Source organism: Alteromonas sp. 76-1 (assembly GCF_900654235.1).
GTDB classification, from domain to species: Bacteria; Pseudomonadota; Gammaproteobacteria; order Enterobacterales; family Alteromonadaceae; genus Alteromonas; species Alteromonas naphthalenivorans.
On sequence record NZ_LR136958.1, the window covers coordinates 865,073 to 922,743 of the forward strand.

General features: G+C 43.8%; 49 protein-coding genes and 1 other RNA gene (2 of these 50 running past the window's edge). 31 read left to right on the plus strand and 19 right to left on the minus strand.

Going from position 1 to position 57,671, the window contains the following annotated elements; translation table 11 throughout:
- A protein-coding gene (locus ALT761_RS03655) for a calcium/sodium antiporter (protein ID WP_129740554.1) crosses the window boundary here: on the minus strand, positions 1–534 show its 5' portion. The gene continues 423 nt to the left of window position 1, outside the view; only the first 534 of its 957 coding nucleotides appear in the window; it begins with the start codon at positions 532–534; the stop codon falls past the left edge of the window.
- A gap of 435 nt (positions 535–969) precedes the next feature.
- Here ALT761_RS03655 and mlaF point away from each other — a divergent pair, with 435 nt between their 5' ends.
- The 7 genes from mlaF to murA all read left to right on the plus strand — a co-directional run bounded on the left by mlaF (position 970) and on the right by murA (position 5,674).
- Complete coding sequence (gene mlaF, locus ALT761_RS03660) at positions 970–1,770, plus strand: phospholipid ABC transporter ATP-binding protein MlaF (RefSeq protein WP_126872501.1); 801 nt, start codon at positions 970–972, stop codon at positions 1,768–1,770.
- Positions 1,767–2,543: a lipid asymmetry maintenance ABC transporter permease subunit MlaE gene (gene mlaE, locus ALT761_RS03665; protein WP_013785352.1), complete on the plus strand. Its 777-nt coding sequence runs from the start codon at positions 1,767–1,769 to the stop codon at positions 2,541–2,543. The genes mlaF and mlaE overlap by 4 nt, the downstream gene beginning before the upstream one ends.
- A gap of 9 nt (positions 2,544–2,552) precedes the next feature.
- Positions 2,553–3,026: an outer membrane lipid asymmetry maintenance protein MlaD gene (gene mlaD, locus ALT761_RS03670; protein WP_013785351.1), complete on the plus strand. Its 474-nt coding sequence runs from the start codon at positions 2,553–2,555 to the stop codon at positions 3,024–3,026.
- Between the two features lie 110 nt (positions 3,027–3,136).
- The gene (locus tag ALT761_RS03675; protein ID WP_372339279.1) at positions 3,137–3,790 is read left to right on the plus strand and encodes an MlaC/ttg2D family ABC transporter substrate-binding protein; all 654 of its coding nucleotides are present in this window, start codon (positions 3,137–3,139) and stop codon (positions 3,788–3,790) included.
- A complete protein-coding gene (locus ALT761_RS03680; RefSeq protein WP_126872503.1) occupies positions 3,787–4,095 on the plus strand; it encodes an STAS domain-containing protein in 309 nt (102 codons plus the stop codon). Before ALT761_RS03675 ends, ALT761_RS03680 begins: the two co-directional genes overlap by 4 nt.
- 44 nt (positions 4,096–4,139) lie before the next feature.
- Positions 4,140–4,397 carry a BolA family protein gene (locus tag ALT761_RS03685; protein WP_013785348.1) on the plus strand — a complete coding sequence of 86 codons (258 nt, stop codon included), beginning with the start codon at positions 4,140–4,142 and terminating at the stop codon, positions 4,395–4,397.
- Between the two features lie 14 nt (positions 4,398–4,411).
- On the plus strand, positions 4,412–5,674 hold the full coding sequence (gene murA / locus ALT761_RS03690; protein ID WP_013785347.1) for a UDP-N-acetylglucosamine 1-carboxyvinyltransferase: 1,263 nt from the start codon (positions 4,412–4,414) through the stop codon (positions 5,672–5,674).
- Positions 5,675–5,788: 114 nt separating this feature from the next.
- On the opposite strand, the gene ALT761_RS03695 is transcribed toward murA, so the two are convergent.
- The 3 genes from ALT761_RS03695 to ALT761_RS03705 all read right to left on the minus strand — a co-directional run bounded on the left by ALT761_RS03695 (position 5,789) and on the right by ALT761_RS03705 (position 8,999).
- On the minus strand, positions 5,789–6,859 hold the full coding sequence (locus tag ALT761_RS03695) for a trypsin-like peptidase domain-containing protein (protein WP_041452585.1): 1,071 nt from the start codon (positions 6,857–6,859) through the stop codon (positions 5,789–5,791).
- A gap of 254 nt (positions 6,860–7,113) precedes the next feature.
- Positions 7,114–8,475, minus strand: coding sequence for a DegQ family serine endoprotease (locus tag ALT761_RS03700; RefSeq protein WP_442858140.1), 1,362 nt, complete (start codon positions 8,473–8,475; stop codon positions 7,114–7,116).
- An 86-nt stretch (positions 8,476–8,561) separates the two neighbouring features.
- Positions 8,562–8,999, minus strand: a complete 438-nt coding sequence (locus ALT761_RS03705) for a ZapG family protein (RefSeq protein ID WP_129736619.1) — start codon at positions 8,997–8,999, stop codon at positions 8,562–8,564.
- A gap of 263 nt (positions 9,000–9,262) precedes the next feature.
- Here ALT761_RS03705 and zapE point away from each other — a divergent pair, with 263 nt between their 5' ends.
- Complete coding sequence (zapE, locus tag ALT761_RS03710) at positions 9,263–10,360, plus strand: cell division protein ZapE (protein ID WP_129736621.1); 1,098 nt, start codon at positions 9,263–9,265, stop codon at positions 10,358–10,360.
- 120 nt (positions 10,361–10,480) lie between these two features.
- The gene (locus tag ALT761_RS03715; protein ID WP_013785342.1) at positions 10,481–11,203 is read left to right on the plus strand and encodes a YebC/PmpR family DNA-binding transcriptional regulator; all 723 of its coding nucleotides are present in this window, start codon (positions 10,481–10,483) and stop codon (positions 11,201–11,203) included.
- Positions 11,204–11,382: 179 nt separating this feature from the next.
- On the opposite strand, the gene ALT761_RS03720 is transcribed toward ALT761_RS03715, so the two are convergent.
- Positions 11,383–12,339: a DUF2306 domain-containing protein gene (locus ALT761_RS03720; RefSeq protein ID WP_232043527.1), complete on the minus strand. Its 957-nt coding sequence runs from the start codon at positions 12,337–12,339 to the stop codon at positions 11,383–11,385.
- Between the two features lie 169 nt (positions 12,340–12,508).
- Here ALT761_RS03720 and ALT761_RS03725 point away from each other — a divergent pair, with 169 nt between their 5' ends.
- Positions 12,509–13,708, plus strand: coding sequence for a helix-turn-helix domain-containing protein (locus tag ALT761_RS03725; protein WP_129736623.1), 1,200 nt, complete (start codon positions 12,509–12,511; stop codon positions 13,706–13,708).
- A 26-nt stretch (positions 13,709–13,734) separates the two neighbouring features.
- Here the strand turns inward: ALT761_RS03725 and ALT761_RS03730 are convergent, their stop codons facing one another.
- Entirely contained in the window at positions 13,735–14,259 is a 525-nt protein-coding gene (locus tag ALT761_RS03730; protein ID WP_129736625.1) for a DUF421 domain-containing protein, read from the minus strand.
- A 145-nt stretch (positions 14,260–14,404) separates the two neighbouring features.
- Between ALT761_RS03730 and ALT761_RS03735 the strand changes: the two genes are divergently transcribed.
- The 4 genes from ALT761_RS03735 (at position 14,405) to rnpB (ending at position 19,439) form a co-directional block, all read left to right on the plus strand.
- Complete coding sequence (locus ALT761_RS03735) at positions 14,405–14,800, plus strand: hypothetical protein (protein WP_129736627.1); 396 nt, start codon at positions 14,405–14,407, stop codon at positions 14,798–14,800.
- A 69-nt stretch (positions 14,801–14,869) separates the two neighbouring features.
- Positions 14,870–17,485 carry a protein translocase subunit SecD gene (gene secD, locus ALT761_RS03740; protein ID WP_129736629.1) on the plus strand — a complete coding sequence of 872 codons (2,616 nt, stop codon included), beginning with the start codon at positions 14,870–14,872 and terminating at the stop codon, positions 17,483–17,485.
- Between the two features lie 90 nt (positions 17,486–17,575).
- Positions 17,576–19,036 carry a potassium/proton antiporter gene (locus ALT761_RS03745; RefSeq protein WP_129736631.1) on the plus strand — a complete coding sequence of 487 codons (1,461 nt, stop codon included), beginning with the start codon at positions 17,576–17,578 and terminating at the stop codon, positions 19,034–19,036.
- Positions 19,037–19,089: 53 nt separating this feature from the next.
- Positions 19,090–19,439, plus strand: an RNA gene (gene rnpB, locus ALT761_RS03750) — RNase P RNA component class A.
- A 42-nt stretch (positions 19,440–19,481) separates the two neighbouring features.
- Here rnpB and ALT761_RS03755 read toward each other — a convergent pair.
- The 4 genes from ALT761_RS03755 to ALT761_RS03770 form a co-directional block, all read right to left on the minus strand.
- Complete coding sequence (locus tag ALT761_RS03755) at positions 19,482–21,371, minus strand: putative bifunctional diguanylate cyclase/phosphodiesterase (RefSeq protein WP_172602840.1); 1,890 nt, start codon at positions 21,369–21,371, stop codon at positions 19,482–19,484.
- Between the two features lie 157 nt (positions 21,372–21,528).
- A complete protein-coding gene (locus tag ALT761_RS03760; RefSeq protein ID WP_129736633.1) occupies positions 21,529–24,399 on the minus strand; it encodes an ATP-binding protein in 2,871 nt (956 codons plus the stop codon).
- Positions 24,399–25,538 (minus strand): ABC transporter substrate-binding protein, encoded by a 1,140-nt coding sequence (locus ALT761_RS03765; protein ID WP_232043528.1) that lies wholly within the window; start codon positions 25,536–25,538, stop codon positions 24,399–24,401. Before ALT761_RS03765 ends, ALT761_RS03760 begins: the two co-directional genes overlap by 1 nt.
- 212 nt (positions 25,539–25,750) lie before the next feature.
- Complete coding sequence (locus tag ALT761_RS03770) at positions 25,751–26,665, minus strand: AraC family transcriptional regulator (RefSeq protein ID WP_129736637.1); 915 nt, start codon at positions 26,663–26,665, stop codon at positions 25,751–25,753.
- 84 nt (positions 26,666–26,749) lie between these two features.
- Between ALT761_RS03770 and ALT761_RS03775 the strand changes: the two genes are divergently transcribed.
- Positions 26,750–27,898 (plus strand): iron-containing alcohol dehydrogenase, encoded by a 1,149-nt coding sequence (locus tag ALT761_RS03775; RefSeq protein WP_129736639.1) that lies wholly within the window; start codon positions 26,750–26,752, stop codon positions 27,896–27,898.
- A gap of 213 nt (positions 27,899–28,111) precedes the next feature.
- Positions 28,112–28,642, plus strand: a complete 531-nt coding sequence (locus ALT761_RS03780; protein ID WP_172602930.1) for a hypothetical protein — start codon at positions 28,112–28,114, stop codon at positions 28,640–28,642.
- A gap of 28 nt (positions 28,643–28,670) precedes the next feature.
- On the opposite strand, the gene ALT761_RS03785 is transcribed toward ALT761_RS03780, so the two are convergent.
- Positions 28,671–29,171: a hypothetical protein gene (locus ALT761_RS03785; protein ID WP_129736643.1), complete on the minus strand. Its 501-nt coding sequence runs from the start codon at positions 29,169–29,171 to the stop codon at positions 28,671–28,673.
- Between the two features lie 319 nt (positions 29,172–29,490).
- On the opposite strand from ALT761_RS03785, the gene ALT761_RS03790 reads away from it, so the two are divergent.
- The gene (locus ALT761_RS03790; RefSeq protein ID WP_129736645.1) at positions 29,491–30,018 is read left to right on the plus strand and encodes a CYTH domain-containing protein; all 528 of its coding nucleotides are present in this window, start codon (positions 29,491–29,493) and stop codon (positions 30,016–30,018) included.
- A 136-nt stretch (positions 30,019–30,154) separates the two neighbouring features.
- Here ALT761_RS03790 and metK read toward each other — a convergent pair whose 3' ends face one another.
- A complete protein-coding gene (metK, locus tag ALT761_RS03795) occupies positions 30,155–31,300 on the minus strand; it encodes a methionine adenosyltransferase (protein WP_129736647.1) in 1,146 nt (381 codons plus the stop codon).
- 387 nt (positions 31,301–31,687) lie between these two features.
- On the opposite strand from metK, the gene tkt reads away from it, so the two are divergent.
- From tkt to ALT761_RS03820, 5 genes are all read left to right on the plus strand, one after another.
- The gene (gene tkt, locus ALT761_RS03800) at positions 31,688–33,682 is read left to right on the plus strand and encodes a transketolase (RefSeq protein ID WP_129736649.1); all 1,995 of its coding nucleotides are present in this window, start codon (positions 31,688–31,690) and stop codon (positions 33,680–33,682) included.
- A 17-nt stretch (positions 33,683–33,699) separates the two neighbouring features.
- Positions 33,700–34,710 carry an erythrose-4-phosphate dehydrogenase gene (gene epd / locus ALT761_RS03805; RefSeq protein WP_129736651.1) on the plus strand — a complete coding sequence of 337 codons (1,011 nt, stop codon included), beginning with the start codon at positions 33,700–33,702 and terminating at the stop codon, positions 34,708–34,710.
- A gap of 77 nt (positions 34,711–34,787) precedes the next feature.
- Positions 34,788–35,963, plus strand: a complete 1,176-nt coding sequence (locus ALT761_RS03810) for a phosphoglycerate kinase (RefSeq protein ID WP_129736653.1) — start codon at positions 34,788–34,790, stop codon at positions 35,961–35,963.
- A 122-nt stretch (positions 35,964–36,085) separates the two neighbouring features.
- Complete coding sequence (locus tag ALT761_RS03815) at positions 36,086–36,985, plus strand: fructose bisphosphate aldolase (protein ID WP_013785318.1); 900 nt, start codon at positions 36,086–36,088, stop codon at positions 36,983–36,985.
- 196 nt (positions 36,986–37,181) lie between these two features.
- Positions 37,182–39,317, plus strand: coding sequence for an alpha/beta hydrolase family protein (locus ALT761_RS03820; protein WP_232043529.1), 2,136 nt, complete (start codon positions 37,182–37,184; stop codon positions 39,315–39,317).
- A gap of 87 nt (positions 39,318–39,404) precedes the next feature.
- Here ALT761_RS03820 and ppx read toward each other — a convergent pair whose 3' ends face one another.
- The 3 genes from ppx to ALT761_RS03835 all read right to left on the minus strand — a co-directional run bounded on the left by ppx (position 39,405) and on the right by ALT761_RS03835 (position 43,677).
- On the minus strand, positions 39,405–40,934 hold the full coding sequence (gene ppx / locus ALT761_RS03825) for an exopolyphosphatase (RefSeq protein WP_129736655.1): 1,530 nt from the start codon (positions 40,932–40,934) through the stop codon (positions 39,405–39,407).
- A gap of 8 nt (positions 40,935–40,942) precedes the next feature.
- A complete protein-coding gene (gene ppk1, locus ALT761_RS03830) occupies positions 40,943–43,024 on the minus strand; it encodes a polyphosphate kinase 1 (protein WP_129736657.1) in 2,082 nt (693 codons plus the stop codon).
- A 146-nt stretch (positions 43,025–43,170) separates the two neighbouring features.
- Complete coding sequence (locus ALT761_RS03835; RefSeq protein WP_129736659.1) at positions 43,171–43,677, minus strand: glycine cleavage system protein R; 507 nt, start codon at positions 43,675–43,677, stop codon at positions 43,171–43,173.
- Between the two features lie 250 nt (positions 43,678–43,927).
- Here ALT761_RS03835 and ALT761_RS03840 point away from each other — a divergent pair, with 250 nt between their 5' ends.
- The 5 genes from ALT761_RS03840 to ALT761_RS03860 all read left to right on the plus strand — a co-directional run bounded on the left by ALT761_RS03840 (position 43,928) and on the right by ALT761_RS03860 (position 50,805).
- The gene (locus ALT761_RS03840; RefSeq protein ID WP_129736661.1) at positions 43,928–46,111 is read left to right on the plus strand and encodes an ABC transporter permease subunit; all 2,184 of its coding nucleotides are present in this window, start codon (positions 43,928–43,930) and stop codon (positions 46,109–46,111) included.
- On the plus strand, positions 46,101–47,678 hold the full coding sequence (gene pstA / locus ALT761_RS03845; protein WP_442858141.1) for a phosphate ABC transporter permease PstA: 1,578 nt from the start codon (positions 46,101–46,103) through the stop codon (positions 47,676–47,678). The genes ALT761_RS03840 and pstA overlap by 11 nt, the downstream gene beginning before the upstream one ends.
- A gap of 8 nt (positions 47,679–47,686) precedes the next feature.
- Complete coding sequence (gene pstB, locus ALT761_RS03850; protein WP_129736665.1) at positions 47,687–48,493, plus strand: phosphate ABC transporter ATP-binding protein PstB; 807 nt, start codon at positions 47,687–47,689, stop codon at positions 48,491–48,493.
- A 36-nt stretch (positions 48,494–48,529) separates the two neighbouring features.
- The gene (phoU, locus tag ALT761_RS03855) at positions 48,530–49,246 is read left to right on the plus strand and encodes a phosphate signaling complex protein PhoU (RefSeq protein ID WP_129736667.1); all 717 of its coding nucleotides are present in this window, start codon (positions 48,530–48,532) and stop codon (positions 49,244–49,246) included.
- A 290-nt stretch (positions 49,247–49,536) separates the two neighbouring features.
- Complete coding sequence (locus tag ALT761_RS03860) at positions 49,537–50,805, plus strand: inorganic phosphate transporter (RefSeq protein ID WP_129736669.1); 1,269 nt, start codon at positions 49,537–49,539, stop codon at positions 50,803–50,805.
- Between the two features lie 99 nt (positions 50,806–50,904).
- On the opposite strand, the gene ALT761_RS03865 is transcribed toward ALT761_RS03860, so the two are convergent.
- Complete coding sequence (locus ALT761_RS03865; RefSeq protein WP_129736671.1) at positions 50,905–51,903, minus strand: universal stress protein; 999 nt, start codon at positions 51,901–51,903, stop codon at positions 50,905–50,907.
- Between the two features lie 200 nt (positions 51,904–52,103).
- On the opposite strand from ALT761_RS03865, the gene ALT761_RS03870 reads away from it, so the two are divergent.
- The 4 genes from ALT761_RS03870 to ALT761_RS03885 all read left to right on the plus strand — a co-directional run bounded on the left by ALT761_RS03870 (position 52,104) and on the right by ALT761_RS03885 (position 55,275).
- Entirely contained in the window at positions 52,104–53,012 is a 909-nt protein-coding gene (locus ALT761_RS03870) for a hydrogen peroxide-inducible genes activator (RefSeq protein ID WP_129736673.1), read from the plus strand.
- Positions 53,013–53,105: 93 nt separating this feature from the next.
- The gene (locus tag ALT761_RS03875; RefSeq protein ID WP_129736675.1) at positions 53,106–53,636 is read left to right on the plus strand and encodes an RNA polymerase sigma factor; all 531 of its coding nucleotides are present in this window, start codon (positions 53,106–53,108) and stop codon (positions 53,634–53,636) included.
- Positions 53,637–54,347 carry a hypothetical protein gene (locus tag ALT761_RS03880; RefSeq protein WP_129736677.1) on the plus strand — a complete coding sequence of 237 codons (711 nt, stop codon included), beginning with the start codon at positions 53,637–53,639 and terminating at the stop codon, positions 54,345–54,347.
- Between the two features lie 16 nt (positions 54,348–54,363).
- Positions 54,364–55,275, plus strand: coding sequence for a hypothetical protein (locus tag ALT761_RS03885; protein WP_129736679.1), 912 nt, complete (start codon positions 54,364–54,366; stop codon positions 55,273–55,275).
- A 24-nt stretch (positions 55,276–55,299) separates the two neighbouring features.
- Here ALT761_RS03885 and ALT761_RS03890 read toward each other — a convergent pair whose 3' ends face one another.
- From ALT761_RS03890 to ALT761_RS03900, 3 genes are all read right to left on the minus strand, one after another.
- On the minus strand, positions 55,300–55,815 hold the full coding sequence (locus ALT761_RS03890) for a hypothetical protein (RefSeq protein WP_129736681.1): 516 nt from the start codon (positions 55,813–55,815) through the stop codon (positions 55,300–55,302).
- Entirely contained in the window at positions 55,812–56,447 is a 636-nt protein-coding gene (gene trhA, locus ALT761_RS03895) for a PAQR family membrane homeostasis protein TrhA (RefSeq protein ID WP_129736683.1), read from the minus strand. Before trhA ends, ALT761_RS03890 begins: the two co-directional genes overlap by 4 nt.
- A 372-nt stretch (positions 56,448–56,819) precedes the next feature.
- On the minus strand, positions 56,820–57,671 hold the 3' portion of the coding sequence (locus ALT761_RS03900; RefSeq protein ID WP_129736685.1) for a sensor domain-containing diguanylate cyclase. The gene runs 753 nt beyond the window's last position; only the last 852 of its 1,605 coding nucleotides appear in the window; its start codon lies beyond the right edge, outside the window; its stop codon occupies positions 56,820–56,822.

Below are 57,671 nucleotides of genomic sequence, written 5' to 3' on the forward strand. Positions count from 1 at the left end.
TACAATCCAGAAAACAGCGGAAGAGGTGGGTACATCGTTAGGAATTTCATCTGTTGTCTCACTTACTAATGGGTCTTCTTTATCTACTTTCATGGAAAGCCAGCCCATTAGGCCCAAAACAATCACGAAGAGGCTAATAAGGATGATGCCTTCAAGATGAGTCAGTTCTCCATCGAAAAGAAAAGCAACAGCGATGACGGTAATAACAAGCAGAGCAGGGAGTTCACGCTTTAACGTAGAGGACGCAACAAGAAGCGGTTTGACTAGCGCAGTAATACCAAGCACAAGGGCAATATTAGTAATATTTGAGCCTAATGCGTTACCTACGGCGGTATTCATATTACCGTTAATAGATGCCGCGGCTGACACCACAATTTCTGGTGCAGACGACCCCATTGCGACAATGGTTAAGCCTATCATCATAGGCGCCATACCAATATTCTTGGCGAACGCTGATGCACCGTAAACAAAACGGTCTGCACTCCAGCTAAGTACAATCAGTCCAACTAAAAAAATGACTACGTTTAAAAGCACAACAACCAGCATAGTTAGGAATTTCACAAGATTGTCGCAAAAACAATGCCATTTGCCTATGGGAACTATCGCTTATTTTAGCAAAGGCGGTATTAAGTACCCCTTTGGTCGTGCTTACTGATTGAAAATCATTCGAATTTTCTAAATTCGAATAAATCGAACATAACTTGTAACGTTTTGCTTTTGTGCCGCGCTTGAAAAAGCGTACAATGACATTAAATTACACTGCTCAGTAAACTTTATCGATTTAACGTACTCGAAGGCATAGAACTTGCCTTGGCTTTAGCTGTTATGTAAAGCCGTTATGGAAAACAGTTTAGCGTTAAAGGCGACTTAAGTAGCTTAAACCTTACATCTATAGGAAGTGAGTGATGTGCGTCATTACTTGCTTTGCTGGTATCACTTATTATTCAAGGGTCGATAAATAAAATCGCTATGGACCATTTAGTCGAGATAGACAACCTAACCTTTCGACGCGCAGACCGTGTTATTTATGACGGTATTACGCTGAGCATTCCGAAAGGAAAAATTACGGCCGTTATGGGCCCCAGTGGTATAGGGAAGACCACTTTACTGCGCCTTATTGGCGGGCAATTAACGCCAGATGAAGGTGATATACAGTTTGATGGCGACTCTGTTGTCGCTATGAGCCGTAAAGAGCTTTATCAAGCACGTCGTCGAATGAGCATGCTTTTTCAAAGTGGTGCTTTGTTCACAGACATGACAGTTTTTGACAATGTGGCGTTTCCGCTACGTGAACACACCAAGTTATCGGAAGATCTTATCGCCACAACTGTCGCATTAAAGCTACAGGCTGTTGGGCTAAGAGGCGCAGCGCAACTCATGCCAAGCGAACTTTCTGGTGGAATGGCACGTCGCGCAGCATTAGCCAGAGCTATTGCGTTAGACCCAGACCTTATTATGTACGATGAACCTTTTGCCGGCCAAGATCCAATTTCTATGGGTGTACTGGTTAAATTAATCAGAGGGCTTAACGACGCACTAAACTTAACCAGTGTAGTGGTAACCCACGACGTGACTGAAGTGCTCACTATTGCCGATTATATTTATATTTTGGCAGACAAACGGGTAATTGGGGAAGGAACCGCGCAGCAAATTAGAGAAAGCGATTCAGAGTTAGTTCAGCAGTTCCTAAAAGGTAAAGCCGATGGCCCTGTGCCGTTTCATTACCCTGCTCCGGATATAGAAAATACCTTTTTCGGAGGGGATAAATGAAGTTCTTCCAATCGATAGGTGCTAAAACCATTGGCAAGTTAACTGCCATTGGCCGTGCTACCTACATGTTAATGGGAGCGCTACTTGCCCTTCCTAGATTAAAAAACATTCCGCTTACCATTAAACAGGTTCATGTGGTGGGCGTTCAGTCTTTGTTAATTATTATCGTGTCAGGATTATTTATTGGCATGGTAATGGCGCTGCAAGGCTATACCATTTTAGTTGATTACGGCGCTGAAGGTAGCTTAGGCCCCATGGTGGCGTTATCGCTGCTACGCGAGCTTGGCCCTGTAGTTACCGCATTATTGTTTGCTGGTAGAGCGGGTTCTGCACTAACCGCAGAAATTGGCTTAATGAAAGCAACTGAGCAAATTAGCAGTCTAGAGATGATGGCGGTTGACCCGCTAAGGCGTATTGTCGCGCCGCGCTTTTGGGCGGGCATTATTTCGATGCCAATGCTAGCGCTGATATTCAGTGCTGTCGGTATTTTAGGCGGTCACCTAGTGGGCGTTGATTGGTTAGGTGTAGATGTTGGCAGTTATTGGTCAATTATGCAGTCTACGGTGGAATGGGGCGAAGATGTGGTAAATGGCATTATTAAAAGCCTTGTTTTTGCCTTGGTTGTCACCTGGATAGCCATATTTAAGGGTTACGATTCTATTCCTACATCGGAAGGGATCAGCAAAGCTACTACAGAAACTGTAGTGTATTCTTCATTAGCAGTATTAGGGCTGGACTTCGTGCTTACCGCCCTTATGTTTGGCATTGAGTAGGGTTGAGTCATGAATAAATATAAATCTGAAGTATTGGTTGGCATGTTCGTTGTATTAACCATTGGTGCGGTAATGTTGCTGGCACTAAAAGTGGCTAATCAATCGGTAGGTGGCGATGGTGATACCTACACCCTATACGCTAAATTCGACAACATCGGTGGGTTGAAAGCACGCTCATCTGTAAAGGTCGGTGGTGTGAATGTTGGTCGAGTTTCTTCCATCACACTTGATCAAGAAGACTTCACGCCCGTAGTAGAGTTATCGATTTTGAAAAGCTACGACGGCTTTCCAGAAACCAGCTCAGTTTCAATACTGACCTCTGGCCTGCTGGGTGAGCAATATGTTGGCTTCCAGCCAGGTTTCTCGTTTGACGGGGTAGCAAACCTAAAAGATGGCGATTATCTGCAAGATACAAAGTCGGCATTGGTATTAGAAGATTTGATAGGGCAATTCTTATTTAGTCGCGGAAGTGACGAAGAATAAGAATACGAAGGTTAATTAGAATTAATAAAGACCTGATGAAACCAAAAAGGGAATTGTCAGGTCTGTTGTAATAAGAATTTAGTTTCAGGAGATAGGCATTGAAAAAGTTAATGGTAATAATGAGCGTGTTGATGTTCTCTTTAGTGGGAACGGCGCAAGCTCAAGAAATCAACGAGCAAAACCCGTATGAGTTGGTTAAAGGCGTTGCTTCTAAAACCTTCGATAGAATTAAAGCGAACCAAGAAGCGGTGAAAGCTGATCCTGAAATGTTGCGCACCATTATGGAAGAAGAGCTAGTCCCTCATATCGACTATAAATTTGCTGCTTTCATGGTATTGGGCAAGCACTTTAAATCGGTTCCACAAGAAAAAATGGGTGAATACATTACCGTATTCAGACAATATCTTATTACGTCTTACGCGGTTGCAATGGGCTACTACGACAACCAAACGGTTCAGTTTGAACCTGAGTCATCGTTTGATGATAAAAAATCAGTAACGGTTCGCGCTGTAGTTCAAGATCCTAAACGCCCAGAAATCAAAATTGCGTTTAAAGTACGTAAAGACTCAAAAACAAATGAGTGGAAAGCATACGACATGGTAGCTGAAGGTATCAGCATGCTAAATAGTAAGCGCAGTGAGTTTGAATCTATCCTTCGTCAAGACGGTATTGATGCAGTGATTGCGCTAATGAGAGATAAGATTGGTAAGCCTGTTGAGCTAAATCAAGATGAGCCTATCGATTTTGACGGAGAGAGTGCGTGAGCCTTTTTCAGGTTAACGATAACGCCCAAGTCAGCGTGCACGGTCATTTAGATCGTGACACTCTGTCTAAAAATTTTTTTGAAAGTTTAACCTCATCGCAAAGCGCTATATTGGCTAAAGCCGGCACGTGTTGTATCGATTTGGGCGATGTTGAGCGAGTAGACAGTGCTGGATTAGCTTGGATATTAAACGCAATTAGGGATGGAAAGCGTGAGGGGATTAATGTTAGCTTGCGTGAACTCCCAGAAAAATTACGTAAACTGGCTAAAATAAGCGACGTTGATGGCTTTTTACCAGTAGAATGATCCTAATTAGCTAGGTAAAGAACAAGCAGGTAAAGAAGTAAGTTATGGAATTGTCCGAAATTGAAAAAATTCTCACCGACGCCCTAGAGCTTCAAGAAGTTCATGTAAAAGGCGAAGGTTCTCATTTCAACATTATCGCGGTAGGCGATATTTTTAATGAAATGAGCCGCGTTAAACGCCAGCAGGCCGTTTATGCACCTTTATCAGATAAGATTGCCGATGGGTCTATGCATGCCATTACCATCAAAACCTTTTCAGTAAAAGACTGGGAGCGTGAGCGCCAGTTTCACATTCCTCAGTAAGCAGGTCTTTTTTCGTGGATAAACTTGTTATAAAGAAAGGCCCTGCACTACAGGGAACCGTGCGTATTTCCGGTGCTAAGAATGCTGCGTTACCATTATTAATGACCAGTTTACTTAGCGACCAGCCATGTCGTTATACCAACGTGCCTCGACTGCGGGATATTAATACCACAGTAGCACTATTACGAGAGCTAGGCGTTGAAGTAGCACAACCTGCTGCGAACGATGTGGTGTTAGACTCAAGTACGCTGCAAAGCATTACAGCTTCATACGAATTAGTACGTACCATGCGTGCCTCTATTTTGGTGTTAGGCCCTTTGCTTGCAAAGCAAGGTAAAGCAAACGTATCACTTCCTGGCGGCTGCGCAATAGGTGCACGGCCTGTTAATCTTCATTTGACTGGCCTTGAAAAGATGGGCGCTAAAATTGAAGTAGACGAAGGGTATATTCGCGCTGAAGTCGATGGCCGTTTAAAAGGTGCTCGCATCTTCATGGACATGGTAAGCGTTGGTGCTACTGAAAACCTAATGATGGCAGCGGCGTTGGCAGACGGCACAACCGTGCTAGAAAACGCCGCGCGTGAACCTGAGATTGTGGATTTAGCTAACTGTCTTATTCAGATGGGCGCGGTTATTTCTGGCGCAGGTACTGATAAAATTACGATTGAAGGGGTAGAAACCCTAAATGGTTGTGACTATCGTGTACTGCCAGATCGTATTGAAACTGGTACTTTCTTAGTCGCTGCTGCGGTAACTGGCGGAAAAATTCGTTGTACTCACGCGGCACCTGAAACGTTAGAAGCTGTTATCGATAAGCTTGAACAAGCCGGTGCGGTTATCACTTTAGGTGAAGACTGGATTGAGCTAGACATGCAAGGCAAGCAGCCTAAAGCGGTTCGCGTTAAAACCGCACCACACCCTGCATTTCCCACCGACATGCAAGCCCAGTTCGTTACGTTAAACTGCGTAGCGGAAGGCACAGGTGTTATTACCGAAACGATATTTGAAAACCGTTTTATGCACGTACCAGAGCTACAACGCATGGGCGCTGAAATTGCCCTTGAAGGTAACTCTGCGGTATCTAAAGGTAGTTCTGCGCTTAAGGGCGCACCTGTAATGGCAACCGATTTACGTGCATCTGCAAGCTTAGTGATTGCTGGGCTTATTGCCGATGGCGAAACCCATGTAAACCGTATCTATCACTTAGATCGCGGTTATGAAGCCATTGAAGAGAAGTTAGGTGCACTTGGCGCCAACATCGAGCGTGTAAAAGAATGAAGCGCTAATTAACGGCTCATAAAAAAAGCGCCTTATGGTTATTTATCATAAGGCGCTTTTTTGTGCTTGATACAAAAGCTTTTGCTCGTTAGCGTCAGCTTTTGCTACAACGCTTTATTCTTGGGCACGCAGCTCAGCAACTAAAGCGTTAATAGTAAGCGGGTTACCACCACGGCTAATTTCAAGCTCTAAAGTCGTACCAGGCGCAGTTTCTGCAATCATGTCTAACGTTTTAGATGCACTTTCTAACCGGATGCCGTCAATGGCTAATATAATGTCACCCGGTTGCAAGCCAGCTTCATCAGCAGCGCTACCGTTAGCCACCGCCGTAACTTCAATTCCAGGACGATTTCGGTACTCACCACCAATAAATCCTAGTTGACCACGAATAACACGGCCGTTATTGATAATTTTGTCCATCACTCGCTTGGCGAGTTCGTATGGTACCGCGAAGTTAATGCCATCTACATTTCGAACACGATTACGAGAATCACGTACTTGGAAGTTTGCGTTGGTAATACCTAATAAGATGCCGTTGCTATCAACCAGTGCGCCGCCAGAATTACCTTGGTTCAGCACGGCATCGGTTTGAATGAAATCAACATAGTTAGATAGGCCGTTACGTCCAGCGCGACTCACAATACCTTGAGTAATAGTTTGACCTAAATCGAAGGGGTTACCGATAGCCATTACCACATCACCTACATGAATATCTGGCTCAGAAACTTGAGGGATAATGTGTAAGTTGTCTGCAGTGACTTTCAATACTGCTAAATCAGTAAGTGGATCGTTACCGACTATTTGTGCTTCTAGAATTCTTCCGTCTTGTACTGCAACATAAATACTATCAGCATTTTCTACCACATGGTGACAGGTAAGAATGTAGCCGTTTTCGGTCATGATCACGCCTGAACCTAAACTAGCACGCTCTCTAGGCTGATTACGAAACAAGCCAGTGTCGTTCTCAATACTGACACTATAAATATTCACTACAGCAGGGGCAGAGCGGCTTAAGGGGGCAAAATAGCTCTCACGGCTAGCACTCACAGAGGGCTCAGTGAAAAGTCCTTGTGTCAGGCCGCTACCTTGACGTAAATCCGGCAGTAAAAACAACAGAAGCAAGGCTACTATTGTTCCAAGGAATATTGATTTTATAATGAAATTAACTATCGAGCTGCCAGTCACAAGCCACACTTACGTTGTTTTTAATGCCAAAGCACTTCAGCCCACAAATTTGAGCCAAAATAGATGGCAAAATAAGGCTACGTGTTAATGGTATTTTTTATTTGATTAAGTTAAAGGATATCACCTTATCCGTCAATCTGTCGTCTTTAATCAGATTGGGCATAAGCATTTTACGGCAAACCTACATTTTCACTACATTACACACAAAAAAACAGCGCCTTTTGGCGCTGTTTTAATACATGATTTTGCTACAACTACTGACGAATCAATAAGTAAAGCGTAGAGTTACCGCGTTTAACATTAAGGGCAATCACCCCTTTTGCTTTATCTAACGCGTCTCTAAACTCAGCCACAGATGGCGTGCGTAGACGGTTCACGCCCATCACAATATCATCTGCCTTCAAGCCAATACGTGCAGCGGGGCTGCCTGTAGCCAGTTCAGAGATCACCACGCCCGCATTACCTGCTTCATCAGTGCCATTAGTTAAGGTGGCACCTTCCAATGCAGGGTGAATTTGTGCAGCCGTGACAGTTGATTGCGTAGCATCGCCAAGCACCACATCCATCTCCATTTCCTTACCTTTACGCATGATGGTAAGTTCAACTTCTGCACCTGCTCCCATGCTAGAGATTTTAGCTCTCAACTCTTGGAAGCTATGCAAGTTTCTACCATTAATACCGGTAATAATATCACCCGCTTGGATGCCTGCTTTATCAGCAGCGGAATCTGGGGTTACTTCGCTTACAAACGCACCAATATTAACATCAGCGTTCATGGCTTCTGCAAGACCTGCGTCTATGTCACTGCCCAGAATACCTAATAGGCCACGACGAACTTCACCGTATTCAGCAATTTGATCGACTAAGCTTTTCATCATATTACTAGGAATAGCGAAGCCAATTCCCACGTTACCGCCGTTAGGACCAAAAATAGCGGTATTTATACCGACGAGTTCGCCGCGTAAGCTAACTAAAGCCCCACCAGAGTTTCCACGGTTAATGGCGGCGTCGGTTTGAATAAAGTCTTCGTAGCCACCAATGTTTAAGCCAGAACGGCCAAGTGCACTAACAATACCTGAGGTAACCGTTTGTGAGAGACCAAAGGGGTTACCAATGGCGACCACAAAATCACCCACTCGTAATGCGTCTGAATCAGCCAGTGGTAATGCGGTGAGATCATCTGAGTCGATTTTTAATAAAGCGATATCACTTTGTTCATCAGAGCCTAGTTTTTTCGCTTTAAACTCACGGCCATCGGTAAGCTTGACAGTAATCTCATCGGCATTATCGACAACGTGGTTGTTCGTTACCACATAGCCTTTATCCGCATCAATAATAACACCAGAGCCAAGGCCCCTAAACGGACGTTCTTGAACCTGTTCTTGCGGTGCGCCGAAAAAATACTGAAACATTTCTGGCACTTGCTGACGAGAAGTTTGCGTTCCCTCAACAGCAATACTCACCACCGCAGGGGTAGCTTCTTCTAGCATGGGGGCTAGAGAGGGCACCTCATCCTTTTTATCTGAAAAGAACGGCAATGCCGCATAAGAGTTCACGCTAAAGCCAAGGGAACTTACTAATACTGCAGACGCCACGACATACTGACGAAAAGACACTTTCATGCTCGCTTATACTCCTTCAGGTTATTGCGATATTGAATCATTTAACTAAAGACTCTGAAATAACTGAAAAAGTTCCTAAATTATGATTTGTCTGCGGTAGATTGCTCAGAACCGCCGACGAATAGACCCGACCCTGAATTCGCAAAGTCTTTTGGTTGGGTATCGGATACTTTGTTCACTTTAGACTTTTCAGAACCTTTTAAATTGTTGCGAAGGTAAGACGTCGCCTGTTCACCATAGAAGGGAACTTTAGCGTCGTCATCGTCATTGCTTTGCGTTAGCAATGCTTCGTATTCTTCAATTTGTTGCTTCAGTGTTTCGCACTGACCCTCAATACCTTCTAGGCTTTGACGAGTTTGATGAATGTGATGCTGAGCTTGTTGAGCTAATATCTCTTTCACTTGTTGCTCAGTTTGAGCCGCACTACTCCCGCCCGTTTTGGTTTGTACAAAACGACCTATAAAAAAGCCAATGATTAAACCCACCACTAGTAAAGCAAGAGACACTAACAGTTCCATTCTATTCTCCGAATTAACGTACTACTCACATTAAGTACACCTTGATACGTGCTACCTAATGCATTCGACCATTACTTGAATATAGCAAGAGCCAGTATGAAAAGCGCATAGATACTGCATAATTTAAGTTTATACGAGCTATGCAAATTAACTAGGTACGATTCTACCGTGATTTCCATTAAAATTAAGGTCATAATTGATAATTTCAAGCAGGTCGGTGCAGCCACGGCCACTATTGACATTTTGCGGGAGTGGAATAGGCGATGACGCCATGGGAAAAATATCAAGTAGATTTGACGTCGCCTGAGTTTCAGTACGATGCAGCACAAGAAAATGCGGTCAAAGAATTACAGCGTTTGTTCGACGAGTTAACCCAGCCAGAGAAAAAGCATACGTGGCGGGTAAAGCTTAAGTCGGCGTTTGGTAAAGGTCAGAAGAACGCAGGCATTCAAGGCATTTATTTTTATGGTGGTGTAGGCAGAGGAAAAACCTATTTGGTGGATACCTTCTTTGACTGCCTGCCGTTCGAAAATAAAATGCGAGTACACTTTCACCGGTTTATGCATCGAATTCATGACGAGCTTAAGCAGCTTACAAACGCACAAGACCCGTTAAAAACCATTGCTGCCAAGTTAGCGAAAGAAACCAAAGTGATTTGTTTTGATGAGTTTTTTGTATCGGACATTACCGATGCCATGATTTTAGGCACGTTAATGGAAGAGCTTTTCGGTTATGGCATTGTGTTGGTGGCGACATCAAACATTGTACCGGATGACTTGTACAAAAATGGCCTTCAGCGAGCACGCTTTTTACCGGCGATAGAATTAATCAATCAGAATACGCGAGTAATAAACGTAGATAGTGGCGTGGACTATCGTCTTCGTACTCTTGAGCAAGCTGAAATTTATCATTATCCATTAGATGGTGAAGCGATTAAGAATTTGCATGGTTACTTTGCTCAGTTGGCGCCTGAAGCGGGTTCTGAAAACGAAACGATAGAAGTTAATAATAGGCAAATAGACACGCTTAGAGATGCTGATGGCGTATTAATGATAGAGTTTAATGCGCTTTGCGGTGGCCCGCGAAGCCAAAGTGATTATATAGAACTAAGTCGTTGTTACCATTCAGTGTTACTGGCTAATGTGAAGGTGATGGGGCAACACAACGACGACGTTGCACGCCGCTTTATTGCCATGGTGGATGAATTTTATGAACGCCACGTAAAGCTGATTATTTCTGCCGAAGTTGCGATGGAAAATTTGTACGGCGAGGGGCTGCTAAACTTTGAATTTAGACGCTGTTTAAGTCGTTTGAGTGAAATGCAATCGCACGAATACTTAGCTACTGAGCACTTACCTTAACCAATAAAAACAGCGAGAGTGCCCGTGGCACTGTATTGTTGGGCATAAAATCGGTAGAATTTGCCCAATTTTTTCTGCTACTGATGGCAGAACTCCATTTGTAAAAAAGAGAATCTTAAGATGGGAAGAGCATTCGAAGTAAGAAAAGCCGCCATGGCCAAGACCGCTGGCGCGAAAACTAAAGTGTATTCTAAGTACGGTAAAGAAATTTACGTGTGCGCTAAAAACGGTGGCGCCGATCCAGATACTAACCTGTCGCTTCGCCGTTTAATGGAAAAAGCGAAAAAAGACCAAGTACCCGGTCACGTTATCGATAAAGCGATTGATAAAGCCGCTGGTGGCGCAGGTGAAGATTTCCAACCAATGCGTTATGAAGGCTTTGGTCCAGGCAACTGCATGGTAATTGTGGATTGTCTTTCTGATAACGCTAACCGTACCATTACAGAAGTACGCAACTGCTTCACTAAGACTAATGCAAAGCTTGGCGCTCAAGGTGCGGTATCGCACATGTTCGATCATCAAGCGGTATTCCAGTTTGATGGTGACGACGAAGACGCTATTTTGGAAGTCTTAATGGAAGCGGATGTTGATGTGACTGAAGTGGAAGGCGAAGACGGAAAAATTACCGTTTATGCACCGCATACTGAGTACTTCCAAGTTAAAACTGCGCTTACTGAAGCTTACCCAGATATTAGCTTTGATGCAGAAGAGATGAGTTGGATCCCGCAAACGGAATCAGAAATCAGCGAAGAAGACATGCCAATGTTTGAAAAATTCATGGACATGCTGAACGACTGTGACGACGTACAAGATGTTTACCATAACGGTATAACACCGAACTAGACCGAACACGATCTACTCTTTAAAAGCCCTCTATGATTGAGGGCTTTTTCGTTTGTATAGGCTTGGCAAAAGTAATAGAGGAATGGGGGACAGAGTGCTTTTAGTCTAGATTCACACAGCCTCTATTTTCTGGCTCTATTTCCTAGGCCCAATTCCTAGGGTCATTTACTAAGGTAAAGCTAGGCGACAACGGCGGGATACCAACTCCCTAATGTTAAGCCAAAAAGACCAATAATAAACACAGCAGAGACAACAAGCAGCGTTACGCTTATTAGGTTTTTGAGTAGGGATACTCGATTAGTATTGCCAGCAGCACTGCCAGTAGCACGGTCGGTAGCAGTTACTTTAACTACCCAAATTAACTGCGCAATAATATGAGGGGCTACGTAAGACAGCACACTTACACTTATTACGGCAGGACCAGTAAAGTCGGCAGTATTAATGCCAAGGGTGCCAAAAAGTGTCATCCAAGCGAATATGAATAACCTAAAAAAGAGCACGCCATTGGCGGCTAAAAACAAATGTAGCGCCCACCTTTGATGCAGCGTCACGTTAGCGTTTCTTATGGCACGAATCGCAAAGAAACTACTTACAATCACCATCACGCCCGAAAAAGCCGTTAACCCATGTAGTAACGGATTCCCAACGGTACCCCGAGATAACAGGAGATACATGCCCGCTAGCGAGATACTGCACGCAAGAGTGACAAAAAGCCGGCCATTGTATTTGTGAAACGTTTTATAGTTACGCCTAATAGCTGGTATTAGCTGCAAGCTTCCGCCAATGATCATTACTATCGCCAATAAAACATGCGCGGCGTACATCCCATTGCCAAGTGAGTCGCCCGAAACATAGGCCGTGCTATTAAAGCGATTCCATTGAGAAACTCCAACAGTCATACCTGTAAAGCCATAGCCTGCAATCAGGTAACTAACAAAGAAAGCTTGTGCGATGAGCAAACAAGAAAATGCTATTTTCTGACTCGCATCATAAAGTTTCGAAGCGGCTGATAAGCTAGTGGGTGTTGCAGTATTGGGTGTTAGTGGATCGGGAGTTGGGGTTTCAGGTTTAAGAGAAACCGGTGCTAAGGTACTTTTCGCCAACATATCTTTGCCTCTTGAATAAATGCTTTGCACTCTAATGTCCCTCTATCGTAGAGAAAATAAGGGCTCATTCTTCTCAAATTCGAAAAATGAATACCTTAAGTTAAGGCTTTTGACATACTCCTTAACAAAGTTCTTTTGTGCTTGGCGGTGATTCTTCTTACACTGAGGGCAGAGCTATATATGAAGGCGTAGAACCCCTGTGGCATGGCATAACGAGTTACCTTATTACCTTTTAGTGTGCTGTAGTTTGAGCACAATGCTTACTCATGCACTTAAACAAGACAAGCAATCGTTAAACTATTTAGTTGCCATATTTAGTGCATCGCTTTGTATGGTGGCCACGCAGAAATTAAGTGCTGATGCCCTTGGTGTATATCAATATGTTATTGGGCTAGCAACCTGTGCGACATGCAATGTGGTTTGGTTAATTTCAAGAACGTTATTTCGAGAACACAACCCCTTGAGTCGCAGACATATTGCGGTAGCTCTCGTGGTTGCAGGATTAGTGATATTTAATCAAACGTGGCACTTAGTAGTATCGAGCGATATTCCACACCTGTTAAACCAAGCACAGATGCTTAAACTTAAACAGGGAATGAATGAAATTACGACTTTGCTTTCATCAAGCATTTTAGCGTTGTCATTTTGGGAAGCTTTACGCGGGTTTGAGAGCAAAAGCAACATCCAAAAGCGCCAGTCGATTGTTTTTGCCACTGCCTTTTTCCTTGGCTTATTTAATTCTTCAATATTACCTAAGTTTCTATTCACGCCCACAGAAATTGAATATTACGCACCCTGGTTAATATGTTCTTCGGCAATACTAATTCTTGGCGCTATTCAATACGTGGTTCACTCGCAACAAGAGAGTAGGCAATTGCACGGGCAAGTAAAATGCCAGCGACAGAATGAACCACGAAATCAAGTTAACGCTGACACACCTAGTCAATCATTAAATGGCGGCATGTCTGATTCTTCTTGTCTCACTAGCAATTACAGTGAGGGCGATGCAATACAACAAGATGAAGCTATTGATATGGCTATTGTGAAAGGAATAAATAGGTTAATTCATCAAGAACAAATATTCCTGCAGCCAAACTTAAAAATTGCTCATTTAGCGCAAGCGTTGAATACGTCGGAATATAAAGTAAGCAAGGCCATCAGAGGCTATTTTGCTACTGCCAACTTCAACCTGTTCGTGAATCAGTTCAGGGTAAAACACGCTAAGCAACTATTACGAAATAACGAATGCCAGCAGTGGAGTATTTTAGTAATAGCGCTGGAAAGTGGTTTTTCGTCCTTAGCAACATTCAATCGGGTGTTTAAGGCGATTTCAGGGCAGATGCCAACAGAGTATAGGAAGCAGGGGAATACGTTGAATTATAGTGTGCCAAATGCATAAGATCGCGGCTAAACGCACACTGAAAATCATCGATGAGCAATAGTTTTAGTGCCCTCTAGCATGTCATCTGCACAATGGTTGCCATGAAGCACGGAAATGTCGCCGGTGGTTTCCAGTACTACCGCTCTCACTTGCTGCATGTTAAGCACGTTCGCCTCTCGAAGCTTTGCCATGAGATCGCTACGGGCGACCCGCGTTTCGGCTAGCGCAGAATCGATAATTTCACCGTTGCGCATCAATATAACAGGAGTATTTTGCATAATTGCTTCAATTTTATCGGAACGTCTGCGCAATCGGGCAGTGAGGAACTGCACCAAGAACAATGCTGCCATAGCAATCATTGCCTGAAAAAACGCGCTCCAACTATTAGTTTGAGACGCACTTGCTAGCAATGAACCTACCGCTACTGTCATCACAAAATCAAAATTGGTCATTTTAGAAAAGGAACGCAACCCGTTCACGCGTACCAGCAGCACCACCCAGAACATCCCCATGGTGGTTAACAGTAAGCCTTTTAGTAGTAAATCTAGAATAGGGATGGCGCTAAACATGATGTCCTCCTTCAGATTGCGCTTAACAATGTTTGTACCCTGCTAGTAAGCAAAGAGATTAGTATTTGCATTTTACTATTTCGTACCCATATACAGCGAAACGGAATAATAGAAAGTTATCACTACCGCCCTTATGCATCGTTTTATGCCTGAACGTCACAATGACGATCATTCACCTTCTCAGAAAAACTACGCGTCTTCAGTTTACGCGTGGGTATTTTCTATTGTGGTGTCGGTGCTTGTATTCAGCGCGCCATTTTCAGCCTATTGTGCAAACGATACCGCATCTTTTAATGAGCAAACTCCGCAGATATCCTTTTCCGACTTCGGCCTTTCTGTTGCTACACGCTTTGGGTTTGCCCAGCACAGTCAACAGCAAGATGCCGATTTAGATAATTCAGATGAACATCTACTTCTCTTTGGATATCAAAATCATTTAGCTCTCGTCGATTTCTCGAATGCTATCTTTAGCAGTCCCTTTGAACATATTGCCTTTTATTGGAAGGGCATATCGAATCGCGGCCCACCTTCTTCCCTGTAATACCTTACTGATATCACGCGCTGCACTTGCAGTGCTTCTCATTTTTTAAAGGTTTATTGCAGGATTTTTATGACACGATTTTCATTTCGTGGCCTAGTGTATGCGCTGGTTATTTTACTAGGCTTACTTAGCGCCGCCCCCAATATATTGCCCGATTCACTTAAGCAGCATGTACCGCAGTGGTACAGCCAACATACGCTTTCGCTTGGTTTAGATTTACAAGGTGGCTCTCATTTATTATTAGAAGCCGATACTGATGCGTTGTTTGCTCGGCAGTTAGATACCTACTCCTCTGCACTTTTTAGCGACTTAAGAGAGCAAAACATTCGCTATGTTAAACATACTTCCAAACACGCGTTGGCAGTCCAATTTACGCTTTCGAACCCCGATGACCTCTACAAAGTTAAACAGTGGGCAAAGGAAGTGTCGCTGCAATCTGATGGTAGTAGCGCGCTACTTATAACGAAGCAGGGCATAACGCAGCAAGGCATAACGCAGCAGGGCACTGCTCCAAAAGGTATTAGCCAAAAAGGGAATGTGATTGACCTTACCCTTACTGAGAAGTATCAAGCAGCGGTAGTAAAAGATGCCATTAATCGCAGCCTTGAAGTGGTTCGCAAGCGACTTGACGAGACCGGCCTCACAGAGCCAAGTGTAACCCGCCAAGGTAGCGATGCTATTTTAGTGCAAATGCCCGGTATTTCAGACCCAGCAAGCGTAAAAGCCTTACTCGGTACTACAGCGCAAATGCGTTTTCACTGGCAAACGCAGGTGAAAAATAGCGAGAGCTTTACTCGGGCTGACATTAACGGCAGGCAGTACTTACTTGAAAAGCATGTTGCGCTAGAAGGTGAACATATTACCGACGCAGCAGCAGTGTTTAGCCCTGAAACCAGCCAACCCGTGGTGACGTTTCGTTTAGATAACGATGGCGCTCGACAATTCGCTACCATGACTAAAAACAATATTGGTCGCGTGCTAGCGGTAGTGCTAGATGACACGGTCGTCACGGCGCCGGTTATCAATAGCGTTATTCCTGGGGGCAGAGGTGAGATTACCGGTAGCTTTACCATGAGCGAAGCGCAAGACGTGGCACTAATGCTGCGCACAGGGGCGTTGCCTGTTCCACTGCATATTATTGAAGAGCGCACAGTAGGGCCGGATTTAGGTAGCGATGCAATTGAAACCGGCGTAAAAAGTGGCATTGCGGGCGCGCTGGGTGTTTTAGTCTTTATGGTGGGTATTTACGGTCGCTGGGGCGCAATTGCGAGTGTTGCGCTTACGGTGAATATGGCGCTGGTATTTGGTGTGCTTACGTTGTTTGGCGCCACACTTACTCTGCCTGGTATTGCTGGGCTGATACTCACTATGGGCATGGCGGTAGATGCAAATATCCTCATTAACGAACGTATTCGTGAGGAAACAAAAAAAGGCAGGCCCGCAGGTAGTGCCCTGAAAATTGGTTTTGATAAGGCGTTTGGTACTATTGTTGATTCAAACTTCACAACGTTAATTGCCGTTAGCTTATTGTTTGTTTTTGGTAGTGGACCAGTGAAAGGTTTTGCCGTCACTATTGCAATAGGCTTGATAACTTCACTGTTTACTTCGGTGGCGCTTACTAAGTTGCTTATGCAGCGAGCAACAAGAAAGCATCAAAGAGAGCCAATCAATTTATCTTCGCCATTGTTAACCATGGCGGATAAATTAGGGCCGTTTAACTTTCTAAAATCTAAAAAGATAGCGTTGAGTGTTTCACTGATATTAACCCTGTGTTCCATGGCGCTCTTCTTTAAACCTGGCTTGCAATACGGGGTAGACTTCACCGGCGGTACCATGATGGAAATTTCTGCGCCTCAACTTTCTACTGAACAATTGCGCACAGTGCTAAAACAACATCATTTTGAAGACATTGCTATTCAAGAATATGGCGCCGAAAATCAGTATTTATTGCGTGCGCCCGTATCAGAACAATCGAACACTGTAGCTATTACTGAAGCTAATGCCGGATCCAGTACCGTAGCCACGCAAGGTAGTAACATTGAAGCGCTAAAACAGGTGATACAAGACGCTGACAGTACCGTGATATTTAACAAGGTTGATGTTGTGGGCCCGAAAGTAAGTGATGGCTTTGCCGACTTATCTATTCTAGCTTTGCTTATTGCTGGTGGTGGAATGTTGGCTTATTTGTGGTTTCAGTTTGAAGCGCATTTTGCTACCGCCGCCTTACTTACCGTGCTACTTGATTTAACCAAAACCATCGGCTTTATTGCCTTAACCGGTATTGAATTTAATCTTACCGCAGTGGCCGCGCTACTGGCCTTAATAGGATATTCAATTAACGATAAAGTGGTAGTGTTAGACCGCGTAAGAGAGTTGCTGCGCATTAGTCCAGAGCGTTCGCTAGCTGATATTATCAACGAAGCGGTAAACAGCACGCTAAGCAGAACGGTATTTACTTCATTAACCACACTGCTTGCTTTGCTACCGATGGCGCTAGTAGGGGGAGATGCAGTTAGCAGTTTTGCCGTACCCATGGTATTTGCAGTGGTTATTGGTACCTCATCGACCTTGTTTATTACTTCATCGTTACTTCACATGCTGGGTAAACGTAGAGAGCAAAAAGGGAAGGCTCAACTTCGTCCTACTTCTGAGGAGGTGAAAGCGTCGCTGGCACATATACCTTAACCGCTAAAATTGAAATTGGTGGAGCGGTGAAATACCGCTTTGCTCATTTCATCTGTATACTGTTATTACTAAGTTAAAGGGAGATAACGTGTGTTTGCTGTAGACCAAATCATTCTACTCAGTGCTTTGTTAGCGATATTTGGCGTGTTGGTCAGCAAACTGTCCCCCCGTTTTGGCGTGCCGGTATTGGTCCTCTTTTTAGGTGTGGGCATGCTGGCCGGTGAAGATGGTATCGGTCGCATTTCTTTTGATAATGCCGATGCTGCCCATTCCATTGGTACCTTTGCACTTATACTTATCCTGTTCGATGGCGGCCTTCAAACTTCAAAGAAGTCTATAAAACGGGCGTGGAAACCCGCCGCATTACTGGCATCATTTGGTGTGGTAGGTACAGCCGCCATAACGGGCGTGGCAGCTATGTATATTTTAGATTTGCCGCTCTATCTTGGTCTGCTTCTTGGCGCAATCGTAGGGTCTACTGACGCCGCAGCTGTCTTCTCTGTAATGCGCAATGCGGGCATTACTATCCCCTCTAGGATAAAAGCGACGTTAGAGCTTGAGAGCGCATCAAACGATCCTATGGCTATTTTTCTCACAATCGGACTAATTACCCTAATTCAAGACAGCAGTACCAAGGCAACAGAGTTAGCCATATTGTTTGTCAGTCAAATGGGCGTGGGAGCCATTACAGGTGCTGTGGTAGGTGGCCTAGCGGTTGCGCTGTTTAGGCGCGTAACGCTTATGGCGATTGGTTTGTATCCAGTGTTTGTTATGTTATTCGGGGTTTTGGCCTTTGGTTTAGCCTCGAATTTAAATGGTAGCGGATTTTTGGCGACTTTTATTACCGGCGTAATTGTGGGTAATAGCCGATTTTCCTATCAACGAAATACCTTTGTATTCATTGATGGCTTGGCTTGGTTAAGCCAGATAGCGATGTTCGTTATTTTGGGCTTGTTGGTTACCCCTTCTGAGCTTCTACATACTTGGAAAGAAGGCTTATTGATTGCGGTAGTACTTATTTTTGTGGCCCGGCCGCTGGTGGCAATGCCTTTGTTATTGCTCAGTCGGTTTTCATTTAAAGCTTCAGTGCTTATTTCTTGGGTAGGACTTCGTGGGTCTGTGCCTATTATTCTGGCAATTTTTCCACTCATTTTTGAATTACCCAGCGCCGAGCTTATTTTTAACGTGGTGTTCTTCATTGTGATGATTTCAGCTTTGCTGCAAGGGGCAAGTTTACCCTTTGCCGCGCGCAAATTGGGGTTGGTGCTAGAAAACCCCAGAGGCGAATCGAATACGCTAGAAATTGTTAAAGTGGCTAAAGACAAACGGGAGCTCATTGAAATAGTGCTTCACGCTAGATCAATTTCTACCGGGAAATGTATTTCAGAGTTGGGGTTACCCGAAGACACCGTTGTGGCGTTAGTCGCCCGTGGTGAAAGTACGCTTATCCCCAAAGGAAGCACAGTATTACGAGCAGAAGATCAGGTTTTTGTCATAACAAAACTGCTTGATAAGAACACGGTTGAAACATGCTTTTATGGTGATACTTAAAAGCTCACATGTGGTTGTCGCTATATGAGGCATCTTCATGTAGAATGCGCCGCGGAGTTGGCCAGGCAATCGCCGCTTTCGTAAGAAAGGGGAGGAAAGTCCGGGCTCCAAAGGGCAGGGTGCCAGATAACGTCTGGGCGGCGCGAGCCGACGACAAGTGCAGCAGAGAGAAGACCGCCTAAGCCAGCAATGGCCGGTAAGGCTGAAAGGGTGCGGTAAGAGCGCACCGCACACCTGGTAACAGGTTGTGGCAAGGTAAACTCCACCCGGAGCAAGACCAAATAGGATCCCTTAACGTGTGGCCCGCATGGGGATCGGGTAGGTTGCTTGAATCAGTGAGTAATTGCTGATCTAGAGGAATGGTTGCCCACGACAGAACCCGGCTTATCGGCCAACTCCACCTTTCTTTTAAGTAAGTGAAGCGTCTGCTTCACTTGCCATTTCATCATTCGCTCAATAATTTAACTAAGTTGTCCCAAGGCAGCGGGCGAGATAAATAGTATCCCTGCGCCCAATCACAACCGTTTTCCCGTAGATAATTCATCTGAGCTTCGGTTTCAACGCCTTCGGCAATGACGCGAAGGTCATATAGCTTAGCCAAGCTTTGAATAACCATCACCATCTTGCTGCGTGCTTCTCGTTCTGAAAAAAGATCATTAACAAATGAGCGGTCAATTTTAAGACAGTCAGCTGGGTAATGTATCAGTTGACTAAAAGCGGTGTAGCCTGTTCCAAAGTCATCCAATGCTAAAGATACTCCTAGCTCATTTAGTGCTTTTAGGGTTTCTAGGCAGGTCTCATTATCGGCAATAAATGCGGTTTCAGTGACTTCAATTTCTACATTTTCAGGCGAGACTTTATGTTGTTCTAATAGGTTTTTCACTTTTGAAGGAAAATGTTCGTTAAGCAGTTCTACCCCCGAAATGTTAATGCAGATTTTTCCTTTAAAATAATGTTTTTTTCTTAAAATGATTAGAGCTTGTAAGGCATTGTCGATGACCCATAAATCGATATCTTTGATTATTCCAGTAGCTTCCGCGACCGGAATAAATTGGTCAGGTCCAATTCCTTTTAATTCTGGGCTTTGACATCGCAGTAATACTTCAACGGCAACAATGGTGTTATTTTTACAGTCAAATATAGGCATATACACCAAAGAAAATTGCTCTTCACTAAGAGCTTCTCTTAAGCCTTTTTCTATTTGCTGACGTTGACGAAGCGTATCGGCAATTTTTTGGGTGAAAAACCTGAAGCAATTTCGACTATTATTTTTTGCATCATACATTGCTGCATCTGCGTGATGAATTAACTCAGTAGGGGTTGTGGCGTCATCAGGATACACAGATATGCCTATACTGGCATAGATCATATGCGTGACTCCATCGACTTCGAGACCACCGTCAAAGAGATTTAAAACGCGTGTAGCGACTGCACTGGCATCAAGCGGCTCCTTTATATTAGGTAGCAACACAACAAATTCATCGCCAGCAAGTCTTGCTAAACTTTCTTTCTGCGGTTTTAACAACTGATCAGTCGGGCGAATCGCTTCCCCAAGTCGTTCGCTAAACTTGAACAATAAGCGGTCACCAGCCTCATGGCCGTATTGATCGTTCACCTGCTTAAAATTATCTAAGTCGATATACAACAAGCCTATACGCTCTTTATCTTTCCCTGCTCGGGCTAACAGACGCTCTAAATTAGTTTTAAAACTCCAACGGTTGGGAAGGCCTGTCAGCGTATCGTAATAAGCCATCTGCCGGATATCATCAGCATGTAGTTGCATAATCGTTTGGTAGGCTTGTTCTTCAGAACGCAAGGCTGCTAGACAGATAGAATTTAGTGCCAGCATAGTTAGAATGAAGCGAACTGTCTCAACGAATGAATAGCTAGTCATCAATAAAGTTGAAAGGGGCGTAAACAGTAGTAGAACACTGGCAATATTGAAAGCCCCAAACCAAAACACCGCAGGCCAAAAACGATTGATAAAAAGGTTGATAGCCACAATCGGGTAAACCCACAGTATTCCAGTATTATCCCTACCGCCCGTAATTATTAAGCTTATTGATAAGAAGAAAAGAATACCACTTAGGATCGTAGCAGCACGCTCGATATTGCCGCTTCGTTTTAACAGATAAAGATTTAGTAAGCCGACCAGCGCGTTGCTGATTAATATAACACCTAGGAAATGAGCGCCATCGATTAAGTTAAAACTTCCTAACGTAAAAAGAAAAATAACGCCCAGTATAGTTAAAATTTGACAGAGCCTATAGCGCCGACGGTAACGTACTGCCAACATTTCTTGTTGGCCGGTTGTAATTTCACGGGTTTGAGTCATGTATACCAAGGGGTTATTAAGTAATGATACTAAGCCATTGCTGCTTATCAGTATTTACTATTTAAAAGTCACATTTTTTGGATGGTTGTAAATAGGATAGACGAAAAATCTACCCTATTCAAAGTGCATAGTGCCTGAGAAAAAGAAGATTGATGAATCAGCTAAGCTGCAACTTGGCTTCAGTGCTTTTTTCAGTCCAGTAGTCTACTTTTTCCAGTAGGTCTTGAACATCGAAGGGCTTACTTAAATAATCGTTCATACCAGCGTTAAAACAGTCTTCTCTATCACCTTTCATGGCATTGGCTGTTAGCGCAATGATGGGGGCATTAACATATCGCTCGCCGGCTTCACCGCGTCGAATACGGCGGGTTGCTTCAAAACCGTCCATGTCAGGCATTTGACAGTCCATCAATATTAAATCAAAAGTCACTTTCATTTTCTTTAAGGCTTCTAATGCTTCAATACCCGATTTCGCACTCAAGGTTTTGTGGGCACTTAAGTGCTGCTTCACAATGACCTGATTGATGTCGTTATCTTCAACAATAAGAATTTTACGTTTTTGTATTGCGGCGTTGTAACTATGGGCCTTACTTCGTTGGGGCGCTATTAGGCTATCGTCACCCTCTTTTAGCATGATGTTGAAAGTGAATGTACTTCCTTTGCCTTTCTCACTTTCTAAATGAATTTCACCATCCATAAGCTCACACAACTGTTTACTGATAGAAAGTCCAAGGCCTGTGCCGCCAAATTTGCGGGTTGTAGATAAGTCTTCTTGCGTAAAAACCTCAAAAATTCCCGCTTGTTTTTCTTTCGCGATACCTATTCCTGAATCTTTGACTGCGCAGGTTAAGCGGAGCTTATTGTCACTGGTATGCGCTAAGGTGGTAGTTACGTCAATTTCACCCTTTTCGGTAAACTTCACTGCGTTGCCAATCAAGTTAGAGAGAATCTGACGGAAACGAACAGAGTCTCCAATGACTACGTGAAAGCCTTGTAGGTTAAAATGAAAATGAAGACGTAGCCCTTTTTCTTGACATAAAATGGCGTATTGCGATTGCAAGCTTTCAAGGGTTTCAAGCAAATCGAAGGGTTGATCATCAATTTGAAGCTGCCCTGCTTCAATTTTAGAGAAATCAAGAATGTCATTGACGATGTGGAGTAGGCCTTGAATGCTAAAAGTAGCAAGCGAGAGGTAATGCTTTTGCTCGTCGTTCAATGGGGAATTCGATAGCAACTGTAGTACCCCAGAAATACCGTGAATAGGCGTGCGTATTTCATGGCTCATACTGGCAAGGAAGCCAGATTTCATATGTGCTGACTCTTCCGCCTTTTGCTTCGCGTCTTGTAAATAACGCTCCGCTTGTCGCTGTTGTGTAACGTCTTGTTGAAAGCCAATGTAGTGGGTGACTTCGCCGTCAGACTTTACTGGCGTGAGGATGAGTTTGTTATAGAAAGAGACACCATCTTTACGGTAATTAAGAATGGTGGTTTCAATTGGCTCGCGGTTTGCAATCGCTCTTCGTATCCGCGAGGTGGTATGACTATCGGTGCCTTCACCCTGCATAAACCTGCAATTTCTACCAATGATATCTTCTTTATTGTAACCAGTAAGGCGATTGAACGCATTGTTAACATAGATAATTGGTTGACCCGTACGCTTTATATCCGCAATAACAATAGAGACCGTGGCTTCGTCCATGGCGTGATTAAGAATTTGCACATGACTTTCTAGCGAACGTTGAGTGCTATAGTCAACCCCAACGAAAATAGCGCCTCTGATGTTATGGTTAGCATCTTCAAGCGGCGTATTGGTCCATTTAATGTGCTTTTCCAATCCGTCTTCTACCGAGAAATGTTTTAACTCTCCAGAAGGTTTATTAATGAGCTTATTGAGTATGTACTTAACCGTACCTTCACGCTCTCCGTATTGATCTTCACAAAAAGCATCGAACCGTTTGTTGCTTAACATCACGCGATGGTTTTCATCTACAACTAAGAGCATATCTCCCATCGAATCAATAACATTAGAAAACTGTTCATTCGATAACGACATCTCTGCAAGATCTGATATCAAGGTATCAAATGCTCTGCGAATATTGGCTAATTCTCTGGCCTCTTCTGCTATCACCGGCTCTTGTGAACCGGTATCTTTAATACGATTAGCAATGTCTTTATAAAGGGCTGACAGGGTGTTTTCGGCAAGCAATGCTGTGGTACGAATCATGTGAACATTAACTAAGATAATACCTATAATAATGGCCAACATAAGTAGTGCTAACCAATACAAACCTTTAAGGGCGTTACCGATAGGTTTAATGCTATACAGGGTTAAATTCTGATAGCGCGAGGCTTGCAACACATAGCCCATGGTATCGACATCGCTAAACGATGTACCGGGAATAATAAATTCCGGCTCACTACTGAAAAGTACTAATCCGCTTTCTTCTGTAACGATTTGGTTGGTTAGTCTAGGGTAGGGGGCTAATAAGGCTTGAAGGCTTTCCACGTACATGACTAGCGCACCTTCTGCAGTACCACCTAGCAATACAGGAACAGAAAAAAGCACGCCATTCTGAGTGATTGAAGAAAATGAAAGAGACGCGCCAAGGGTTTTTTGTTGCCAGGCAGTATCCAGTTTTTCAGAGATAGAATGACTCCAATTTTTCTGAATAACCATTTCGCCGGAAAAGTCGTACAACGCAAATTCTACATTGCGGGTTTGGGTTAACTTTAATGATCTGAAAAACATAGGGAGGTAATTATCCCGCTGCTCAAAATCTACCAGAGAATTAATAATGATATCGTTAGATGCAAGGTCAGCTAACTGCCGAGTGGTATCATTAACGATGAAAGAAAGGTCTTGCTCTAAGCCTTCAATAGACTGTTTTTGTACGGTCTCTATTTGCTGCTTGGCAAAAAAGAAGGTAAACGCTAAAAGCATTAACGCGACAATCAATATTAACCCGAATAAACGGGGGAGCATACTGGTTAATAAGCGTTTTCTAAGCGGTGGTGGCTGGAGTTGCATTACTGATTTTCCAGAACGACCAAGTTACCTTTTTTATCAAATGAAGCCATAAAATAGTCCTTAGCCATTAATGCGTCATGCTGTGTTGGGGTAAATGCAGGATCATAGGTTTTTAATACACCCTCGAAAGTACCTAGATCTTCTAATGTGTTTCGTAGCGCATCTACATCGGTGGTGCCCGTTTTGGTTACCGCTAATGCTAGCATATTGACAAGGTCATAAGCGTGCGCAATACCTGTAACCGCGTGAATAGCTTCAGGATCAACTAGGCCGTATTTGCTGTGATAAGCCTCTAACAACTGTTGGGCTTTTGTGTGTTTCTGATAATTAAAGTGAAATGTTTGCAATACCGACAAATTTAGTAAGTCTGGCTCTACATTTAATTGCTCTATAAAGTTGCCTGAAGCAATTCCCCAGTGGGATATAACCGGTAATGCAGTTAGGTTTTGTGCTGCTAATTCGTTCATTACTACGGCACCTTCTGGTGCATTAGTAACTAAAATGATAGCTTCTGCTTTGTCTGATTTGATAGCAGATATATCTTCTTCAAATTTCTTTTGTTGCCAGTTTATCCAGCGGGTAGTGGTTATGGTGATCCCCATTTCGGCCGCTGCTAAGGTGAGCGATGTCTCGTTAGAACGCCCCCACCCAGTACGCTCTAAAACCAGCGCTACACGTTTGATACCGCGAGAAGCAGCATGCTGAACAAGAACTTTCCCCGCCTCGGCGTCACGCACTGACACGCGAAATACATTGTTAGGATTATATTGGTTGTCTACAACTTGCGTACCCGCAGCCCAAGGAACAAGATAAAGTAAGTTGAGTTGATGAATAATCTCAAGCTCAGCTAATGCCACAGGGGTATGTACACCACCTATCACCGCAATTAAATCGCTTTGAGTGGCGAGTTGTTTGATATTGTGAATACCGCGGGCAGGGTTGCCTCTATGGTCTTTCAAGATGATATCAACAGGACGGCTCAGTAAGCCTCCCTTTTCATTAATTTCATCTACCGCAAGTTCAACGCCTCGTTTAATGGCTACACCACCGTCCACGGCGACAGCCGAAAAGTCAGCATCTATACCAATATAAAGTGGTGTAGACGCCTCACTGCCGTTAGTGTGAAAACTTAACGTCATTAAGGTTAACAGCCAAAATGTAAAACGTAAGCGCATAAAATCTTGAAACTGAGGATAAGGCTAGTAATTGTATAGCATTAATTGGTTAGTTTTACCTTCCAAACATTATTCTTTCGTCTAGTTTTGTTTAATTATTAGCCATGCATGAGCCGCACTTTTAGCAAGGTTTTTGTTTAGCGAAGAACAGTATTAAGTGAGTTATATTGCTGCAATTAATTAGAAGATTGACGGTCTTGGATTGGGGTAAATTGGTAGTAGCGCTTAAACTCTCTAGAGAATTGAGACAGGCTGTTGTAACCCACCGCTTCGGCAGCGTCTCCCACTCGATAACCTAGAGCGATTAACTCTCTGGCTTTGGATAGTCTAAATTTCTTTATATATTGAACGGGTGAATCCAGCACAACATCCCGAAATGCGCGGTGGAAACCAGAAACACTCATATTCACACTCGCGGCAAGTGAATCTACATTTAATATAGATGCATACTCATCATGAATCGTCCGTAAAGCTTGTGCGACTCTCGCATAATGCCCGTTGTCGGTAAGGCCGCAAAGAACATGGCCAGCTGGGCCATTAAGGATGTAATAAACAATTTCTCGAATAAAACCTGCGCCCAATGCTTTTGCGACATTCCCCTGATTTAACGCTTTCAATAGCCTGCGTGTAGCATCGGTAATGTTTTCATCTAATGACTGCTGACTTACTGTAAACGTTGGAGCGGGGCTGTTTTTCGCCTTGTCGTCGCGCCATTGGGAAAGCTCTACGAGTAATGATGCGGGAATATCAATGACCAAACCTAATATGCAATCGTCATCATCTAAGGTGGCTGCACATTGAGCAGGCAAGGGCACACCGAAAACAATGTAATCGCCTTTCTTGTATTCGATTTCACGATTATCAACATACAGGCGTTTAGTGCCTTGTAACATGATAATAATGCCTGACTGATAAAGTAGTGGCTGCTTAGGGCTGCCGTAAGGATCGCGAAAAACTCGTACGCCCTCTATATCCGTCTTGCTCACGCCATTAAGCGCTGATTTACCTTTTGCGTTTAAAAACTGTTTCAGAATTTGACTTAAAAAAGCCAGATCATGAGTAGAATTCGGGCTGTTTGTAGAAATAGGCAAATTTTTTCCAGAAATAGACGGTTTGTTTACGCACAATGGCACTATTATGCATTAACACAGGCAGATAATGACAGAGGAAAGACCATGAAATTTTCATTTAGTAACCCAACTCGCATTCAATTTGGCCAAGGACAAATTGGCTCAATCAACACCCTAATCCCAAAAGACAGCCACGTTCTAGTGTTGTTTGGCGGCGGTTCTATCAAAAAAAATGGTGTGTATGAGCAAGTAGAAAACGCGCTAGAAGGCTACAACTGGGAATCATTTGGTGGCGTTGAACCAAACCCAACCATTGAAACCCTAGATAAAGCTGTTGCCCTAATCAAAGAAACCGGCGTTGATTATATTCTCGCGGTAGGCGGGGGTAGTGTTATTGATGGTGCTAAGTATGTGGCGGCAAGTGCCGTATATGACGGGGAAGGCTGGGATATTCTAACGGGTAAACATACCGTTGATAACGCGCTGCCTATTGGGGCCATTCTAACCTTGCCAGCGACAGGTTCTGAATCGAACGGTGGTTCGGTGATAAGTAAGAAAGCAACCAAGCAGAAGCTGGCGTTTATGTCTCCGTTAGTTTATCCGCAATTTGCTGTATTAGACCCTGATGTAATAAAAAGCCTTCCGCATCGACAAGTAGTTAACGGTTTAGTGGATGCCTTCGTTCACGTTTGCGAGCAGTACTTAACCTTCCCACAAAATGCGCCGGTTCAAGACGGCTACGCTGAAACCTTGCTAAAAACCTTAATCCAACTTGGCGGAAAGATTGATAATAAGGACGATGCATGGCGCGCTAACCTTATGTGGTCAGCAAACCAAGCACTGAACGGACTTATCGGCTCAGGCGTTGCGCAAGACTGGGCTACCCATATGATTGGTCACGAACTCACGGCATTGTATGGCGTAGATCATGCTCGTTCATTAGCGATTGTCCAGCCGTCACTACTACTGGTTCAACTTGAGACCAAGGCAGCAAAGCTATCGCAAATGGGCCAAAACGTATTTGGTTTAGAAGAGAGCGATGATATTGCCATTCGAACTATCGACGCTATTGAAGCCTTCTATCAGAGTCTTGAAGTAGCTACGCAACTTACTGAGCATGAAGGCGATAAGCAAAGTGCCGTTAATGCTGTAGTAGAAAAATTGAAAGGAAACAAAATGCTTTCACTTGGCGAAACGGGGGCCATTACTCCAGAAGTAAGTGAGCAAATTCTTAACTTGGCAGTGGCTGAGTAATACCTACTTAAAAACGGGCTATCTCTTTATGTACAGCCCGTGTTCTTATTTTGTCATGATACAAACTGGCACGATTCTACTATTACCAAGGTAGATGAAGTGTCGGTTTGTTTTTTAATTATACAACTTAAGTATGGTTTTCAATTCCGTTTGCGCTTTCTGATTTTGTTTATTAGGTTTAAAGAAGGCAAGGCGTATTTCACGCCAGCGCAGATGGGAGTTAGCTTGCAGAGAAATTATCCCCCTTCCATTATTGATGTGGAAGCCAGTGGGTTTGGTGCCCGTAGTTATCCTATTGAAATAGGGATAGTGCGCTATGATGGTGCAAAATGGTGCAAACTCATTCGTCCTTTTGATAGTTGGGTTCATTGGGATAAAGAAGCAGAGTCTTTGCATGGTATCACTAGAACCATGTTGAACACTTACGGTGTTTGTCCAGTCAAAGTGTGTCACGAGCTTAATGCTTTTCTGAGTAATACCGTTGTGTATAGCGACGGATGGGTGGTAGATAACCCTTGGCTCATTAAACTTTTTGCAGCTGCTTCGGTTCAAATGTCTTTTTCATGTCGTGCATTAGAATATGTCTTAAGCGAACCTCAAATGGTGCTATGGCATGACGTAAAAACCAATATTGAATCGCAAAGCGACGATCGCCGTCATCGAGCAAGTACCGATGCGAAGGTTATTCAAAGCACGTATGTGGAAACTCGTAATCAGGCTGAAGCGGCAAAACACAAAAGTTAGCGCCTGCTTTTAAAGATGCTTTTTAGAATTAGAAAAAGTATTGAACACCTAACGTAAGCGCATTGTTTTCTTTATCTCCCACTTCTCGATGTTCAAATTCCAATGCCATATTTAAACCACTCTCGTCACCAACTAGCCATCCTAACCGAGTGAAAGTGCCTAAATCTTCGGGTATATAGCGCCATTCTGGATAGTATTGTAAAGGTGAGTGAGTCGTATTAAACGACGCATATATTTGCTGTTCAAAAAGTAGCGTTAACGCACGGTGAGCGCGAATAGAGAGTTGGCTATTTTTGCTGGCATTAAAATGACTATCGTAGCCAGGTATGGATTCAAGGCGTGTTTCATTAAAGCGACTTTTAATTTTCCACTTAGCTATTTTTTCGCTTTTGAACACGATGGGGCCGTAGTAGCCATTCCAATCAGAAGCATCCCAATCAGAAACATCCCAATCAGCGGCCTCGCTGTAAGCGGCACTCAAAGAGGCAAGCAATATTAAACAAACCACGCGAGTTGGGTAAGTTTTCATGAATAAATTCCTGGTCGAGTGAGGCAGCGTAAACGTGTTCTTATGACTACCGACTATTGTAAATGTAAGTAGTAACTTCATAACCACAAGGGTGTTTTGTTCGCCCTATGTGCCTATCTTTAACATAAAAATATGACACAAAACTGAAACAAAAAATAAGTGCTGAATAGTAAGTGTAGTCTTTTATCTAAAAGGTTAAAAATAAACTTGTTAGATATTTCTATTGTGAACTAACTTTTAAAGGGTAGTAGTCAGACTTACTTCAATATTAGTAGGCGAAGCAGTACTTTCAAGTAGGGAACATAGCCGGAGGTGAGTAATGCAAACGGAGTGGGAATTTGAACGAAAGTTTTTAGTAAGTTATGTGCCAGAAGGTTTGTTAGATACACGAAAGCCTGTGGCGATAAGGCAAGGGTATTTAGCCACTGAACCGGATAAGCATATTCGAATTAGGGACGAAGGTGGTAATTACACCATGGCTGTTAAACAAGGTATTGGTCTTAAACGCAGAGACACACGAATAACGTTAAACTCTGAGCAATTTGCTGATTTATGGCCGTTAACCCAAAATATGCGGGTGGAAAAACAGCGATATCGTATCGACTTTTTTGGTGCTCAGCTGGTGGTAGATATTTTTACCGGTAATTTGGCACCTTTAAAAGTGGTGGAAGTTGAATTCGATAGTGAAATGAGTAGTCGACAATTTTTACCGCCAGATTTCGCTGAAACGGAAGTGACCCATAAGAAAGAATTTCAAAATGTCGCGTTAGCGCGATTTGGTTTGCCGGATATGATTATTGCGAGCAGCAGCACGAGTAGTGCTTCTATTCTCGCAGGGTCAATATAGACAAGAGATGGCTAAAATATAGCTAAGCCATAGCAAAATATTGACGTGAAATTAAAAAGGGTCACTTCATCATGAAGTGACCCTTTTTCTGTTTTAAGCTTTCAACAGCCTTGAGCAAACTATACCGCTGAGCAAACTATACTGATGAACGTAATGCTTCCGCTTTATCAGTCGCTTCCCATGGGAAGGCTTCTCGGCCGAAGTGACCATAAGCAGCCGTAGGTAGGTAAATAGCACGTTCTAAATCAAGCATTTTGATTAAGCCATAAGGGCGTAAATCGAAATGTTCACGTACCAATGCCACTAAGGTTTTTTCGTCAACCACACCAGTACCGAAGGTATCAATGCTGATAGATGTTGGCTCGGCAACACCAATGGCGTAAGAAACCTGAATTTCACAGCGCTTAGCAAGTCCAGCAGCAACAATGTTTTTAGCAACATAACGGCCTGCGTATGCGGCGCTTCTGTCTACCTTTGAAGGATCTTTACCCGAGAAAGCACCACCACCGTGACGGGCCATACCACCGTAGGTATCTACAATGATTTTACGACCAGTTAGACCACAATCACCAACAGGTCCGCCAATAACAAAGCGGCCAGTAGGGTTAATGTGGAATTGGGTATTGCTATCAAGCCATTCACTAGGTAGCACAGGTTTAATAATTTCTTCCATTACTGCTTCGCGTACTTGCGCAGTAGAAACAGAATCACAATGCTGGGTAGAAAGTACTACGGCATCAATGCCTACAGGCTTGTCGTTTTCATATTTAAACGTAATTTGGCTTTTCGCATCTGGGCGTAAGAAGTCTAACTTGCCAGATTTTCTTACTTCAGCTTGTTTTTGTACCAAGCGGTGAGAATAAGTAATAGGCGCTGGCATTAATACATCAGTTTCGTCACTGGCGTAACCGAACATAAGGCCTTGGTCGCCCGCACCTTGTTCTTCTAAACTTTCGCGGTCAACACCTTGGTTGATATCTGGCGACTGTTTACCAATGGCGTTTAGTACTGCACAAGAGTCAGCGTCGAAACCCATATCAGAGTGAACGTAGCCAATGTCTCTTACGGTTTTACGTGCGATTTCTTCAATATCAACCCACGCTGAGGTGGTGACTTCACCACCTACTAATACCATTCCGGTTTTAACGTAGGTTTCACAGGCCACGCGGGCACGAGGATCTTGTTCTAGAATAGCATCTAGAACCGCATCTGAAATTTGATCTGCGATTTTGTCCGGGTGTCCTTCAGACACAGACTCGGAGGTGAATAAATGCGTGGCCATACATGCTCCATAAGCGTTTATTGTTCAAAATAGGTGAGTATTGTACTAAAACAAGGTATAAATACCAGTCTTTACTTCTAGACGTCTAAAAGTCCTTTCGTTACGATTTGTTGACAGTGGCGGATCACTTTTACAGATAATTGAGTAAATTTAGCCATGCTAATCAAAAGAAGCGATATTGGCTTGCAATGAAATGATATGAATATTCATTATTTTAGCCAACTTTCGGTAATGGCAATGAAAAGCCATTGAACTGAATGGTGGCATGGGTAAGAATAACGCCCACATTAAGATATACAGCAATGCAGCGCTTTAAGGTTGAACAAAGGGATTTTGCCCACAGTGTTCCCTTAGCGAAATTCAGCTACAAATAAATCAGGAGACAACATGCCCTCTCGTCGTGAACTTGCCAATGCCATCCGTGCTTTAAGCATGGACGCTGTTCAACAGGCCAAATCTGGTCACCCAGGCGCCCCTATGGGGATGGCTGATATTGCCGAGGTACTATGGGGTGATTTTCTATCACATAACCCGGCAAACCCGTCTTGGGCAAACAGAGACCGCTTCGTGCTTTCAAACGGTCATGGCTCTATGCTGTTGTACTCATTGCTTCATCTTTCAGGCTATGAATTGCCTATTGAAGAGCTTAAGAACTTCCGTCAGTTGCACTCTAAAACGCCAGGCCATCCAGAGTATGGGTATGCACCAGGTGTTGAAACTACCACTGGCCCACTTGGCCAAGGCGTTAGTAACGCAGTAGGTATGGCGCTAGCTGAAAAAGTATTAGCGGCTCAGTTTAACCGCGACGGACACGATATTGTCGACCACTACACCTACACTTTCATGGGCGATGGCTGCCTTATGGAAGGTATTTCTCATGAAACCTGTTCACTTGCTGGCACACTGGGCCTGGGTAAACTTATTGGTTTCTGGGATGACAACGGCATTTCAATTGACGGTGAAGTTGAAGGTTGGTTTACCGACGACACACCAGCACGCTTTAAAAGCTACGGCTGGGAAGTGATTGAAGGCGTTGACGGTCATGACGCTGAACAAATCAAAGCCGCTATTGAACAAGCTAAATCGAACAGCGCTCAGCCAACGCTAATTTGCTGTAAAACGGTGATTGGTTTTGGTTCGCCAAACAAAGAAGGTACTGAGTCTTGTCACGGTGCACCATTAGGTGATGACGAAATTATCGCTACCCGCGAAAAGCTTGGGTGGAAACACGGTGCATTTGAAATTCCAGACGACATTTATGCCGGTTGGGATGCTAAAGGCAAGGGTGGCGAAGCTGAAAGTGCGTGGAACGATGCCTTCGCAGCATATGAAAGTGCACACCCTGAATTAGCCGCTGAGTTTAAGCGTCGTGTGAATGGCGAATTGCCAGCAGACTTCAGCGATAAAGCGGATAAAATCATTGCTGATTTGCAAGCTAACCCGCAGAACATTGCATCACGTAAAGCATCACAAAATGCATTAAATGCATTTGGTCCTTTGTTACCAGAACTTCTTGGCGGCTCTGCCGACTTAGCCGGTTCAAACCTAACTATTTGGGATGGCAGTAAAGGCGTTGAAGCCACTGACGCATCAGGTAACTACATTTACTATGGTGTACGTGAATTCGGTATGTCAGCCATGATGAACGGTATTACCCTTCATGGTGGTTTTAAAGCGTACGGTGCTACCTTCCTTATGTTTATGGAATACGCTCGTAATGCGGTACGTATGGCGGCGCTAATGAAGCAACCTGCTATTTTCGTATACACGCATGATTCAATTGGTTTGGGTGAAGATGGCCCAACGCATCAGCCAGTCGAGCAAGTAGTTGCGCTTCGTGCTACACCAAACCTAGACAACTGGCGTCCATGTGACCAAGTTGAATCTGCTATCGCATGGAAGTTCGCGATTGAGCGCAACGATGGTCCTTCAACGTTGATCTTCACTCGCCAAGGTTTGCCACAGCAAGAACGTAACGAACAGCAAGTTGCTGACGTTGCCAAAGGTGGTTATGTGCTTAAGGATTGTGCAGGCACGCCTGAATACATCTTTATTGCTACAGGGTCTGAAGTTCAACTTGCTGTTGAAGCCGCTGATAAACTAAATGCAGAGGGTAAAGCGGTTCGCGTAGTTTCTATGCCTTCTACCGACGTTTTCGACCGTCAATCAGCGGATTACCGTGAAAGCGTATTGCCTTCTAACGTAACTAAGCGTGTTGCAGTTGAAGCACTATCGAAAGAAAGCTGGTACAAATATGTAGGTTTCAACGGCGCCATCATTGGTATGGATACGTTCGGTGAATCAGCACCAGCGGGTGACTTGTTCAAACATTTTAATATTACTACTGATGCAGTGGTAGAGGCAGCATTGTCTCTTAGCTAACGAGGTCACCGCAGTCTATGGTAAACATTGCCATAAACGGGTTTGGTCGTATTGGTCGTAACGTGTTGCGCGCGCTTTATGAAAGCGGGCGCAATAACCACTTTAACGTGGTTGCGATTAATGATGTCGCTAAACCAGAAGGTATAGCTCACTTATTGAAATACGATACCGCCCACGGGCGGTTCGGTTTTGATGTGACACTAGAAAACAACACACTTAATGTGGCAGGCGATGCTATTCGCTTGTTAGCACAACCTGATATCAACTTACTGCCCTGGCGTGAAATTGGGGTAGATATTGTGCTGGAATGCACGGGTAAGTTTGATGATAGGGCGTCAGGCCAGTCGCATATTAATGCGGGGGCAGGTAAAGTGCTATTCTCTTCTCCGGGTTCCCCAGATTTAGACAATACCGTGATTTTTGGTACCAACGATGACACGCTCAAAGCGGAGCATAAATTGGTGTCTAACGGGTCGTGCACTACCAACTGTATTGTACCGGTTATTCAAGCGCTAGACGCGGCCTTTGGGGTTGAGAGTGGCACAATTACCACTATTCACGCCTCTATGCACGACCAACAAGTTATCGACGCTTACCACCCAGATTTACGGCGTACTCGCGCCGCCAGTCAGTCTATTATTCCAGTAGACACGCGGTTAGCTGCGGGAATAGAGCGTATTTTGCCTAAATTTGCAGGTAAATTTGAAGCTATTGCGGTACGGGTTCCAACCATTAATGTTACTGCAATGGATTTAAGTGTAACCTTAAGTACGCAAGTAACGATTGCTGACGTTAATCACGCATTGAAGAGAGTAAAAGCAGGGCGATTGCAGGGTATTTTAGATTACACTGAAGAGCCACTTGTTTCTGTTGATTTCAATCACGATCCCCATTCTTGTATTGTGGATGGTACGCAAACCCGCGTAAGTCATAAACAGCTGGTAAAAACACTGGTGTGGTGTGACAACGAATGGGGTTTTGCAAACAGAATGCTCGACACCGCGCAAGCAATGTATGACGCAAGCTAATTAAGAATTTTGCTGCCAAGGTTGGTAGCGCCAGCCTTGGCAGCTTTCACAGTTATTCGATTAACAAGGGAAAGACAATGGCAATTCCAAGTATGAGTGATTTGGCCTTAAACGGTCAGCGCGTATTAATTAGACAAGATTTAAACGTGCCTGTAAAAGGTGGCGTAGTTACCTCTGATGCGCGTATTAAAGCTTCCATTCCTACTATTAAAGCGGCGCTAGATGCTGGTGCTGCGGTAATGGTAATGTCGCATTTAGGCCGCCCTACAGAAGGTGAGCCAGCGGAAGAATTCTCTCTTCAGCCTGTTGTGAATTATTTGAACGACGCGTTAGACGTACCGGTAACCTTAGAAAAAGATTATTTGAACGGTGTTGATGTTGCACCAGGTTCTTTGGTTATTCTAGAAAACGTACGCTTTAATGAAGGCGAGAAAAGCGACGACGAAACCCTATCAAAGCAATATGCAGCCCTATGCGATATTTTCGTGATGGACGCATTTGGTACCGCGCACCGCGCACAAGCGTCAACACATGGTGTGGCAAAATTTGCTACTAAAGCGTGTGCAGGCCCACTTCTTGCTGCTGAATTGGATGCACTAGGCAAAGCCCTAGATAACCCTAAACGTCCAATGGTAGCCATTGTAGGCGGGTCTAAGGTATCTACTAAGCTTACCGTACTTAAAACCTTAGCCGAAAAAGTTGACCAACTTATTGTTGGCGGCGGTATTGCCAATACGTTTATTGCCGCACAAGGCCATAACGTAGGTAAATCGTTGGTTGAAATGGATTTAACCGAGCAGGCGAAGCAACTAATGAGCGATGCCGTTGCGAATGGTGGAAACATTCCAGTGCCTACCGATGTGGTAGTGGGCAAAGCTTTCGATGAAAATACAGAAGCAACGCTTAAAGCCGTTAGTGATGTAGCTGACGACGACATGATTTTTGATATCGGCCCAGATTCATCAAAAGCCCTTGAGAGCATTATCAAAAATGCGGGTACGATTGTGTGGAATGGTCCTGTAGGTGTATTTGAATTTGAACAGTTCAGTGCAGGTACAAAGGCGTTAGCTGAGGCTATTGCTGATAGCGATGCGTTCTCAATTGCAGGTGGTGGTGATACACTGGCAGCAGTAGATAAATATGAAATCGCTGATAAGATATCTTATATCTCTACAGGTGGTGGTGCGTTTCTAGAGTTTTTAGAAGGCAAAACATTACCTGCAGTAGCCATGCTAGAAGAAAAAAACAAATAAAATTAGCAGACTACTAAAAAATCGATTCCGATTTTCGCCGGCGATACATTGAAGTACGTCGGCATATAACGATAAACCCTACACCTGTTCTTAGAGCAGTATTATAAAAAAGGAGTGTTGCAATGGCATCACAAGCACAGCAGGCCATGCTAGATAAACTTAAAACGCAGGTTGGTTTTATTGCAGCTTTAGATCAAAGCGGCGGTAGTACACCAAAAGCGCTACGTTTATACGGCATTGAAGAGTCAGAATACAGTTCTGACGAAGAAATGTTTAACCTTGTTCACCAAATGCGTACACGTATTATCACCAGCACCCCTTTCAGTGGCGAGCGGGTTTTAGGCGCTATTTTATTTGAAAATACCCTAGACCGTGAAATTGAAGGTATGTCTACTGCGCATTACTTGTGGCAGAAGAAGCGCGTTATTCCTTTCTTGAAAGTGGATAAAGGGCTTGTTGAAGAGAGCAACGGTGTACAGGTAATGAAGCCGATTGTTGGTCTAGATGCGTTACTGGCGAAAGCCGTTGCTCAAGATGTTTTTGGTACCAAGATGCGTTCAGTGGTTAAACTGGCAAATCATCAAGGTATCAAAGATGTGGTAGAGCAGCAGTTCGAAGTGGGTAAGCAAATTATCGCAGCAGGTTTAGTGCCTATCATTGAACCAGAAGTAGATATTCATAGCCCTCAAAAAGCGGAAGCAGAAGCACTGCTTAAACTTGAAATTCTAACTCAGCTTAATTTGTTGAACGAAGGCCAAGAAGTGATGTTAAAGCTTACACTGCCTAATGAAGCTAACTTCTATAAAGAGCTTGTTGATCATCCTCGTGTACTTAAAGTGGTAGCATTATCTGGCGGTTACAACCGTGAAGAAGCTAATGCGAAGCTTTCAGAAAACCAAGGTATTATCGCAAGTTTCTCAAGAGCGCTAACCGAAGGTGTTTCTGACAAACAGTCTGATGACGAGTTTGCAGCTACATTAGATGGAGCGATTGAAGGCATTTACCAAGCTTCAAAAGCATAAGTTTTATTGTTTAAAAGGGGGCGCTTGTAAGCGCCCCCTTTTTTATTCGTTTTTCCCATTCCTCGCTACAATTTAAAAATCACATCCAAAGTCGCCCAAATTTCATCTTACAACCGCGTTTACTCACCGTTTATTTTTAAAACAGATGATTTATTCCGTAAGATAAAGAAACACCAATAAAAATATCAGGGGCCCCATGCTTTCAATTCAAGTGTTTTCAACTCAAATTGTTAAATGCCAAGGTAGGCAAGCTAAGCAAGCTTTTCGTTTTATACCGCGAATGACCACGTTTATTCTGTGTATCATCACAAGCTTTTCATCATTTTCATATGCCGAAGGTGTGAATAAAGACACTGGTAATGAGGTGTTTTTTCAGTCTGAAGATATATTTAATTTGGAGTACGTGAGTGATTTAAGGGTGTCGCCCGATGGCAAGCAAGTCGCTTATGTTCGCCGTTCAAATGACATTATGACAGACAGCACACGCTCAAACATTTGGCTGGCGTCAGTGGATGGAAAGTCCCACCGCCCATTATTATCGTCAAAGAAAAGTTACTATTCTCCAAGGTGGTCGCCAGATGGTAAGCGATTAGCTTATTTGTCTAATGAAGAAGGTAAACCTCAACTTTATGTACGTTGGATGGATACGGGGCAAACTGCGCTGCTCACCAATGTTACGTCATCCCTTGGCAATATCACTTGGTCACCGAACGGTAAAAATATCGCATTTACCATGAGTGTTGATGTTGAAGAAAAGCCCTTTAAAGTCAATTTGCCTAAAAAGCCGAAGGGCGCAAAGTGGGCGCCTAAATTTGAGTACATTACTAAAGCGCGTTATCAAGCTGATGGTAAAGGCATTTTAGACCCAGCATATACGCATATATTTGTAGTTTCATCTGACGGTGGTACCGCTAGACAACTAACCTCTGGTAACTATCATCATAGAGGCGGTTTAAGTTTTTCTCCTGATTCGCAAAAAATATACTTCTCGGCTAATCGCAGTGACAATTGGGAGTATGAGCCGGTGGAATCCGATATCTTTACGGTGAATATGCAAGGTGCCATTGAGCAGCTTACTGACTTTAAAGGCACGGAATCTTCTCCGGTAGTATCACCTAATGGAAAGTATGTGGCCTACTCACGTCGTAGTGACGAGAAAGTCATGTATAAAAACCGCTATTTATACATCATGAATGCCGATGGTACTGAGCATAAAAACCTTACTGCTGATATCGACAATTCGGTGTCTAACTTTCAATGGAAAGGCAATAAAAGTATCTACTTTCAGCAGTCGGTACGCGGTCTTGCTGAAGTTGATGTCGTTACACTTTCTGGCAAGGTTAAATCTGTTGCTAAAGGTTTAGGGGGCACTACCTTAGGGCGTCCTTATGTATTTGGTATGTACCATGCTGCCGATAACGTAGTGGCTTATACCAAAGGGCGTGCCGATCGCCCCGCCGATGTGTTTGTTACCACACGTAGCGAACAACAATTGACGTTTTTGAACGAAGATGCGCTTGGCCATAAGCAACTTGGTGAAGTGAAAGAAATTGTGTATCGCTCATCAATTGATGATGAGGAAATTCAAGGCTGGTATATCTTGCCGCCTAATTACGATGAAACCAAAAAATACCCGCTTATTCTAGAAATCCATGGCGGACCAAACTTAGCTTACGGGCCTGTATTTACCGCTGAGTTGCAGCGTATGGCCGCTGAAGGGTATATCGTATTTTATGATAACCATCGCGGTAGTACAGGGTACGGCGAGCGCTTTGCGCTGTTACTGCAAGGTAAGTATAGCTCGAAGTACGACTTTGCCGATCATATGTCCGGCGTTGATGCCCTTATCGAAAAAGGTTTGGTCGACCCTGAACAGCTGTTTATTACAGGGGGCTCGGCAGGAGGAATAGCCTCAGCTTATGCTATAGGGTTAACCAACCGCTTCAAAGCTGCTGTTGTTGCAAAGCCCGTTATTAACTGGCTATCAAAAGTACTTACGGCTGACTCAGGGCTATATCAAATTCCTTTCCAGTTCCCCGCTAAACCGTGGGAAAACATCGCACATTACTGGGAGCGCTCACCGTTATCTTTAGTTGGGAATGTGACAACGCCTACCATGTTAATTACCGGTACAGAAGATAAGCGCACGCCGTCATCTGAAGCCGAGCAGTTTTACCAAGCCCTCAAACTTCAAAAAGTAGATACGGTATTAGTTAAAGTGCCTGGTTCTCCCCATGGCATTGCTTCTAAGCCTTCTCGAATGATAGGCAAGGTGGAGAATATATTGGCTTGGTTTAAGAAGTATTCTGCCGAGCAGAAATACGAGCAATAATTGATTTTATGTTGCTGTAAATTCTAAATCACTAAAAACGTAAAAAGGGAGCATTAATGCTCCCTTTTCTATTGCTCGCAAACCGGCTTATTTAATAGAAAGGGTTAAGTCTAACGCCTTCCAGTACGCACTTTCTCGAACTAAGTCGGCGGCTAGGATGGGTTTTTCTTCCAACCAATCTTTAGGAAAAGTAAGGCTTAAGCCGTTCTTATCTACATCAATTTCTATATCTGGCAAGAAGCCTTCTTGGCGTTTGATATTGAGCAGGGCGCCAATACGTAATAAAGCGATAAGCTTTTTAACGGCCGCTAACTCGTACAAATTAAAGTTGGGAAGATCGTTAGCCCGCACTTTCTTTCTATGAAAACGCACCAGGGTGGCCAATAATTCTTGTTGTTCTTGCGTAAACCCAGGCATATCTACGTTAGCGAGAATATAGGCACTGTGGCGCTGTACACCGCGCGAGTTAATTTGAATGCCTACTTCATGCAACAACGCCGCCCAACCCAACATACTTTTAAAGTCGTGGTGTTTAAGCTTCCACGCTTTTTCAGCATGGCTAAAGAGGTTAAGTGACGTGTTAAGTACAAGCGTAGCTTGCGCGGTATCAACATCGTAGCGAGTAGCTAAGCTGCTAGCTGTTCTGCCGCGTATATCGGCATGATGCAGCTCATCTTCCATCTGGTAAATCACGCCTTCGCGTAATGCGGCAGGGGAATAAACCAAAGTGTCTATTTCTAACGCTTTAAATACTGCCACTAATATAGCCAAGCCGCCGGCAATAACCACGCGTCTGTCTTCGGTTAAATCAGGGTAGTTAAGTTTGTCGATATGGCCCGCGCCAATAAATTGCTTCATTAGGTTACGCAGGCTCTTGAGCGTAACGGGTATATCGTGGTCGTTAGGCTTATCTTGTTGGCACAAAGTGAACAGCGAGCGGATCGTGCCGGATGTACCAATACATTGCACCCAGCCTAACTTGCGATACTTACCCTGAATAAATTCAAGCTCTTGTTCAGCCGCAGTAATAGCAAGATCGAAAGATTTGTTTTTTAATTCCCCATCAGGAAAGAAGCGTTTGGTGTAGCTCACGCAGCCCATTTGTAAACTGCGACAAATAAGTGGGTTGAAGCCCTCGCCAATCACAAATTCCGTTGAACCACCGCCGATATCCACCACTAACTGCTGACCATCTGCGTGATTCGTGTGTGCTACACCAGAGTATATCAAGCGGGCTTCTTCCACGCCGGAAATCACTTCTACGGGGTAAGGCAGAATATCTTTTGCAGCATTAATGAAGTGGTGGGCGTTTTTGGCTTTGCGTAGTGTGTGGGTAGCGACAATACGCACAGAGTCGGGTTCGAAACCACGTAGGCTTTCAGCTACAATACGTAGCATCTTTAAACCACGCTCCATAGCTTCGTCAGACAAAATATTGTCGTCGTCTAACCCCTCAGCTAGCCTTACCTTTTGTTTAACGCGATGCAGAATTTGAACAGACCCAGCAACAATACGCGCTACCACAAGGTGAAAGCTATTCGAGCCAATATCTAACGCGGCTACTTTATTAACCTCACGGCTTTCAACGGTATCAAAAACGGATTCATGCTGAGTCATCTAAGGTTTTATTTTCCTGCTTCTTTTTCTTCTTCTTTCACAAGATAGTCGTAAATCTCTATTTGTGAACGTAATTTCTTGCGATTGCCTCGAGCAACGTACTTGTTGCTTTGTTCCTTGTCAATCACTCTCGCTTTAAGCGTATCACGGAATTGTATATCCATAATATCGACAATGCGCTGTTGCAGGTTTTTATCGTAAATAGGGCAGCCTACTTCAATACGGTTGTCCATATTGCGGGTCATCCAGTCAGCAGAAGAGATAAACACTTTTCTCTCGCCGCCACCTTCAAATACCATCACCCTAGGGTGCTCTAAAAACCTATCGACAATAGAGATGATTTCGATGTTTTCACTAATGCCTTTTAAGCCAGGTATTATGGAACACATACCGCGAACAATACCGCGAATTTTCACCCCTGCTTGACTGGCCCGATACAAATCATCCATTAATTCCTTATCAACAAGGTTATTAATCTTAAAGGTAATTTGCGCAGGTCGGCCCTCTTTTAAATGCTGAATTTCTTGACGAATAAGTGACTGAATTCGGGTTCTCGCGTTTAACGGTGAAATCTGCAAATGCTGAAATTTATACCGGCGGAAAGGGTATTGAATAAGGTCAAATACCGCCACCGCTTCATTGGCCAATTCTTGGTTTCTGGTGAATAAACTGTAATCGGTATAGATTTTTGCGGTTTTTTCGTTGAAGTTACCTGTACCAAAATGCGCATAGTTAATCATCGCGCCACGTTCTTCGCGAGTGATCACGCAAAGCTTCGAGTGAATTTTTAAGGTTGGCACGCCTAGCACCACGCGAATACCCGCATCGGTCATGCGTTTAGACCATTCAATGTTGGCCTCTTCATCAAAGCGAGCGCGCAGTTCTACCACCACGGTCACCTTTTTACCGTTATCAACGGCATCAATGAGCGAGTTGATAATGCGAGAGTTACTGGCCACACGATAAATATTAATGCGAATGGCTTTTACGCTAGGGTCGAATGCTGCTTGGCGGACAAATTCGGTAACGTGCAAGAATCGATGATACGGGTAGTACAGCAGAATATCGTGGGCGGTAATGGCATCGAATACTGTATTAAATTTGGAAAAAGCATTGCTGTCGATAGCCGGCAGCGGAGCATGTTCTAAATATTCGCGGCCCACGTTTGGAAAGCCAATGAAGTCTTTAAAGTTACGATAGTGCCCTGCAGCATGCATGGTATCGAGTTTAGTTATACGTAAACGCTTACGTAAATCCTGCATCATATCTTCAGGCATATCGTTATCGTAAATAACCCGAACAGGCTCGGCAATTAAGCGCTGTTTCATGCTTTCAGACATTTTTTCTACATAACTTTCATCAATCTCGTCATTGATAGAGTATTCGGCGTCTCGGGTCATCTTGAATGAAAATGACTCGACTTCGTCAAATTTAACAAAGCCGCGGAAGATGTCTTCTAAGCAAAGCTGAATCATGTCATCGAGCATAATAATATGCTTTTTCTTTCGACTCTTTTCCGGCGGAATAAGCATAAAGCGAGACATTTCAGACGTAGGCACCTGAATAACCGCATAGCGCGTGTTGCGGTCTTTACGGCGTAGCGCGACATATAAATAAACAGATGTGCCATTTAAACGGCTTAACAAGTCCATTTTCTTGTCAATAATGATAGGGGCTATATGGCGAAGCACCTTATTGACGAAGAAGTTACGTACCCACTGCTTTTGATACTCGTTCAATTCATGCTTTTGCAGAATATGAATGTTGTAACGTGCGAGCGCTTTTAAAACGTCTTTGTGAATATGGTCGAACTTGTCGGAAAGCTGAACAACCTTTTGCTGAATAATCGCCATTAGCGCGGTTTGCTTTTCCGCTTCTTCTTCGTTGCCATCATTTTGGGCAATGGTTATTTGGCGTTTTACGTCGGCAGCACGAACACGATAAAATTCGTCAAGGTTGTTGGAGTAAATACCTAAAAAACGAATACGTTCTACTACAGGGTTGTTCTTATCTGCAGCTTCCTGCAAAACCCTTTCATTAAATGCTAACCAGCTAAGTTCTTTGGGATAATATAGGTCTGGGTTATCCATAATTTATCGTTTTTTCACTTCTTAAAATGGCCAAAGACTGACATCAGTCAATGACATTACTGTGACAACCCTTAGATATAATAGGGTTAATTCGTAGTCCTTTACCTCAACGAGGTGGTTTGAAACCTTTCTGAGTCGCTAGGGCCTTATTGCTTGGCCTGTATATCCACTACCAAGTCGTTCGACAACGATTCAAGGGCGTCTTGTAACGCATCGTCATCAAACCCTTCAGGCACCGCAATAACCGCATTGGCTTTGAATATTAAACTTCCCCAGTTAGGTGCGCTCTCGCAGCGTGATGAAAAGTTAAGAATGTTGAGGTTAAATTGGTTTAGCACCGAGGTTAACTCTTGCACTATGCCTGCTTTGTCGTTGCCCATTACATCAACGGTAAGTTGATTAGTTAATGAATTGGTTGATGTATTCACTGCCACAGACTGAACCGATAAATCGGAAATGGCATTTAGCGCGTCGACAAGTTTTTCGTTTTCGTCAGCGGGAACGTGTACTTCAACAAAGCCAGTAAACATACCTGCCATATGCGCAAAGCTGGAGCCTTGCCAATTACCTTTGTGTTTGTAAATGCACTTAGCTAGCGTATCAACCAAACCAGGTTTGTCTTTACCCATAATACTAATAATGAGCGATTGCATGAGAAACTCCTATTCCAGAATCTGTAGAAATACGTTTGCTACTGTGGTTTTACGGTAATACCATAAGTCACACTGAAAAAGCGCTACTGGTTAGTATTGCTAATAAACCTTGGTAACAACAGTGCTTAAGGCTGCTTACTTTAGGGCTTATTCACCGGAATTAATCCAAAAGTTTTCGCTTGCTATTAGCATAACAAAACTTACACTGCTCACCAGTGTAAATTACACCTGATAATATTATTAAATAAGAATGACTTCCTACAGCGATAGCATCCATAAAAAACGTCAGCGCAACGATAGGTGGGGGCGGTATATCGTCACCGGCTTTGGTGGGTTGGTATTGTTGACGCTGGTTATCTTAATTTCGCACCTTGTTAGTCAGGCTTTACCTCTAGCGTTAGTACCTAATATTGAGAAAGAGCACCAGCTTGCGTTACCCGAAGACAGCCACGTTGAAAATGCTGGAGATTTGCTTGGCGGTCAATTAGTGGTAACTAGCGGTGAGGATTGCCGTTTAAGCTTATATGGCTACAAAGACAATGGTATCGCTAAGCAGCACGACTATATTCGCCCTTGTGATCATCAATTGTCGACGACCTCTTTAATGGGCGAAAATGCAATTGTAGATATTTCTGCTGGCGGGCAAGTTCGGGTGGTGCCCGTCAGATCGTTAGCGTATCGCAGTGTGTTAATTGCAAATAATGCAGATCCTTTAGCTCAGTCTTCAAGACTAGCGTCATCATCAATATCTTTTGCACTGCCGGACAAGTATTGGTCAAAAACTTCATCTTGGCATTTGGCATTGTCATCTAAGTGGGCAGCAATTGCGCTATATACACCCTCGGGTGCTTATATTCGCTGGGTGAACCAGCTTAACCCCACGCAAATGATTGATAAGTTCTTTGCCAATGTTGATAAAGTACATTTGCTGCCCGGCGCACAAATGATGCTGGTAGAAAAAGAAGCAGGCGTGTTCCTTTTACGTCTTTTCGAGGATGAATCAGAGCTCTCGCTATTAGGGTCGTTCGAGAAATCCGGCCGTAATGACATTGCTATTTTATCTTTAGAGAAAGACAGAACGTTTTTCTTACAAGATGGCACCAACCAAGTTACTCGCTGGGTATTACATCGCGATGCGAACGTGCTCGATTTCATTGAAACCTACCAGTTCCTTTTGAACGCAAACGAACGGCTGATTGATATAAAAGAGCATGCCAGTATAAATGTAGTGGCAGCGCTTACCGATAAACAACGTCTACTATTTATAAACCGAGTATCAGGTGAAGTGGTTACGACGGTTGATTTACCAGAGCCTATGCAATCAATCTCTTGGTTTGGCAACCGTCTCTATGGCTATAACGATAATTCTATTTTCATTTGGCGGGCGAATAATTTAAGCGGTATTACTACGTGGCGGTCGCTATTTGCGCCGCAACATTATGAGGGATATACCGAAGCAGATACGGTGTGGCAAACCACAAACGCCACCGATTTCCAAGAAGCCAAGTTTAGCCTTACGCCGTTAATTATAGGTAGCTTGAAAGCGTCGCTACTGGCTTTATTTATTGCCATACCCGTAGCAATAGGTGCAGCGATATACACCGCTTTTTTTGCTAAAGAGCGACTTCGTCATGCGCTAAAGCCCGCCATCGAAATGTTAGAAGCTGTTCCCAGTGTGCTTATTGGTTTTATCGCGGCCATTTGGCTAGCCCCCATGGCCGAACAGTTTCTATTCTCTTTTGCTTTTTTTCTTATTGTTGTTCCATTTGTACTCATTGCCGTGGCCTTTGTTCAGCGCCCTGTTGCCGACCGCCTACCGGCTAAACTTCGACACGGTGCTGAATTGGGATTTGCTTTACTTGGCGTATTTATATTGGGTTTCATAAGTGTGGTATGGGCGCCAGAGTGGTTCTTTAGCGTAATTAATGTAGATGGTTTTGACATGCTAGCCGCTGAGTCTGATAGCCCTATAGGAAAAACGACAATAGTGGTGGCGATAGCCTTAGGTGTGGCAATTTCACCGAGTATTTACTCTATTGCTGAAGATGCCATTGGGGGCGTGCCCGATGAGTTAAAGCATGCATCATTTGCGTTGGGCGCCACGCGTCTTCAAACTCTTAAATATATAGTACTGCATGTTGCGTTTCCGGGCATTATGGCGGCGATTATGCTGGGTTTTGGTCGCGCGTTCGGGGAAACCATGATTGTGCTTATGGTGACGGGAAATACCCCAATATCTAGCTGGGGCTTAATTGAGGGCTTACGGGCATTAACGGCCAACTTAGCCATAGAATTACCCGAAGCCGATGTGTCATCTGCGCATTATCAAATTCTGTTCTTTACCGCTGGCATACTGTTTGTTTTCACGTTTGTTGTAAATACGATTGCTGAATTTACTCGTCAACGCTTACGCAGTAGATCTTATTATGAATAATATGTTCAATGGCTTTAACGCCGTTCATCGCCAGTCGCTAGTGATATCGTTAACGGCGTTTTTTACTAGCTTGCTGTTAATTGCTTTGGTGAGTGTGTTGTTCCTTATTACCTTTCGTGGTGGTGCGTATTTTTGGCCAGAGCCCATTTATGATGTGACTTATAAGGTTACCGGAGCCAATGAAAGTGCTAAACCCGAACATAAAATGTTCGCTCAGCTTTATATGGCTGATGAAGAAGAGCAAATATATCAAGTTCACTTTGCTGACGAGCAAAGCCCTTACGGCTCACAAATGCAGTTGGCCAGTACGGATATTATTAAAAAAGAACTTGCCTACGGTAGTGCCGAAATAAAAACAAAAGATGGTCGCTTTGTTTTGGGACAGCCAGAGTTTTTATCCACACCAGACAGCCGACGGGAAGACTTGTCGCTGTTTTCAGATATTCAAAACAGAGTATCGGCACTTAGTGCTCAAATCGAAAAAATTAGGAGCGAGCGACTATCGCCCATTCACGAATCTTTGGCATCATTAGATAGCAAAGGTGTTGATCAAAATGCACCGGCAAGACAGCGTTTAGAGACTCAGTTTGAACGCTGGCAGCATGAAGTTATTCATTTAGAGGAAGAGCGAGACGAGTACGAACTCAGCGTTACTTTTGCCAATGCGCAAGCGTACGCTATTCGGGTGTCGGAAATTAAAAGCGTCGATTATGTAAGCCAGCTTAGCTATTTTGAAAAATGGCAGGTGGCATTTAGTCGTATTGCTACCTTCCTTACTGATTCTCCGAAACAGGCGAATACGTCTGGCGGGGTATATCCCGCGCTATTTGGCACCGTGCTAATGGTATTTTTGATGACCATTATAGTGACGCCTTTTGGCGTACTTGCGGCTATTTATTTAAGCGAATACGCGCCAGATACGCCGTTTACCACTGCCATAAGAATAAGCGTTAGCAATATGGCGGGCGTACCTTCCATTGTTTATGGGGTTTTTGGTTTAGGCTTTTTTGTTTATACCTTGGGTGGCAATATAGATGCACTTTTCTTTGCTGATAAATTGCCAGCGCCCACTATGGGAACCCCAGGTGTGTTCTGGGCAAGTTTAACCATGGCTATCTTAACCTTGCCAGTCGTTATTGTTGCCACCGAAGAAGGCTTGCGGAGGGTACCAGAAGGGTTAAAACGGGGAAGTTATGCCCTTGGCGCCACTAAGGTAGAAACTATTGCTAAAACCATTCTTCCCATTGCGTCACCCGGAATAATGACAGGCGTTATATTGGCAATCGCTAGGGCGGCAGGCGAAGTCGCGCCCCTAATGCTGGTTGGCGCGGTGAAATTTGCTCCTACGCTACCTATAGATGGAGAATTTCCGTATCTGCATTTAGAACGGCAATTCATGCATTTGGGCGTACTTATTTATGATGGCGCTTTTCATAGTCATACTGATGCGAAGAATTCTTCAATGATGTTTGCCGCCTGCTTGCTACTGCTATTAGTGGTATTTGTATTGAATGTGCTGGCAGTTATACTAAGAACGCGGTTAAGAAAGCGCTATTTACAAGGGTAACCTTTTACATGCTGAAGTTGTTTGAACGCAATACGCTCAACGTGGCTGACATCACTGATGACACCTCGGCTATCGATGTGCGTAACCTTAATTTATGGTTTGGAAATAAGCATGTGCTTAACGACATTTCTATGCGTATTCCAAAAAACAAAATCACCGCATTAATCGGGCAAAGTGGGTGCGGGAAATCTACCTTGGTTAATTGCTTCAATAGGCTTAACGATTTGTACGATGGCTGCAAATACGAGGGTGAAATTAATATTGGTGGTCGCAACATCAATAGTAAAAAGGTGAACGTGTCGCGCCTGCGTACCCAAGTAGGTATGGTATTCCAGCGGCCTAATCCTTTTCCCATGAGTATTTACGATAACGTTTGTTACGGGCTTCGCCTACAAGGCATTAAAACTCGTCGCCACCTTGACGATGCGGTAGAAAGCGCATTAAAAGAAGCAGCGTTATGGGATGAAGTTAAAGACAGGTTGTTTGAGTCGGCAAATGCATTATCCGGTGGTCAGCAACAGCGCCTTGTTATTGCCAGAGCGCTAGCACTCAAACCTGATATTTTGTTGTTAGACGAGCCTACCTCAGCGCTAGACCCATTAACGACCTTATTTATTGAGGAGTTGATGGCTGAGCTTAAGAAGCGTTGTACCATCGTGATTGTTACCCACAATATGCAGCAAGCCTCTCGAGTTTCAGATTACACGGCGTTCTTTCATCAGGGGCGATTAGTTGAATATGCAGACAGCGATTCGTTATTCACTATGCCAGAGAAGAAACAGACTGAAGATTATATTACTGGCCGCTACGGCTAATTAACAAAATCAGCAGTAGCGAATAGGAGCCATACAATGCGTCAGGTTGCACTGAATACCCATATTTCCGGAACCTTTAATATTGAGTTGGAAAATTTAAGAAACTCGGTGTTAACCATGGGCGGCGAAGTCGAACAGCAATTACTCGATACCTTAAAAGCACTTAAATTAAATCACCCTGGCTTAGCAGAAAAAGTGGTGTTGAATGACCTTAAGATTAACTCTATGGAAATTCAGATAGATGAAGAATGTATTCGGATTATTGCCAAGCGCCATCCTACCGCGAGCGATCTGCGCTTAATCATGACCATTTCGAAAGCCATCACCGACATTGAAAGAATGGGCGACGAAATAGAACGTATTGCTAAGCTGGTTACTCGAAATAAATTACCCAGTTCTGACACTATCAAAAGCAGCATGTTGTTAATTGGCGAACGTGTAGCGGCGATGATGCGGGGCACATTCGATGCCTTTGCGCGTCAGGACGAAAGCGCAGCCTTGGCGGTATATAAACAAGACAACCGAATAGACAGCGAATATAAGCGGTTGCTTACCTACACCACCACAGAAATGGAAAAAACCACTGAAGATATGCAAGACTGGCTAGATGTGTTGTGGGCCATGCGTTCCTTAGAGCGTATTGGAGACCGGTGCAAAAACGTGTGCGAATACGTGGTTTATTTAACCAGAGGGACAGATGTAAGGCATACGCCGCTAGAAAACATTCAACAAAAGTTAGAAGATTTGAGTTAAAAAATGCTCAAAAACTGTCACAAAACCGCAATACTTGCCCAAATTATCATCGTATGAATTTAATTCCGTTGCGTTTTCTGTTTTTTCGTAGATTTTCACTATGGCTCTGCAGACGATTACGCTATCATGCGCCGCAGCAACGTATAATTCGTGCAAAAAATAATCTAAGCTTTTGCTAAGAATCGTTTTGCCGTGTAACTATCATTTTTTGTCTGCATCACAGCCGCACATTTGTCGGGTGATGTGGCAGTAGCTAGCTTAAATCGCGTAAAGATCAGGAGCGGTTATCCGTGGAATTTTTCGAGAGTTATGGTCTCATTCTTATTCTCCTTGCTGCCGGTGTCGGCTTCATTATGGCTTGGGGTATTGGTGCAAATGACGTCGCCAATGCAATGGGAACATCTGTTGGTTCTAAAGCGTTAACAATAAAACAGGCAATTGTTATTGCCATGATTTTTGAGTTCGCCGGAGCATACTTAGCGGGTGGGGAAGTAACCTCTACCATTCGTAAGGGTATTATTGATCCAGAGTATTTTTCTGCTATTCCTGAGTACCTCGTACTCGGTATGATTTCTTCCTTATTTGCAGCAGGTATTTGGTTAGCCTTTGCATCTTGGTTAGGGTGGCCAGTATCTACTACTCACTCTATTATTGGCGCTATTATCGGCTTTACCGCGACTGGCGTAAGTATGGATGCGGTAGCGTGGGGCAAAGTAGGCGGCATTGTTGGTAGTTGGGTAGTGACACCTGCTATTTCTGGCATTATTGCTTACCTCATTTTCATGAGTGCCCACAAGCTTATCTTTGAAACCAAATCTCCGTTTGAAAATGCCAAGCGTTACGTTCCGTTTTATATGGCACTAGCAGGCTTCATTATGTCGCTAGTTACCATTAAAAAAGGACTAAAGCATGTAGGCTTGGAAGTGAGCGCTGTTAACGGTTATATATTGGCTGTGATTATCGCTATTGTGTTGGCTATAGTGGGTAAATGGTATATTGGCCGCATGAAGTTCAGTGGTTCAGAAGACGCTGATTTACAAGCTGCCAATGTGGAAAAAGTGTTCGCCTTACTCATGGTCGTTACTGCTTGTTGTATGGCATTTGCGCATGGTTCAAATGATGTTGCCAACGCGATTGGGCCATTGGCTGCGGTAGTGAGTGTGGTGACATCTGGCGGTGAAATTAATGCCAGTGCCAACCTTGCATGGTGGATTTTACCGCTTGGTGGTTTAGGTATTGTGCTTGGTTTAGCCATATTTGGTCATCGCGTTATTAAAACTATCGGCCAAGGTATTACTCACCTTACACCAAGCCGTGGTTTCGCGGCCGAATTAGCTGCAGCTACTACTGTAGTGATAGCGTCAGGCACCGGTCTTCCTATTTCAACGACGCAAACCTTAGTAGGCGCGGTATTAGGTGTGGGTCTTGCCAGAGGCGTGTCTGCGCTTAATCTCGGCATAGTAAGAAATATTGTAGTGTCGTGGATTGTAACTCTGCCTGCAGGCGCAATTCTTTCCATTATTTTCTTCTTCGCACTGAAGGCCGCTTTCGGCGTTTAATTGCCAATTAAGATTTGAAAAAAACCGCGTTTAACGCGGTTTTTGTTTTTTATAACTTGTATATTTGAATAGTGCGGAAGTCCGCACTTTGTGTATTCGCTACTCTTCAACCTGTTCAGATTTATCAAGTTTGATGGGTGAGTCAAACCCCTCGGGTTTAATGCCTACCACCGCGCAGTTAAGTTGTTGAATAGTCTCCTCTGCCGTACCGCCCATAATAAAGCCTGGAACGCCAATACGGGCCACGGTACCCATCACAATAACATCAGTATTGAGTGATTTTGTGGTAGCCGCTATCTCTCTACGAGGATAACCATGCACAATATGCTTTTCAGGTTGCAAGAAGTCGATAATATCAGGGGCTAGTTCACTTTCTAATTCGCTTAATAGCGACTCGAGGGCTTGCTCTCTTTCGTCATGAATTTTTGCAAGATCGGTTTCCATTTGGTCGTTATCTACGCTAATAAAACCATCCCGAACGATGTTCTCCGGGACTGCATCAAAAACATGCACAATATGAAGCTGTGCAAACTCCAACATGGCGATGCGGGCAGCATGGCGCAATATATCTAAATTTAGCTTTTTGCGAACTGAGATTTCGTGTTTAGGGTAGTGATAATTTAAATCGAGTGCCGCCACCACGTTTTTATATTGGCTACGGTTTTTCTTACTTAATACCCAAACCGGGCAGGGGCATTTGCGAAATAGGCGAATATCTAACCCGCCAAATAGGCGGTCTAAAAAACCTTCTTCGCTTCGTTTAATAACCAAGTCGTAATGGTGTCTTAGCACGCCGGTTACAATATCAATCAGTGGGTGTCCAATTTTAACCACGGTTTGCACGGGGTACTCTTTCGACCAAGTTTCTTCCTGCTCGGTAAGCCAATTTCTTGCCTGAGACTCCATAGATTGGTGTGAGTCGATATAAGCAAATGACTCCATTACCATATTTGCATTAGGGGGCAGGGCTTCTAAGGTAAGCATAATGGTTAGTGATGCTTGATTGCTTTTTGCAATATGAATGGCCTGAGCCACCACATCGTCTTGGCGATGTGAGTCACTGAGTACACATAAAATATTAGTAAAATGACTGTCCATAGAAATCCTTAGCTATTGAGGCGCTATACGTTCTTATACTTCATCCTAACGCTTGATTTGCGCGCTTGCTACCTTGAAAGCATGATTTACATCATAACCAAGAGCGATTTCATAAAAGGGTCATAACCGTATTCTTATTGGGTATTTTGTAATCTTTGTGCTAGATTAAAACCTAATTTTCTAATCAGTAAAGAGTCGTTATGAAGTGGCCTAATCTCAAACACTTACATTACCTAGTTACCCTATATCAAGAGCAGCATTTTCACCGCGCTGCCCAGCGCTGTAATGTAAGCCAATCTACATTGAGCACGGCAATTCAAAATCTAGAAGAACATTTTGGTAGCCAGTTGTTGGAGCGAGAACACAAGACATTTGTGTTTACTTCACTGGGGTTAGATATTGTTGAACGAAGCAAATTACTGCTGCAAGAAGCCGGTGAGCTGGTGGAATACGCACAAAATGCAGGAAATTGGCAACGGGGTACACTGAAGCTAGGTGTCATTCCCACCATCGCGCCATTTTTGTTTGAAGGCATGCTGGGCGCATTTAACGCCTTCTTGCCTGACATCAACGTAGAGATGCAAGAAGACACTACAGAAAAGCTACTTCAGCAATTAATAGATGGGCGTTTAGACTTACTTATTTTAGCGTTACCGATGGAAACGCCAGGGTGTAAGCAAATGGTATTGGGGCACGACCCTTTCCATCTTGTGGCCCATGAGGAAATGGCTGACAAATTGCCCGATCCTGTCGATATTTCTTCTTTACCCAAGAAGAGTATTTTCTTACTGCAACAAGAGCACTGTATGACCGGCCACGCGGTTAGTGCATGTAACCTTCAGCACAGCGAGCAAATAAGCTCTGTAGCTGCCAGCAGCTTGTACACTTTGGTTCAGCTAGCAAACAGTAAAATGGGTTATACCTTCTTACCCGAGCTTGCCATTAACCAATCTATCTTGGCACATACCAACTTAAAAAGTTTTGCCGCCGAAGAGCAAGGCTTTAGAGAAATAGGTTTAGTGTGGCGTTCAGGCACCACGCGTATGCAATTGTTCCGTCGTATTGGCGAAATCATCTCTCCTCTTCTACCTGTTCCCACCCTTAAATAACGTTTTTGGCGAAAAAGTTTCAAACTTTTTCGCCCACTGCCTCGACTGTAAGAGTAGGGAATATAAAAAAACACCTATATCGCGGGGAACGCAGTGTTCATAAAACGGGATGAAAAGCTCGTACAACAAGCATTAAAAGGCAACAGAAAAGCGTGGTTCACGCTTATTTCGCGCTATGAAACGGCCATGTACCAATACGGTATCCGCATGACCGGAAATAGCCATGACGCCTCTGATTTGATGCAGGATATTTTTGTCTCGGTTTATCGAAGCCTGGCGAATTATCGCGGCGACGGCACATTTAAAAGCTGGCTGTATCGAATAGCCCATTGTCGATGTATGGAGCTGTACCGAAAGCGAAAAGCGTTTACTGATATTGATGATATTCCAGCGCCTTTATGTGAAACATCATGTCCTGAAATGCAGCTTACTAGCGACCGTCAGAGTCGGGCGGTAACGCAAGCTATGCAAGCTTTGCCCTTAGCGCAAAAAGCTGTGGTGGAGCTGAAATTTTTTGGACAGTTCACTTTTGAAGAAATTGCTGAGCAAATGGATATTTCGGTTAATACCGCCAAGTCGCGTTTGTATAGCGCACTAACCAAATTAAAGTTGGAGTTGGAATAAATGAATCAACCTGACCATACCAATGAAGCATTGATTATCGCGTGGGTAAATAACAGCCTTACCCAAGAACAGAAAGCTATATTTTCTAAAAAATACGCACAAGATAGCGTATTTGCCGCGGCGGTTGATAATGCCAGTGTCCTGGCAGGGAGTGCCAGTGATTTTGTTGCACCCCCAGTACCTGATTGGAATAAAACACAGCTATTTCCAGCAAAAAATAAATCGAGTTGGTTTCAGTGGCAAGGCTTCCCCGCACTGGCTTGTGCACTATCTGCGGTTGCCATTGTATTGGTATTTACGGGTCTGCCCAATAAAGATAATGGGAAGTTATTAACAGCCCAAACACCAAGCAATGTAGATGCCGAGCAGCTATCGAGCTTGGTTGAAGAACAAGTACGTGTGCAAGTAAAACAGCAGCGGGAAATGTACCAAGAAGCGAATCAAGTGTTGTTTAAAGAATATGCACAATCACTTGCAGCACAGCAACAACAAACGAGTGCCGAAATCACTCAGTATTTATTGACCTCTAGTCGAGAGGCTCGTAAGCAAGACTTTGCTGAGTTACTTCAATTTATTAACGATCAGCGCATTGATGATCAGCGATTTTACGCCCGTCAGTTCAGTAAATTACAAGATGAAATTGATGGCATAGGTATGGGGTATAGCGCTGTGCTTCCCAACTCGAACTCAGTGTCTTTGAAAGACGAATAACCAATAGGTAGCCCTTATGAAAAGACTATTATCTCTTTGCTTACTAACCAGTATTAGTACGTTAACCTTTGCCCAAAGTAATGCCACTTCTTATGCGTCTTTGTCAGACGAATTGGAAATTATGTCGGGCGTAATGAATACCGCTTTTCGCCAAAACGCCAACCCAAAAGGGTGGCGAGTATCGCGACTAGAAAGCAGCTATCTAGCGGGGCAGGGGGCAGTGTTCACTGTGTCTGTACGCGGTAAAAGTGCTGATTGGATCCACGATATAGAAACTATGGTGGAAGGAATGCCAACCCCTCCAGCAGCGCCGGTTGCCCCAGAAGGTGGTGGTATTGTTTTTGAGCTAAGCCGTGAATGGGAAGATTTCGCAGGCGAAGCAAGCCGTCGAATTGCCGAGGTTTTTGAAGATAACAATGATCAAATCCGTGATATCCGCTCTCGCTCTAGAGAATTAGCGTGGGAAACTCGCGAGCTAGAACGCCGCAAGCGCGATATGTCTTTTGAGTTAAGACAAGCTGATGACGATAGAAAAGAAGCGCTTGAAAAAGAAATGCAGGAACTTGAATCGTCTTTAGCGTCTATAAGTGCACAGTCAGCAGAGCTCGAAGAAGAGGTGCGTCAATTAGAAGGTGAGCGGCAAGCGAAACTAGCTAAGCAAAAAGAAAGTCGTCAGCAAGCCTATCGTTCATTTTTGGCTAATTTTGAAGCCAGTATTGGCAGCACATTTTGCCGATTTGGCGCAGGACTTAGAGGGCTGCCTGAAGGAGAGCACGTCAGCATGATATTAAAAGACTTTGAATACGGTGATGACAACAACAAGCACGACCGAATTTATGTATTCAGTAAAGCCGAAATAAAATCGTGCGTGCAAGAGCGGATTGACGCCGAAGCGCTATTAACCAGCGCTACTATTTATACGTTCTAGCTGTACTTTCACAACCAGCGCTCACTAAGGGGCGGTATGACCGAGCTCTGCCGCCCATTGTAGTTCACCCCGCGACAACCCATTTGCCGAACTTGCCCCAAAGCTATGTAATGCACTGTACGCACTGTTTGAAGGCACGCGGCAATAATGACATAGGGCATAAAACAGTAAGCTACAGCGATGCTGTGAACCATCACAGTGTAAGTATACACTGGCGCCTTCAGTTAGCATCTGTGACAGTTCGTGCAGATATTGATGCAAGTGAACATCATCGGTAGGTGAGTCTGCTGAAGGGTGTAAAAAAGGCAGCCATATCCATTCTAACCCGGCTGCTTTAGCACCATCGCGAATAATAGGGGCGTCTTCCTCTCCAGTTTGTACCGTAGCAAGGTGAGTCACACCCAACCCTTTTAATCTTGCATAGGTGTCTGATGTCGGTTTTTGCCCCAGACAGATTTTGCCAGCGCTAAGTGAAAACCACGCAAGAGACGTTTGGCGATTAGCACCTTGGGATACAGATGATGATTCGTTTTTATTCATACCACATAATAATATATTGAGAAATAATGACAGCTGCACCCGCCTAATACGAACACATGCCAAATAGCATGGGTGTATTTTACCTTTTTCGCCACATAAAAACACACCCCAAGGCTAAAGCATAAACCACCCGCGACCAGTAACCACAAACCCGCCCCTGGTAGCGCAACATACAACGGGTAAATAAGCCCAATGGCAATCCACCCCATCAATAGGTAGGTCATTACGGATACTTTGGGAAAGCGGTGCTTAGCAACAAGTTTAAAGGCAACGCCACCTATTGCTAAACACCAAATTACCGCCGTCATGGTAATACCAAGCACGCCTCCAATCGACACTAATAATAAAGGTGTGTAAGTACCTGCTATCAGTAAATATATTGCGCTGTGGTCGAATAGCTTTAACCAGCCCTTTGCCCTATGGTGTGATGTTGCATGATAAAGGGTAGAGCTCAAAAACATAAGAATGAGGGTAGCGCCATATATCGTACCGGCAGTAATGGTTAGTGTGTTATCTGCACGGTAGAGCAGAAATACCATGCCTACAATGGCAGCAATAAAACCAACACCGTGACTAATACTATTAAGCCATTCTTCAAGTACTGAATAGGCTTTTGCCGTAATGTTTGTCATGATTTCCTCCAACTCTGCTTTCATCTAGCGGCCGAACTGATACTTTTTGCACCTAAGCGTTTATCATTCGTATAGCACACGCGCTTTCAGCGTACACTTGTTCGCTCAAGTATAACAGATGCGTAATCGGCGAGTATTACAATTTTAAATTGCACGTTAATGAAAACGTGATTTTAAGTATTTTTTGATACTAAAAAAATATTCGCCACTTATTTCATTGCGTTTGTGCATTTGAATGACAATCAGTAAATGTTGAATGTAGCGTCTTGGTTAGGTATTGAGGCTAGTTACTTGAAGCGAACATTTGAGCCAGATATTTGGTGGGCTGGAGTATCAATGAGGGTAAGGTAAGAAACTTAAGTAGGTTTATTATTACTGATTGTTGCTGCTATCTAACCCTTCAGGTTCGGCAAACATCAGATAATCATCGGGTGCCGCGACTTTATTCTGCTTAGCTTTATACATGGCGATATCTGCTAACTTTATTAAGGTATTCATGTTGCGACTCATGCGAGGGTAAAAAGCAACACCCACGCTCATAGAGACAACAGTGGGGGTGGTATCATCATTAAAATAAAACGGCTGCTTAATTCCTTCATTCACCTTTATTATGACTGTTTCAACCGCCTTTTCGTCTTCGGCCTGTAAAAGCAGTACAAATTCATCGCCCCCCCAGCGCACTGCCACATCAACTTTACGGATTTTGTCTCTTAATTGTTCAGATACGAAGATAAGTACTTCATCGCCCGCATCGTGACCGAAAATATCATTTACGGCTTTAAAGCCGTTCAGGTCAATTAACGCGAGTGCAAAGTGATGGCCTTTATTCATCAACTTAGCAATGAGCTTTTCACCACCATTTCGATTGTATATGCCAGTTAGTGAGTCGAAGTCCGCTTGCAGTGCCAGATTTTGCAGTTCACGTTTTCGAGTTGAAATATCATTGAAGGTTATTTGATAAAAACGCTCGCCCTCTTCAGTCATCAACGGGCTGGCAATCAATTGAACCCAAATGGCGGTTTTATTAATCCCTGACTTTAGTTTAAATTCGCCAGTGGCAAACTCGTTACGAGAAAACGCTTCTAGCAGTGAGGTTTTTATTGCAGCAGGGTTTTCAAATAACTCTTCTAACAGTTCTCCGTAGTCCTGTTTTTCTTCAAGGCCAATTTTTACAACAAGATCTATAAAAGCTTTATTCCTAAGTTCTATTATTCCACTTTCAGT

Excerpts from the sequence above, each read along its gene's own strand:
- mlaF (WP_126872501.1), top strand. The coding sequence starts at position 970 with ATGGACCATTTAGTCGAGATAGACAACCTAACCTTTCGACGCGCAGAC.
- mlaE (WP_013785352.1), top strand. The coding sequence starts at position 1,767 with ATGAAGTTCTTCCAATCGATAGGTGCTAAAACCATTGGCAAGTTAACT.
- mlaD (WP_013785351.1), top strand. The coding sequence starts at position 2,553 with ATGAATAAATATAAATCTGAAGTATTGGTTGGCATGTTCGTTGTATTA.
- ALT761_RS03675 (WP_372339279.1), top strand. The coding sequence starts at position 3,137 with ATGGTAATAATGAGCGTGTTGATGTTCTCTTTAGTGGGAACGGCGCAA.
- ALT761_RS03685 (WP_013785348.1), top strand. The coding sequence starts at position 4,140 with ATGGAATTGTCCGAAATTGAAAAAATTCTCACCGACGCCCTAGAGCTT.
- ALT761_RS03705 (WP_129736619.1), bottom strand. The coding sequence starts at position 8,999 with ATGGAACTGTTAGTGTCTCTTGCTTTACTAGTGGTGGGTTTAATCATT.
- zapE (WP_129736621.1), top strand. The coding sequence starts at position 9,263 with ATGACGCCATGGGAAAAATATCAAGTAGATTTGACGTCGCCTGAGTTT.
- ALT761_RS03715 (WP_013785342.1), top strand. The coding sequence starts at position 10,481 with ATGGGAAGAGCATTCGAAGTAAGAAAAGCCGCCATGGCCAAGACCGCT.
- ALT761_RS03730 (WP_129736625.1), bottom strand. The coding sequence starts at position 14,259 with ATGTTTAGCGCCATCCCTATTCTAGATTTACTACTAAAAGGCTTACTG.
- ALT761_RS03735 (WP_129736627.1), top strand. The coding sequence starts at position 14,405 with ATGCCTGAACGTCACAATGACGATCATTCACCTTCTCAGAAAAACTAC.
- secD (WP_129736629.1), top strand. The coding sequence starts at position 14,870 with ATGACACGATTTTCATTTCGTGGCCTAGTGTATGCGCTGGTTATTTTA.
- ALT761_RS03755 (WP_172602840.1), bottom strand. The coding sequence starts at position 21,371 with ATGACTCAAACCCGTGAAATTACAACCGGCCAACAAGAAATGTTGGCA.
- ALT761_RS03760 (WP_129736633.1), bottom strand. The coding sequence starts at position 24,399 with ATGCAACTCCAGCCACCACCGCTTAGAAAACGCTTATTAACCAGTATG.
- ALT761_RS03765 (WP_232043528.1), bottom strand. The coding sequence starts at position 25,538 with ATGACGTTAAGTTTTCACACTAACGGCAGTGAGGCGTCTACACCACTT.
- ALT761_RS03775 (WP_129736639.1), top strand. The coding sequence starts at position 26,750 with ATGAAATTTTCATTTAGTAACCCAACTCGCATTCAATTTGGCCAAGGA.
- ALT761_RS03780 (WP_172602930.1), top strand. The coding sequence starts at position 28,112 with ATGGGAGTTAGCTTGCAGAGAAATTATCCCCCTTCCATTATTGATGTG.
- ALT761_RS03785 (WP_129736643.1), bottom strand. The coding sequence starts at position 29,171 with ATGAAAACTTACCCAACTCGCGTGGTTTGTTTAATATTGCTTGCCTCT.
- ALT761_RS03790 (WP_129736645.1), top strand. The coding sequence starts at position 29,491 with ATGCAAACGGAGTGGGAATTTGAACGAAAGTTTTTAGTAAGTTATGTG.
- metK (WP_129736647.1), bottom strand. The coding sequence starts at position 31,300 with ATGGCCACGCATTTATTCACCTCCGAGTCTGTGTCTGAAGGACACCCG.
- tkt (WP_129736649.1), top strand. The coding sequence starts at position 31,688 with ATGCCCTCTCGTCGTGAACTTGCCAATGCCATCCGTGCTTTAAGCATG.
- epd (WP_129736651.1), top strand. The coding sequence starts at position 33,700 with ATGGTAAACATTGCCATAAACGGGTTTGGTCGTATTGGTCGTAACGTG.
- ALT761_RS03810 (WP_129736653.1), top strand. The coding sequence starts at position 34,788 with ATGGCAATTCCAAGTATGAGTGATTTGGCCTTAAACGGTCAGCGCGTA.
- ALT761_RS03815 (WP_013785318.1), top strand. The coding sequence starts at position 36,086 with ATGGCATCACAAGCACAGCAGGCCATGCTAGATAAACTTAAAACGCAG.
- ALT761_RS03820 (WP_232043529.1), top strand. The coding sequence starts at position 37,182 with ATGCTTTCAATTCAAGTGTTTTCAACTCAAATTGTTAAATGCCAAGGT.
- ppx (WP_129736655.1), bottom strand. The coding sequence starts at position 40,934 with ATGACTCAGCATGAATCCGTTTTTGATACCGTTGAAAGCCGTGAGGTT.
- ppk1 (WP_129736657.1), bottom strand. The coding sequence starts at position 43,024 with ATGGATAACCCAGACCTATATTATCCCAAAGAACTTAGCTGGTTAGCA.
- ALT761_RS03835 (WP_129736659.1), bottom strand. The coding sequence starts at position 43,677 with ATGCAATCGCTCATTATTAGTATTATGGGTAAAGACAAACCTGGTTTG.
- ALT761_RS03840 (WP_129736661.1), top strand. The coding sequence starts at position 43,928 with ATGACTTCCTACAGCGATAGCATCCATAAAAAACGTCAGCGCAACGAT.
- pstB (WP_129736665.1), top strand. The coding sequence starts at position 47,687 with ATGCTGAAGTTGTTTGAACGCAATACGCTCAACGTGGCTGACATCACT.
- phoU (WP_129736667.1), top strand. The coding sequence starts at position 48,530 with ATGCGTCAGGTTGCACTGAATACCCATATTTCCGGAACCTTTAATATT.
- ALT761_RS03865 (WP_129736671.1), bottom strand. The coding sequence starts at position 51,903 with ATGGACAGTCATTTTACTAATATTTTATGTGTACTCAGTGACTCACAT.
- ALT761_RS03870 (WP_129736673.1), top strand. The coding sequence starts at position 52,104 with ATGAAGTGGCCTAATCTCAAACACTTACATTACCTAGTTACCCTATAT.
- ALT761_RS03880 (WP_129736677.1), top strand. The coding sequence starts at position 53,637 with ATGAATCAACCTGACCATACCAATGAAGCATTGATTATCGCGTGGGTA.
- ALT761_RS03885 (WP_129736679.1), top strand. The coding sequence starts at position 54,364 with ATGAAAAGACTATTATCTCTTTGCTTACTAACCAGTATTAGTACGTTA.
- ALT761_RS03890 (WP_129736681.1), bottom strand. The coding sequence starts at position 55,815 with ATGAATAAAAACGAATCATCATCTGTATCCCAAGGTGCTAATCGCCAA.
- trhA (WP_129736683.1), bottom strand. The coding sequence starts at position 56,447 with ATGACAAACATTACGGCAAAAGCCTATTCAGTACTTGAAGAATGGCTT.